This is a genomic window from Microbacterium lacusdiani (assembly GCF_054779895.1).
Genome location: NZ_BAAGXJ010000004.1, coordinates 1 through 57095, shown reverse-complemented (window position 1 = coordinate 57095; position 57095 = coordinate 1). Strand labels below are relative to the sequence as shown.

Here is a 57095-nt window from a genome sequence, read left to right as displayed (position 1 = left end):
GCGGCGAACACCCGCACGAGCGTGAGCGACGTGGCGTCGTTGATCAGGCTCTCGCCGGACAGCACGGTCATCACGCGCCGCGGCAGTCCGAGCCTGCGGCCCACGGCGGCGGCCGAGACGGCGTCGGGCGGGCCGACGATCGCGCCCAGCAGCAGCGCGCCCGCGAAGCCGAGCTCCGGCATGATCCACCACGCCACGAGGCCGACGACCAGCGCGGTGACGAGCACGAGCCCCATGCCGAGCCGCCGGATGTGCGGCAGGCTGCGCGCGAAGCCGACGAAGGACACCTCGAGCGCGGCCGAGTACAGCAGCGGCGGCAGCGTCAGATTCAGCAGCAGGTGGCCGTCGATGTCGAGCGTCGGGATCGCCGGGATGAGCGAGACCAGGATGGCCGCGACCGTGATCACGAGCGGCGCCGGCCAGCCGCGCCAGCGCGCGAGGGCTCCCACGGCGAGCGCCCCGACCAGCACGTAGAAGACCTCGGCATCCATGCGTTTCAGGCTATGGGAATGCTCTCGCTCAGCGGCGGGTTGGGGCTGACGATGAGCGACGCGAAGAGTCTGTCCCTGTCCGTGCTCGACCTGGTGCCGGTGCGCACCGGTCAATCCAGCGTCCAGGCGGTGACGGCGTCGATGTCACTCGCCCGGCGGGCCGACGAGCTGGGGTACCGGCGGTACTGGTTCGCCGAGCACCACAACATGCCGGCGGTGGCATCCACGGCCCCGCCGGTGCTGATCGCCGCCGCGGCGATGCAGACCTCGCGCATCCGGGTCGGCTCGGGCGGCGTGATGCTGCCGAACCACGCGCCCCTGATCGTCGCCGAGCAGTTCGCCGCCCTCGAGGCGATCGCGCCGGGGCGGGTGGACCTCGGCATCGGCCGCGCGCCCGGCAGCGACCCCGTCATCACCCAGCTGCTGCGGCGCTCGGGCACGACCAGCGAGGTCGAGCAGTTCCCGCAGCACATCACCGACATCCTCAAGCTCGTGGGCGCGGAGGGCGCGACCGTGCGCTTCACGAGCGGCGGCGAGTACGAGGTGCACGCGACGCCCGCGGCGTCCGGGGTTCCCGAGGTGTGGCTGCTCGGTTCGAGCGACTACTCCGCGACCCTGGCCGCGGCCTACGGCCTGCCGTACGTGTTCGCGAACCACTTCGCCGGCGACGGCCTCGAGCGCGCCATGGAGCTGTACCGCACGCAGTTCCAGCCCAGCGAGCACCTCGACGCCCCGCGCACGTTCGTGACCGCGAACGCCGTCGCGGCGGCGTCGGCCGAGGAGGCCGAGGAGCGGGCGCTCCCTCAGCTCCGGCAGTTCGCACGCCTGCGCACCAACAAGCCGATGCGCGCCCTCGAGACGGTCGACGAAGCGCTCGCGACCCCGTCCGATCCGCTCGAGCAGAGCCTGGTCGACGGCGTGCGCTCGCGCTGGTTCGTGGGCACGGGCGCGGACGTCGCCGCCGGCCTGCGCGACTTCGCCGCTCGGTACGGCGTCGACGAGGTCATGATCTCGCCCGCCGCGGGCTCCTACGCCGCGGAGCCCCTCGACGCCTCCCCCGGCCGCACCCAGACCCTCGAGCTCCTCGCCGACGAGCTGGGCTGAAGGTATGAGATATGCACCTCCGGGCTACCCCGAAGGTCCATATCTCATACCTTCGCGACGCCCTGGCGGATGAGCGCTGCGCGGGCGCGGCGGACGACCTCGCGCTCAGGTCCCCGGAGGTCGCGTGCGGTGAAGTGCAGCACGTCCCAGCCGAGATCGGCGAGCCACTCCCGCTTGGCCACATCGCGCTCGAACTGCGCCTGGGTGCGGTGACCGGAGCCGTCGTACTCGTACCCGACCTTCCACTCCGGGTACGCGAGATCGAGGCACGCGACGAACGCGCCATACGGAGCTGACACGTCGTAGTCCAGCACGGGCTCGGGCAGGCCGCCGTCGACCACTTGTGGACGCCGACGACGAGCGGCGTGAGCTCGGGAGGCCCACCCCCACCGGCCCGCCTCACCGAGTGATGGAACGGCGGGAGTGGGATGCCGTGCACCATCGCCGCGGTGATTCCCGCGAAGAACGCGTGATCGGCGAGCACGGCCGCGAGCTCGCGGACCTGCGCGAGCACTCGCGCGCGCTCCTTCGCGACATCCGGCACGTCATCCGGATCCGGACGCTCGACCCGGACCGACCGCGCCCCGTGGAACGTCGACGTCAGGTCCGATCCGCGGAGGCGACCGCGTCCGACACCCGCGTCGCGCGCCCGTCCCACCGCGAAGACGCCGCCCGGCTCCGGTGGCAGCTCGCGCCGAATCCCCATCCCCTCACGGTGCCGCACGCTACGCGAGCCGGGGTCCTGCTCTCCACAGGTTCACGAAGGACCGGGCGCCGGGCTACTGGTCGGGCTCGCCCGCGATGAGGCCGCGGAGCCAGTCGCGCGCCTCGACGAAGACCTCGTCGGAGTAGCGGTCGCTGTACTGCACGATCGCGCGGTCGGCGCGCGGGTACGAGCCGAGGAACACGACGTTCGGGCTGAAGCGACGCAGGCCCATCAGGGCGTCCGCCATGCGCTCGTCCAGGATGTGGCCGTCCGCGTCGATCACGAAGCGGTAGCGCCCCAGGGCGTCGCCGATCGGGCGCGACTGGATGAGGCTCAGGTTGATGCCGCGCGTCGAGAACTGCTCGAGCATCTCGAGCAGGGTGCCCGCGCGATCCTCGGGCAGCTCGACGATCACGCTGGTCTTGTCGGCGCCGGTCGGCGCGGGCGGCGGGGTCGGGCCGCTGACCAGCACGAAGCGCGTCACGGCGTCGGGGTTGTCGCCGATCCCCCGCGCCAGCACCTCCACGTCGTGGTGCGCCGTGATGCCGGGCGGGGCGATGGCGGCGTCCGCGGGGCTCGAGCCGTCCAGGACGCCGACTGCGCTCGCGACGTTGCTCGAGGCGGGCACGTGCTGGTGCGTCGGCAGGTGCTCCGAGAGCCACCCGAGGCACTGGGCGTACGCGACCGGATGCGCGCTCACGAGCTGCACGTCCTCGAGCCGCGCGCCGGGCTTGCCGACGAGCACGAACTCGACCGGGACGAGGTACTCGCCGACGATCCGCAGGTTCGGGATGCGCGCGAGCGCATCCTGCGCGGTCGAGACGCCGCCGTCGATCGAGTTCTCGATCGCGATCATGGCGGCGTCGCTGCGGCCCGCCGCGACGTCGGCGAGCGCCTCGCCGACGTTGTGCACGGAGTGCCAGATCTGACCGCGCGCCTCGGGCACCTGGTCGAGCGCCGCCTCCGTGAAGGTGCCGGCGGGGCCCAGGTAGCTGTACGTGCGACGAGGAGCGGCATCCGACGGCATGGCCCTCAGCCTAGCCATCGAACACCGATGGGCGCGGCCGGGTGACGCGTGCGAGGATGGGCGCCATGACGAGCCGAGCCGGACTCCCTGCCGAAGCCTCCGACCTCATCGACGTCGATGAGCTGATCAACGCCTACTACGACCGCGTCCCCGATCCGTCGCAGCCCTCGCAGCGTGTGGCGTTCGGCACGAGCGGCCATCGTGGCTCGAGCCTCAGCACGAGCTTCAACGAGCAGCACATCCTCGCCACGACCCAGGCGATCGTCGACTACCGCGCCGAGCAGGGCATCCAGGGCCCGCTCTTCCTCGGCCGCGACACCCACGCGCTGTCGCTGCCGGCCGAGCGCAGCGCGATCGAGGTGCTGGTCGCGAACGCGGTGGACGTGCGCATCGACTCCCGCGACTCGTGGGTGCCGACGCCCGCGCTGAGCCTCGCCATCCTGACCTTCAACCGCGACCTCGCGGACGCCGACCCCGGCCGAGCCGACGGCATCGTCGTGACCCCGAGCCACAACCCGCCGGCCGACGGCGGCTTCAAGTACAACCCGCCGCACGGCGGCCCGGCGGACACCGACGCCACGAGCTGGATCGCCGCGCGCGCCAACCAGCTGATCGAGGCGGGCCTCGAGGGCGTCAAGCGGGTCCGCTTCGCCGACATCGACGCCGGCGCCCTGGGCACTTACGACTTCCGCGACGCGTACGTGCGCGACCTCGCCTCGATCATCGACATCGACGCCATCCGCGAGGCCGGCGTGCGGATCGGCGCCGACCCGCTCGGCGGCGCGTCGGTCGAGTACTGGGCGATGATCGCGGAGCACTACGGCCTCGACCTGACCGTCGTGAACCCGGATGTCGACCCGACCTGGCGGTTCATGACGCTGGACTGGGACGAGAAGATCCGGATGGATCCGTCGTCGCCCTCCGCGATGGCGTCGCTCGTCGCCAAGCGCAGCGAGTACGACATCCTGACCGGCAACGACGCCGACGCCGACCGGCACGGCATCGTCACGCCCGACGCGGGCCTGATGAACCCGAACCACTACCTGGCGGTCGCGATCGACTACCTGTTCTCGCACCGTCCGGGCTGGTCGTCCGACGCCGCGGTCGGCAAGACGCTCGTGTCGTCGATGATGATCGACAAGGTCGCCGCGTCGCTCGGCCGCTCGCTGCTCGAGGTGCCGGTCGGCTTCAAGTGGTTCGTGCCCGGCCTGATCGACGGCTCGGTCGCGTTCGGCGGCGAGGAGTCGGCGGGCGCGTCCTTCCTGCGCAAGGACGGCACGGTCTGGACGACCGACAAGGACGGCATCCTGCTGTGCCTGCTCGCGGCGGAGATCCTGGCCGTGACGGGCAAGACGCCCTCGCAGCGCTACGCCGAGCTCGAGGCCGAGTTCGGGGCGTCGGCCTACCAGCGCGTGGACGCCGCCGCGACGCCCGAGCAGAAGGCCGCGCTCGGCAAGCTCGGCCCCGAGGCCGTGACCGCCACGACGCTCGCGGGCGAGGAGATCGTCGCCAAGCTCACCAAGGCACCGGGCAACGGCGCGGCGATCGGCGGGCTCAAGGTGCAGACCGCAAGCGCATGGTTCGCCGCGCGCCCGTCGGGCACCGAGGACGTCTACAAGCTCTACGCCGAGTCGCTGCGCGGCGAGGAGCACCTCCGCGCCGTGCAGGACGAGGCCCGCGCCGTGGTCACCGCCGCCCTCGGCGGCTGACCCGGCGTCCGTCCCGGCCTGCGGCATGGCCGCAGGCCGGGACCGGAAGATGTCACCTCGCGTTCACCTTGGCGTCGCCTGCGCCTCAACCGCTCGGGCCACGGTGGGTGGCATGAGTGCACTGATCCCCCAGACGCCCGACGCCGGTGCCCGCCGGCCCCTGCTCAACCTGCTGATGACCGGCCGCACGCACGGCAAGCGCAGTGCGGTCACCTGCCACCTGAAGTGCGACAACGCGTGCTTCCACGCCGCGCCCAACACCTCGGAGAACGGCTACTTCCGCGACATCGCGAGCGCCGCGCTCAGCCGTCGCGCCGTGCTCGCCGGCGGCGCCGCCGCCGCCTCGGCGATCGTGATCGCCGCCGCGACCACCGGAGGCGACCGCGCCGCGGCCGCGACCGCGCAGATGGTCGGCCCGAACGACGGCCGCGCCTTCGGCTTCACGCCGATCGCGCCCGTGTCGGCCGACGTGGACGCCGTCACTGTGCCCGAGGGGTTCCGCTGGGACCCGATCATCCGCTGGGGTGAGCCGCTGTTCGACGAGGCCGACGCGTTCGACCCCTTCAACCAGACCGCGGAGAAGCAGGCGCGTCAGTTCGGCTACAACGCCGACTACCTCGACATCATCCACGACCGCGGCGGCCGCACCGCGGTGCTCGTGAACAACCACGAGTACGTCAACCCGGGCATCATGTTCCCGCCGGCCGCATCCGAGGAGGAGCGCCACGAGCAGCTCCGCGTCTCGAAGGCCGCGCACGGCCTGTCGGTCGTCGACCTGGAGCGCAAGCGCCCCGGCGACCGGTGGAGCTACGTCGTGGGCGGCGCCCGCAACCGCCGCATCACGGCCGACACCCCCTTCGCCGTCGACGGCCCCGCCGCCGGTTCCGACCTGCTGAAGACGGTCGACGACCCCGAGGGCCGCACCATCCTCGGCACGTTCGGCAACTGCGCCGGCGGCACGACCCCGTGGGGCACCGTCGTCTCCGGCGAGGAGAACTTCAACGGCTACTTCGTCGCGCCGGGCGTCTCGGCCGCGCAGAAGCGCTACGGGCTGCGCAGCACGCCCTCGACCTACGGCTGGGAGGCGATCGACCCCCGCTTCGACGCCACCAAGGAGGGCTACCTGAACGAGCCCAACCGCTTCGGCTGGATCGTCGAGATCGACCCGCAGAACCCGGATGAGCCTCCGGTGAAGCACACCGCCCTGGGCCGCTTCAAGCACGAGGGCGCCAACGTCACGATCAGCGCGTCGGGCCACGCGGTCGCCTACATGGGCGACGACGAGCGCTTCGACTACCTCTACAAGTTCGTGTCGTCGCAGAAGTTCCAGCCCGGATCGAGCGCCGAGGCCCGCGCGCACAACAAGACGCTGCTGTCGTCGGGCTCACTGTACGTGGCCAAGTTCACGGGCGACTCCCCGGTCTCCGAGATCACGGGCACGGGTGCCCTGCCCTCGGACGGCGAGTTCGACGGCACCGGCAAGTGGGTGCCGCTGATGCTGAACGACGAGAGCGCCGTCCCCGGCTTCAGGGTCGAGGAGGTCCTGGTGAACGCGCGCCTCGCGGCCGACGCCGTGGGCGCCACCAAGATGGACCGCGCAGAGGACGTCGAGCCGAACCCCAAGACCGGCCGCGTCTACGTCGCCTGCACCAACAACACCGACCGCGGCAAGGTGGGCAAGGAGGGCGCGACCGAGCCCAACCCGCGCAACTCGAACCGCGACGGCCACGTCATCGAGATCACCGAGGCGGGCGAGGACAACTCCGCCACCGAGTTCGGCTGGAGCATCCTTCTGCTCTGCGGCGACCCGGCGAAGAACTCGTACACGTACTTCGCGGGCTTCCCGGCCGACAAGGTCTCGCCGATCTCGTGCCCCGACAATGTGGCGTTCGACTCGGCCGGCAACCTGTGGATCTCGACCGACGGCGCGCCGGGGACGATCGGCTACAACGACGGTCTGTTCCGCGTGCCGCTGCGCGGCGCCGAGCGCGGCCACGTGCAGCAGTTCCTCGCTGTCCCGCGGGACGCCGAGACCTGCGGCCCGGTCATCCACGACGTCGAGGGCAGCGTGTTCATCGCGGTGCAGCACCCGGGCGAGGACGGCACGTGGGGCGCGCAGCGCTCGCTGTTCCCCGACTACGTCGCCGAGGGGTCCTTCGCCGACGGCAAGTGGGGCGGCCCCCGCCCGTCGGTCCTGCAGATCACGCGCGCCTGAGACCGGCGCATCACGGCACGAGGCCGCGCGGGGCGATCCCCGCGCGGCCTCGTCGCGTGTCCGGGCCGGGTCGCTCAGCGCACCCGCACCTTCGCGTCCGCCGGATCGAGCTCCAGCCAGCGCCAGCCGTAGGGCTCGAGCTCGAGCGCGATGGTCACCGAGGCGTCGATCCGCTCCTCGGTGACGCGGTCGGTCATCCACGCCTCATCCGACGACTCGGGCGCGACCGTCACACGCACGGTCGTGCCGTCGCGCGAGAGGTTGTGCAGCGCGAGCATGGCCCATCCCTCGCCGCGGCAGACGTGCGCGAGCACCTGCGGCGGCGCCCCCTTGAGCACCTCGAGCTCGGACCACGCCTGCGACGGCGCGTCCCGGTACATCCGGGTGAGCCTCTGGATGTGCCGCCACAGCGAGCCCTGGTCCGAGCGCTGATCCTCGACGTTGGCGCCCTCGGGCCCGTACGGCTCGGTCGCCATCCGCCGCACCTGGCGGCGGGGCGGAGCTGTGGTGAAGCCGCCGTCGCGCGTCCACTGCATCGGCGTGCGCACGGCGATCCGGCCGTCGATCTCGAGGTTGTCGCCCATGCCGATCTCCTCGCCGTAGAACAGCACCGGGGCGCCGGGCAGCGAGAAGATCAGCGAGTAGACCATCCGGACGGCCCGTTCGTCCTCCAGCATCGAGGGCAGCCGGCGTCGGATGCCGCGCCCGTACACGCGCATGGCCTCGTCGGGCGCGTAGGCCGCGAAGACCTCGTCGCGCTCCTCATCCGACAGCTGATCCAGCGTCAGCTCGTCGTGGTTGCGCGCGAAGTGGGCCCACTGCTGGGCGACGTCGACCGCCGGGCGGCTGCGCAGGGACTCGGCGAGCGGGGTCGCGTCCCCGCGCGCCAGCGCGAGGTAGAGCCGCTGCATGGTGGGGAAGTCGAACTGCAGCTGAAGGCCGTCCCGGGCCTGCCCGAACCACGGCATCTGCTGCTCGTACGGCAGGTTCACCTCGCCGAGCAGAAATGCCTCGGCGCTGCGTCGCGAGACGAATCCCCGGATGCGCGCGAGGTGGTCCATGCCGTCGTACTCGTCCGCGGCCGTGCCGTCGCCGCCCGTGCCGCCCGCGTTCGAGCCGTGCGCGCCGGTGTCGGTCACGGCGCTGCTGAACATGAACGGCACGGCGTCGATGCGGAACCCCGAGATGCCGATCTCGAGCCACAGCCCCAGGTTCTTGTCGATCTCGCGCCGCACCTCCGGGAGCGCGACGTTGAGGTCCGGCTGCGTGTGGAAGAAGTGGTGCAGGAAGTACTGTCCCGCCTTCTCGTCGTGCGTCCACGTGCTGTCCTCGTCGCCCGGGAACACCGGCGGATCCGGATTCTCGGGCGGCTCGTCCCGCCACACGTACCAGTGCCGCTTCGGGTCGTCGGGCGAGCGCCGCGCCTGCCGGAACCAGGGGTGCTGGTCGGACGTGTGGTTCATGACGAAGTCGATGATGATCCGGATGCCGTGCGAGCGCGCCACCCGGACGAGCTCCACGAGGTCGCCCAGCGTGCCGAGGCGCGGGTCGACCGCGAAGAAGTCCGTGATGTCGTAGCCGTCGTCGCGGTGCGCGGTCGGGAAGAACGGCATCAGCCACAGGCACGTGACGCCCAGGTCGGCCAGGTACGGCACGCGGGAGATCAGGCCCGGGATGTCGCCGACGCCGTCTCCGTCGGAGTCCTGGAACGTCTCGATGTCCAGGCAGTAGTAGACCGCGTGCCGCCACCACAGGTCGGCCGCGTCGATGGGGACGGGCTTGGTCACGACAGGCTCCTCAGCTCGGGCAGGACGCGCTCGCCGAACGTGTCGATGAACGCCTCCTGCGCGTCCGCGTCGGCGCCCACCTGGTGCAGCATCACGGCGTCGAAGCCCGCGTCGGCGAGCTCGGCGATCCGGTCTCGGTGCACGGACGGGTCGCTCGAGATCAGCACGGCGGCGCGGAGCTGGTCGTCGGTCACGGATGCCGCGCGCTGATCGAACTCCTCGGGGGTCGGCAGATCCCAGGCGTCCGGGGGCGTGATGGCGCCGTTCGGCCAGTCGCGGCGGGCCATCGCGAGCGCCGCGTCGTCATCCGGCGCCCAGGCGAGATGCACCTGCAGGCGGGCAGGACCCCGTCCCCCGGCCTCGCGGTACGCCTCGACGACCTCGCGCAGCGCGCGCGGGTCGCATCCGACCGTGATCAGGCCGTCGGCCCATTCCGCGTGCGCGGCCGCCGACTCCGGCGACACCGCGGCGGCGACGAGCGCCGGCGGCTCGGCCGGGCGCGACCACACGCGGGCCCGGTCGACCTGCACCTCGCCGTGGTGCGTGACCTCCTCGCCCGCGAGCAGCGCGCGGATGATGCCCACGCACTCGCGCAGCCGCCGCTCCCGCGTGGCCTTGTCGGGCCACGGGTCGCCCGTGACGTGCTCGTTCAGCGCCTCGCCCGATCCCAGCGCCGCCCAGAAGCGGCCCGGGAACATCTCCCCCAGGGTCGCGATGGCCTGCGCGGTCGTCACGGGATGCGTGCGCTGGCCCGGGGCCGTCACCACGCCGAACGGCAGCTCCGTCGAGGCGAGCGCGGCGCCCAGCCACGAGAACGCGTAGCCGCTCTCGCCCTGCGCCACGCCCCACGGGGTCAGGTGGTCGGAGCACATCGCCGCGTCGAACCCGGCCTCCTGCGCGCGGACGACGTGGCGCAGGAGGCGGGACGGGGCGATCTGCTCGTGCGAGCAATGATAGCCGTAGTCGGTCATCCCCCCATGCGATCCCAGCCATCGGGATGCGGCAAGGGGGTTGCGGGCCGGGCGGTGGATGCGCTCCGCGGCCGGTCAGGCCGTGCGGGGCCCGTTCTTCGGGCGGGCCCAGCGGGCGGGGAGGCCGGGGCCGTCCCAGACCTTGATGATCCCCCACGCGACCGCCGTGAGCGGCACGGCGAGGACCGCGCCGATGATGCCGCTCAGGACCGTGCCGATCGTCAGCGCGATCAGGATGACCAGCTCGTGCAGCTTGAGGGCCCGGCCCATCAGCACGGGCTGCAGGAAGTTGCCCTCGAGCTGGTTGACGACGATCACGATGCCGACCACGATCAGCGCGGCGACCAGGCCGTTGGCGACGAGCGCCACCAGCGCCGCGATGATGCCGGCGAGCACCGCGCCCACGATCGGGATGAACGCCAGCACGAACACGAGCACCGCCAGGGCCGGCCACAGCGGCACCTGCAGGATCGCCAGGCCGATGCCGATGCCGACGGCGTCGACGGCCGCGACGGTCGCCGTCCCGCGCACGTACGCGCCGAGGGTGTCGACCGTGACGCGACCGGCGCGCTTGGCACGGTCGTGCCACTCACCGCTGAACGGCCGGCGCAGGAACTCCCAGATCTCCGGTCCGTCCTTCAGCAGGAAGAACAGCACGACCACCATCAGCACGAGCCCGGTCACGAAGTCGGCCACGGCGCCGACGCCGGCGAGCGCGCCGCTGCCGAACTGCGCGCTGGTGACGAACGCCGTCAGCTGATCCAGCCACTCCTGGATCTGCTGCTGGTCGATGTCGAACGGCAGCGTGCCGGCCCACGCGAGCACCTGGTCGATGCCGCGACGGGCCTGGTCGTAGAGCTCGCGCCACTGGCTGCTCACGGCGCTGACGATGATCCACCCCACCGCGCCGAGCGCGAGCAGGATCGCGAGCAGCACCAGCAGCGTCGCGGGCATAGAGCCGATTCCGCGCCGGCGCAGCTGAGCCATGAGCGGCTCGAACGCGCTGGCGAGGATGAGCGCCAGCAGCACCGGGATCACCACGAGAGTGAGAGAGCGCAGGCCCCAGATGATGCCCGCGGCGAGCAGCACCACGGCGATGATCTGGATGGAGCGGGTGGCGAGGGTGCCCAGGCCGTCGGTCCACAGGCGCCGCACGGCGGGAACCGGCGGAGCCTCGAACTGCGAGTTCTGGACCTTCACGGGCTTGCGGCGTCCCCACGTCATGTCGTCGTCCCCTCGTCGGCGGCAGGTCCTCCCATACTGACCGGATGCGGGCGATGCCGCCTCGTGGTTGACGGGCGCGCCGTGCGTCCGGACGGATCCGCGCGGGTCAGCGGGGCGCGAAGGCCGCGTCGAACAGGCTGCGGGCGCGGCGGGCGACCGCGGCCCGGTCGCGCTCCGGCGTGGCGGCGAGCTCATGCGCGATCATGCTGACGGCGATGCCGACGTCGGCCGCCTCCACGTGAGCACCGATCCGGCCGGCTGCGCGATCGCGTTCGATGAGCACGGCCACGAGGGCCTCGAACCGAGCGGCGAGCTCGCCCGTGCGCGCATCGGCCTCGGGGCCGAGGAGCAGCTGGATGAGCGCCGTGGAGGCGGTGGCCTGCTCGACGATGCGGTCGAGCAGGTCGGCGATCGTGCCGTCGTCGCGCAGCACCTCGAGCGCCGCGATGTTCTCCTCGAACACGGCCACCGCCAGGGAGACGCGATCGGGGAAGTGCCGGTACAGCGTGCCCTGGCCGACCCCGGCGCGCTTGGCGATCGCGGTGAACGGCGCGGACGGGCCCTCGGCCGCGAAGATCTCGCGCGCGGCCGCGATCAGGGCGCGGCGGTTGCCGGCCGCGGCCGCCGGGCCGCGGTTGGGCCGCCGGGGCGGGGTCTCGGAAGCAGTCATCGGGTGTAGCCTAGCTACCGGACAACAGCGTCCGGTAACTAGCGCGCTGGTCCACGAGAAAGGACGTCATCGTGAGCGATGCAGCAGCCGCCCAGGGGCCCCAGGTCCAGAGCTGGGACGAGAGGATCATCGAGGGCCGCTTCGCCGGGAAGACGGTCGTCGTGACGGGCGCCGGATCCGGCATCGGCCGTGCCACCGCGTCGCGGATCGCCCGCGAGGCGGACGCGTGGTCGCCGTCGACGTGAGCCAGGAGCGCCTCGACGAGTTCGCCGCGGAGCTGTCCGGCAGCGACGTCGTGACCGTCGTGGCCGACATCACGGACGACGCCGGCGTGGCACGGATCGTCGAGGCCGCGGGCGGAGACATCCACGGCCTGGCGAACGTCGCCGGGATCATGGACCGGATGCAGCCGGTGCACGAGATTGACCCGGCCCTGTGGGAGCGCGTGTTCGCGGTCAACGTCACCGGGTCGTTCAAGCTCATGAAGGCCGTGGTCCCCGGGATGCTGGAGCGCGGCGCCGGCGCGATCGTCAACGTCGCCTCCGAGGCGGGCCTGCGCGGGTCGGCCGCGGGCACGGCGTACACCGCGTCGAAGCACGCCGTGGTGGGACTCACCAAGAGCTCGGCATTCCTCTACGGCGCCTCGGGCCTGCGCATCAACGCGGTCGCGCCGGGCGCCGTCATGACGAACATCGAGTCGTCTTTCGCGTCGGAGCTCGCCGCGGCGCGCATCCAGCGCGGCATGGCGCTCATCCCGAGCATCGCCATCCCGGCGCAGCTCGCGGCGTCGATCGCGTTCCTGCTGAGCGACGACGCGACGAACATCAACGGCGTCGTGCTCCCATCGGACGGCGGCTGGTCCGCGGCCTGACCTCGCGTGAGCGAGGCGCATCCGCCTGCCGTTCGGGTGTCTTCGCGCCCTTCTGCCGCGGGTTAAGGGCGCGAACGCACCGGTTCACCGCCCCGCGCGGGCGACCGCGGCCCGCACGCGGGACAGGATGAGCGGACGCTGCTCCCGGAGGTGTCGCGCGGTGAACCGCAGGACAGTCCAGCCGAGCGCCTCGAGCCGCGCGAGCCGTTCCACGTCGCGCTCGAACTGCTCCTGGGTGCGGTGGACCTCCCCGTCGTACTCGATCGCGAGCCGGAGCTCCGGATATGCCAGGTCGACGCACGCGACGAACCGGCCGTGCCCGTCGAAGACATCGTGATCCAGCACCGGTTCGCGCAGGCCGTCGTCGACCAGGACGAGCCGCAGCTTCGACTCCTGCGGAGAGGACGCGCCCGTGCGCGCCCGTGCCAGCGCGCACCGAAGCTTCGCGGCGCCGCGGCGGGTGCCGATCGCGGCCTCGAGCTGCTCCCGCGTGCAGTACGGCCCACGGTCGGGCGGGCGGAAGCCTCCCGGAGGCCGCGGCACGCGCAGCAGGTGATCCGCGGCCGCCACGAGGTCGTGCTCGTCCAGCGCCTCGGCGAGCATCGCCCAGGTGTCGGCGAGCGACGTGACGCGGATGCCTTCCACCTCGACGACCGCGGCCCGGGCGCGCGTGACGCGGACCCCGCGCACCCCCGCTCGTCGGGGCGGCGTGCGCGGATCCCACACGCCGACCGACAGATCCGGCGGCGCACCGTTCACCGGAGCGACCGCGCTCGGCGGCACCGGGATGCCGTGCAGCACGGCGGCCGCGACGCCGACCAGGAACGCGTGATCCGGCATCACGGTCGCATAGGCGTCGATGCGCGCCCGGATCGCCGCGGTGTGCCGCCGCGCGGGAGGGACATCCGGATCGTCGACCGCGGCCGGCGTGGGCCGGACCCTGGACCCGCGGAAGGGACGATCCAGGCTGTGGTGCCGAAGACGCTTGGCCCCGACGCCCGCGGCGAGCGCGTCGGCGACGCGGAAGGCGGACGGCAGGTTGTCGGGCGGCGGGGTGTGGGTCCTCGTCCCCCGACGCTGGCATCCCGCGCCGCGCGCGCGACCTCCCGTGCACTCCCGCACCCCGAGTGCCGCCCTGTGGACGAGCCTGCGCTCGACGTTCGGGTGCCGGCGCGCCCTTATGCCGCGGGATAAAGGCCGACACGCGCCGGAACGACCGGATCAGGACGGGTCGGGCTGCTCCGGCAGGCCGCCCGCCTTGGAGGCGATCGCGTCGCCCGAGGGGGTCTCACCCGCGACGGCCTCGCTCTCCTCCGGCGCGGGCGCGGCCTCCTCGTACTGCGCCGACAGCTCGCGGTACTGCGGCGTGAGGAACGCGAGCACCGCGATCAGCGTGCAGACGAGGCCGGCGACGAGGAAGATCAGCGCGATGCCGCGGTTCACGCCCTCGCCGAGGAGCCACGACCACTGCGCCTCACCCTCCTCGCGCATGTACGGGATGACCCACACCTGTGCGATCGGCGCGATCAGCAGCGAGGTGATCGGCGCGGCCGCGGCCTCGAACGTCATCGCGAAGCCGAACACGCGGCCCTGCTTCTCGTAGGGGACCACGCGCTGGATGACCGTCTGCTCGGCCGCCTCGACCGCGGGGATGAACGCCATGTAGACCCAGCAGCCGAGGATGAACAGCCAGCCCCACTCGCGCAGCGTGAACACCGCGCCCACCAGGCCGATGAAGGCCGCGATCAGCAGCATCGTCCGCATGGGCCGCTTGCCGAGCCCCGTCGCGGCGATCACGGCGCCGCCTGCGATGAAGCCCGTCGAGGCCACGGCGAACCAGATGCCCCAGCCCTGGACCTCGAACAAGTCGATGCCGTACGGGTCCATCAGCGCCATGTACACGCCGCCGACCAGGTTGTTGATGGTCGAGAACAGCACGAGGGCGAGCAGGCCCCGCGCCGCCAGCACCGCCTGCCAGCCGCCGCGGATGTCGACCCACTTCGTCGTCCCCTCCACGTGCACGATCTCGCGCTCGGGGATGCGCAGCGCCGCCAGGTGCAGCATCGCGAGCAGCATCGCGGCGAGGCCGATCACCAGCGTCCAGCCCATGCCGAGGTAGCCGACCGACAGGCCGCTCAGGACGCTCGTCACGAGCATCGAGACGCCCTGCACGGTGCCGACCATGCCGTTCGCGTTCGCGTGCCGCTCGTCCGGGACGAGCAGGGTGACCGTTGTCGACAGCGCGATGCTCCGGAGCTGCTCCACGACCGCGCCCGCGAGCATCACGACCGCGAAGATCCAGAACCAGGGCGTCGTCAGGTCGACGATGGCGGCCTCGCCCACCCAGAAGAACAGCGCGGTGTCGAGACAGAACACGACGAACGCCGCCATCGTCGCCCACAGCATCACGGGCTTCTTGCGGAACCGGTCGACCATCGTCCCGAAGAACATGCTGAACACCGAGATGAACAGCATGTAGGCGCCGCCGATCACGCCGGTGGCGATCACGTTGCGCGTCTCGGCGTAGATCCAGAACGTCAGCCCGAACCACAGGAAGCTCGTCGTGATGTTCGCGACGGCCGTGTTGACGAGGACATGCAGGAAGGTGCGCATCCCGTTCTCGGGCGCCGCGATGGAGGCGTCGGTGGCCATGTCCCCCACGCTAGGACCGGCCACCGACATCCGGAAGACCGGTCAGCGCGGCCGGTCTTCCGAGCCGGTCAGCCGAGCGCGGGGATGACCTTCTGCTCGAACAGCTCGACGCCCGACCGGTCGTACGCCGACTCGGGGAAGTAGTGGATCGCGTAGCCCATGCCCGCGTCCCGCATGCCGGCGAGCTTCTCGGTGACCTGCTCGACCGTGCCGACCAGGCTCTCGCCCGCCGAGTAGTTGTGCATGAACCGCTCGATGCCGTCGCCGAGGTACGGCTCGACCCGCGCGCGGATGGCCGCGAGGCGGTCCTTCACCTCCGCCTCGGTCTCGCCGATCACGGTGTTGAAGTTGGCCGAGCGCGTGATCTCCGCGAAGTCGCGCCCCAGGCGGTCGGTGTGCCCGCGCAGGATCTCGCTCTTCTGCCGGAACACCTCGACGCCGCCGTTGAAGTTCGTGTAGCTCGCGTACTTGGCCGCGATCCTCAGCGTCACCTTCTCGCCGCCGCCGGCGATCCACATCGGGATGCCGCCCTCCTGCAGCGGCAGCGGCCGGACGATCGCGCCGTTGACCTGGTAGTACTTCCCGTCGAGGGTCGCGGATCCGGTCTCCCAGGCCTGCTTCATGATCTCGACGCCCTCGCCGAGCATCCTGAGACGGTCCGGGATCTCCGGGAAGCCGTAGCCGTACGCGCGCCACTCGTGCTCGTACCAGCCGCCGCCGATGCCCATCTCGACGCGGCCGGCCGAGACGTGGTCGACCGTCGCGGCGACCTTCGCGAGGTACGCCGGGTTGCGGTAGCCCATGCACGTGCACATCTGGCCGAGGCGGATGCGCGACGTGGACGCCGCGAACGCCGACATGAGCGTCCACGCCTCGTGCGTGGCCTCGTCGCTCGGCACAGGAGTGGTGTGGAAGTGGTCGTAGACCCACAGCGACTCCCACGGACCCGCGTCGGCGGTCAGGGCGAGCGACTGCATCGTGCTCCAGTGCGCGGCGGGGTCGATGCCCACCAGGTCGAAGCGCCAGCCCTGCGGGATGAAGATTCCGAATCGCATACCTCTCACCCTAGGGATGCAGGAGCGCGCGGGGAATCCTCTCGCGGATGATCCGGATGGCCTCGGGGCTCTCGTCGACCAGGACCGCGTCGCGGCCGAGCGCCGACGCCACCGCTCCGGTGGTGCCGCTGCCCGCGAACAGGTCCAGCACGCGGTCTCCCGGGCGCGACGACGCCTGCACGATGCGGCGCAGGATGCCCTCGGGCTTCTGGGTCGGATAGCCCGTGCGCTCGCGGCCGCTCGTCGTGACGATCGTGTGCCACCACACGTCCGTCGGCAGCTTGCCCCGCGCGGCCTTCTCGGCCGTGACGAGGCCCGGCGCCATGTACGGCTCGCGGTCGACCGCCTCGGAATCGAACCAGTAGCGATCCGGATCCTTCACGTAGACGAGGATCGTGTCGTGCTTCGTGGGCCAGCGGCTGCGCGACTTGGCGCCGTAGTCGTACGCCCAGATCAGCTCGTTGAGGAAGCACTCGCGCCCGAACACCGCGTCGAGCATCACCTTGGCGTAGTGCGCCTCGCGGTAGTCCAGGTGGAGGTACAGCGTGCCGTCGTCGGCCAGCAGCCGCCACGCCTCGAGCACCCGCGGCTCGAGGAAGGCCCAGTAGTCGTCGAACCGGTCGTCGTACGTGCGCAGCGCGCCCCGGATGCGCTCGTAGGCGCCGCCGCGGTAGCCCGCCCAGACCCGGACGGGGGATTCCGTGCGTTTCGACTCCGCTTCGCTCCGCTCAACGACCGGGGCGGGTCCGACAGAACGCAGGACTTCTGAGGCCGGATCGGCGTGTCGTGGCTCCGACACGCCGTCGGCGGCGCTGAGGTCCTGCGTTGTGTCCGAACGCCGGGCGGTCTGCGTGCGGTGTTCGCGGGCGCGGCCGGTGTTGAAGGGCGGGTCGAGGTAGATCAGCCTGAACGCGCCGTCGGGCAGGGTGCGGGCGACCTCGAGGTTGTCGCCGTGGTGGACCGTGACGGATCCGCGAGTCACGGATCCCTGGCTCAAGGGACCCTCGCTCAAGGAACCCGGTGCAGCCACGCGTCGGTCGCGAACTTGGAGGCGACCAGGGCCTCGGCCTCGGCGTACTCGTCGGGGGCGATCGATCCCATCGTCGCGCCCGTGAAGCCCTGGAAGGTCTTGATCAGGCTGTCGATGATCTCGCGGCGGCTCATGCCGGTCTGGCTGCGGAGCGGGTCGACGCGCTTGGCGGCCGACGCGGTGCCCTTGTCGCTGAGCTTCTCGCGGCCGATGCGCAGCACCTCTGTCATGACCTGGCCGTCGATGTCGTAGCTGAGCGTGGCGTGGTGCAGCACCCCGCCGCCCGCCAGGCGCTTCTGCGCGGCGCCGCCGATCTTGCCGGTCGGGCTCGCGATGTCGTTGAGCGGCTGGTAGGTCGCGTCGATCCCGAGCGCGCGCAGCGCCTGCAGCACCCAGTCGTCGAGGAACGCGTACGAGTCGGCGAACGTCAGCCCGGCGACGAGCGACGCCGGCACGTACAGCGAGTAGGTGATGATCTGCCCGGCGCCCATGAGCATCGCGCCGCCGCCCGAGATGCGCCGCACCACGTCGAAGCCGTGGCGGGCGGCGCCCTCGGGGTCGACCTCGTTCCGGTAGGACTGGAACGACCCGATCACGACGGCCGACTGGTCCCACTCCCAGATGCGCAGCGTGGGCTTGCGGCGCCCGTCGCCCACGCGGCCGGTGAGGACCTCGTCGAGGGCCAGGTTCATGTGCGGCGAGACCGCGGGGTCGTCCACGATCTCCCACTCGAAGTCGGTCCACGCCGACGCCGTGACGAGCGCCCGGCGCACCGCGGTGCCGACCGACTCGGGCGTGAAGCCCAGCAGCTGGGCCCCCTCGGGCAGGGCCCCGCGCACGGCCGCGGCGATGGTGGGCACGTCGGCGGTCTCGGGCAGCCCGTTCACGGCGGCGTTGATGTCGAGCAGCGCGTCGTCGGGCTCGAGGAAGAAGTCGCCCGCGAGGTGGAAGTCGGCGATGCGCCCGTCCACGACCTCGAGGTCGACGACCACGAGCTTGCCCCCGGGCACCTTGTATTCGCCGTGCATGGCTCCAGCCTACGGTCGGGCCCCGCCGCCTGGCCCGGGCCCCGCCGCCTGGCTCGGGCCCCGCCGCCTGGCTCGGGCCACGAGACTGGTCCCGGGCGACGAGACTGGTCCTCCCGACGCCAGTCTCGCCTCCCGGGACCAGTCGAAGGCAGGGGGCCGCCGCGACCCCGGGGTCAGACCCGGCGCGTGGGCTGCGAGGCCGCGTCGTACGGGTCGGTGCCGTGCGCGCGCTCCTTGGCGTTGCTGTGCCCGTCGCCGTCGATGTCGCCGTCGCACGCGTCGCCCGCGCCGTCGCCGTCCAGGTCGGCCTGCGAGGCGTTGGGCTGGCGCTCGCAGTTGTCCGACGCGTCCGCGATGCCGTCGCCGTCGCGGTCGACGCCCGGGGCGGTGTGCACGACCGTGCGGGTCGCGGTCTGGAAGACCCCTCCGTCGCGCTCCCACACGATCCCGATCTCGTGGACGCCGATCGGGACGTGCACGTCCGCAGCGAACACGTCCGCCCGGTCGCCTCCGGTGGTGTCGACGTCGATCACCGCGACCTCGGCGCCGTCGACGGAGATGCGCACGTGCTCGTTCGCCAGCGAGGCTCCGGTACCGGGCTCGGGCTCGCCGCCCGGATCGCCGGGCGCCGGCACGATCGTGGCTGTCAGGGTGTATGCCGTCTCCGGCACGCCCACGACGAGGTACGGGTCGATCGCGATGTCGAGCGTGCCCGTGACGCCCTCGAGAAGCACGACCTCGGGCTGGGAGGAGCTCGCCGAGCGACCGGATGCCGCTCCGGTGATGAACATGTCGAGGTCGCTCGCGTCGGCCCACTCGAGCCGCACCTCGACGTCGCTCCGCTCGGGCACGGTGAGGGTGTGGTGCTGGATGGTCGCGTCCAGTTCGCCGAGCGTCGAATCGGTCACCGTGAAGGTGTTGCCGTCCGGGTGCTCCAGCACGATCGTGTCGATCAGGCTGCCGGCCTCGGTGCCGCCGGTCGCGCCGCCGTCGCCCGCCGACGCGGCCGGCTCGGTCCCCTCCGGAGCCGCGACGCCGACCTGGCCGGCGTCCGGAGCGCGGTCGTCCTGCACGACGGTCCAGGCGCGGGTCGGCGCCTTCAGCCCCGAGAGGGCGAACACGTCGTACGGCGCGGTGACGGATGCCGCGGCGAGGTAGCTGCGCGGGATCCGGAACGTGACGGTGTCACTCACGGCGTCCCACTGCGACCACTCGCTCGGGAGCGTGCGCTCCATCGAGTGGTCGTACGTGACGACGTCGCTCGAGGCGCCCGGCTCGGCGAGCCACGACTCGATCTCGCGCCCGTCGATCGCGACGCCGAACTTGGTCAGGCTCGTCGAGTCGGCCGGCCACAGCTCGGCCGCCTGGATCACCACGTCCACCGTGAGAGGCGTCACCTCGACGTCGACGCGCTCGATGTCGGTGAGGTCCGAACTGGCGTCGCCCGAGGGGTCGTCGATCGCGACCGACGTGGCGACGGGCTCGTCACCCAGCGGCAGGCGCTCGACCGTGCCCGCGACATGCACGTGGCCGTCGGCGGTCTCGTGCCCGTGCTCGGGCGAGTCGACCGTGAGCACGTTCTCGTACGAGCTCACGGGCTCGGGCGTCCAGTCCACCGGCTCCGCCGCCGGGACCAGGCCGAGGTCGGGCTGCGGGCAGTCCCACACCGATCCGGTGCTCGAGGCGTACAGGTGGTTGTCCGGGTGCTGCACCTGGAACGGGTTCCCGTCGCCCTGCTGGTCGTTGACGTGCAGATGGTCGTGCTCGTCGACCGCCTGGTCGCCGTTCACGTCGAGGTAGTGGCTCATCCGCGCCGCGAAGCCCTCGACGTTCAGCGTCGAGACGCACTTGCTCTGCCCGGCGGGGTCGGCGCTGTAGGCCATGATGTCGGTCGTGGGCACGGGGCCCCACTCGCCCTCGGCGCCGTCGCCGACGTGGCCGAGCGTGAGGCAGTGGCCGGTCTCGTGCAGCACGAGGTCGAACAGCGAGAAGGTGTCCGTGGTGCCGGGCACGGGGTCGATCGCGCCGTTGACCGAGAAGCAGACGTTGCCGCCGGCGCCGCCGCAGTCCTCGACGTAGTAGCCGGCGCCGTCGCCGTGGTGGCCGTCGTAGCCCGGCATGCCCTCCCACGTGTCGAGCGAGAACGGGTTCGGGATGCTGTGGCACGGCACGCCGTTCTCGTCCATGAGGCCGATCGAGTCGGTCAGGTACGTCGGGTCGATGCCGATGCCGATGCCGCCGACCGGGTTGGTGGCGATGATCACGATCTCCGGGTCGTACAGCGGGTAGGTGCTCGGCACCGCGCCGTCCGTGAGGCCGACGATGTCGGTGCTGATGGTCCACTCGACGCCGTCGCGCAGCCAGTCCAGCCCCATCTGGTCGGCGAGGTACTCGATGCCGCCCTCCCAGGCCTCGGCGGCCTGGCGCATGATGCGCAGGTCGCGCTCGGCCGTGGGCGAGGCGGGCACCAGCACCGCCACGTCGATCTTCGGGCTGTCCAGCGTGTTCAGGCCGGTCTTGCCGTGGAAGCAGATGTTGTCGGGGTTGTCGCGGCTGTAGTCCTTGATGCAGCCCGGCGGCAGGTTCCCGTCGCCGTAGTAGGGGCCGACGTAGTCCTCGGAGGGCGCCGCGGTCGCCGCGACGGGGGCGACCCAGGACGCGGCTCCGAAGGCGAGGGCGGCGAGGAGGACCAGGATGACGCGGGGCAGACGACGGCGCATAGGACGCTCTCTTCACTGAGAAGGGGCGGCGTCGCATCGGGGCGGGCCCGACGCTCGGCCAGGTGGTGGGCACGCTACTCCCGACCTCGTGACCGGATCCGGCCAATGTCCGCTGGCGGCCAGTTTTCGGTCGGAACGATCAGATCCAGCCGCGCTTCGCCGCGATCGCTCCCGCCTGGAACCGCGACTGCGCCCCGAGCTCGTCCAGCAGCTCCTTCGTGCGGCGGCGCACGGTCCTCTCGCTGAGCCCCAGGTGGTGGGCGATGGAGAGGTCGGTCATGCCCGCGACGAGCAGTCGCGCGAGCTCGCGCAGGTCGGCCTCGTCGGACTCCCGCACCGCGTCGTCGTCACCGGGCCGGATCTCGGATGCCTGCGCCCACACGGACTCGAAGAGGGCGATCATCGAGTCGAGCAGCACCGAGCGCCGCACGATCACGACCGCCTCGGCGGCCCCAGCGTCGGACTGCAGCAGCGGGAGCATCCCCCACTCCCGGTCGATGATGGCGAGCTTGAGCGGCACGGGGGCGACGCGCGCCTGCTCGCCGCCGCGCACGCCGTTCATGATCCGCCGCACCTCGACGGGGTCGTCCAGCAGCCCGCGGTCGAACACGGTCCGGATCCGCACGCCGTCGGTCTGGAACCGGCGCGCCTGCTCCTCGCGGACCTCCTCGATCTCCTCCGGCGGAGTGGCGTAGGGAGGCCGGTCGAACACCGCGATCTCCTCGCGGGCGCTGCGCACGACCTGCCGGAACAGCTGCCGTGCCGATCCCGGCCCGGACACGACCTCGATCAGCGACGCCGCGTCGTCGCCGCGATCTGCCGCGCGGACCCGGGCGGCGAGCTCTGTGGCGCGCGCCCGCACCTGGCGCAGCGCCGCCATCTGCTCGGCGACCAGGACGTCGATCGCGTACTCGGGCGGCGCCACGACGTACACGGGCTCGGGCCCCGCCGCCCGGCGGACCAGGCCCCGGCTCTCCAGCGTCTCGAGCGCGATCCGCTGGGCCTCGCGCTCGCCCAGCGCCAGCACGTCGTCGAGCGCGAGCCGGCCGCGCGTCACCAGCAGCTCGTAGAGCTCGGCCTCCGCTCTGCCGAAACCGAGGGCCTCGAGCATGCGTCCTCCCGACGTCCGGCGCGCCCGCGCGACGCGCACTTCAGTGTGCCCCACACCCGAAACATCGCCGCAACCTGACTCCCCGGTACGCTCGCCCCATGGGGGACCTGTTCGACGGCTACGGATCGACGCTCGCTCCGCGCAAGACACCTCAGGGCCTGCCCGCGTTCGACGAGATGTTCGGCCAGCCGGCCGGCTCCGGCGACACGGCGGAGGCCCGCGCGGCCTACCGCGAGCTGTACCACGCGCTCGCGCGCATGACGCAGGACGAGCTCCGCGGGCGCACCGAGTCGCTCGCCTCCAGCTACCTCGCGCAGGGAGTCACGTTCGACTTCGCGGGCGAGGAGCGGCCCTTCCCGATCGACCCGGTCCCGCGGGTGATCGCGTACGACGAGTGGGCACGCGTCGAGGCGGGCGTGAAGCAGCGCGTCAAGGCGCTCGAGGCGTTCCTGGAGGACGCGTACGGCCGCCGCTACTGCGTGCGCGACGGGGTGCTGCCAGCCGCGCTGATCGCCTCGTCGCAGTACTTCTACCGCCAGGCCGCGGGCATCCATCCGGCGAACGGCGTGCGCATCCAGGTGGCCGGCATCGACCTGATCCGCGACGAGCACGGCGAGATGCGCGTGCTCGAGGACAACGTGCGCGTGCCCAGCGGTGTCAGCTACGTCATCTCGAACCGCCGGGTCATGGCGCAGACGCTGCCCGAGCTGTTCGTCTCGATGCAGGTGCGGCCGGTGGGCGACTACCCGAACAAGCTGCTGGCGGCGCTGAAGGCGGCCGCTCCCCCCGGCATCGACGAGCCCAATGTGGTCGTGCTGACGCCCGGCGTGTACAACTCCGCGTACTTCGAGCACACGCTGCTCGCGCGCCTGATGGGCGTCGAGCTGGTCGAGGGCCGCGACCTGGTATGCACGGGCGGCCGCGTCTACATGCGCACCACCCGGGGCCTGCGCCGCGTGGACGTGATCTACCGCCGCGTCGACGACGACTTCCTCGACCCGCTGCAGTTCCGGGCCGACTCGATGCTCGGAGCCCCCGGGCTGCTGCTCGCCGCGCGGCTCGGCAACGTCGCGATCGCGAACGCGGTCGGCAACGGCGTCGCCGACGACAAGCTGCTGTACACGTACGTGCCCGACCTCATCCGGTACTACCTGGGCGAGGAGCCCATCCTGAAGAACGTCGACACGTGGCGCCTGGAGGATCCGGGTGCGCTCGAGGAGGTGCTCGACCGCCTCGATGAGCTGGTCGTGAAGCCGGTCGACGGATCGGGCGGCAAGGGCCTGGTCGTCGGGCCGGATGCCTCGCCCGCCGAGCTCGAGAAGCTCCGCAAGCGCCTCATCGCGGACCCGCGCGGCTGGATCGCGCAGCCGGTCGTGATGCTGTCCACGATCCCGACCCTCGTGGAGGACGGGATGCGCCCCCGCCACGCCGACCTGCGCCCGTTCGCCGTGAACGACGGCAGCGACGTGTGGGTGCTGCCCGGCGGCCTGACGCGCGTGGCGCTGCCGGAGGGCCAGCTGGTCGTGAACTCCAGCCAGGGCGGCGGATCGAAGGACACCTGGGTCGTCGGCGGCACCGCTCCAGAGCACGTCGAGTACGGCCAGGGCACGGGGCTCGCCGGCCTCGTGGCCGACCAGGCCGCGACGGTCACGCAGGCCATCCCGATCATCTACGACCCGCAGGACGAGGTCGCGCACTCGCCGCACGACGATCCGGGATCCATGGCCCAGAGCGAGCAGCAGCAGCAGGGCCGCTCCCTGCCCGGCTCCCATGTCTCACTTTCGGCCGCTGAACACCCCTTATTCCGGCCCGAAGTGAGACATGGATCCGGGGCGGGGGAGGGATCATGCTGAGCCGCATCGCCGAGTCGCTGTTCTGGATCGGGCGGTACATCGAGCGCAGCGACGGCACGGCGCGGATCCTCGACGTGCACCTGCAGCTGCTGCTCGAGGACCCGTGGATCGACGAGGACACCGCGTGCCGGTCCCTGCTCGCCGTGATGGGCGCCATCGCCCCCGGCGAGGTCGACCAGGTGCGCCGCGAGCACGTGCTCGAGTACCTGGCGGTGAGCCGCGGCACGCCGTCGAGCATCGCGTACTCGCTCACCGCCGCGCGCGAGAACGCCCGCCGCGCGCGCGAGATCGTCTCCACCGAGCTGTGGGAGTGCCTCAACACCACCCGGGCCCGGATGCCGCGCCGCCTGCAGTCGGAGAAGGCGCACGAGTTCTTCCAGTGGGTGCGCGAGCGCGCCGCGCTGGCCGTGGGGATCGCGGACTCGTCGACCAGCCGCGACGAGTCGTGGCAGTTCTTCACGCTGGGCCGCAGCATCGAGCGGGCCGACATGACCGCGCGCCTGCTCGCCACGCGCTCGCTGACGCAGGCGTCCGGGCCGTCGTGGACGACCATCCTGCGCTCGTGCGGCGCGTACGAGCCGTACCTGCGCACCTACCGCGGCATGCCGAGCGCCAAGAACGCGGCCGAGTTCCTGCTGCTCGACCGCCTGTTCCCGCGGTCGATCATCTTCTCGATCTCGCAGGCCGAGCAGTGCATGCAGGCGATCGACCCGACGGCCGACCGCGTGGGCCACTCGAACACCGTGCTGCGGGCGCTGGGCCGCATCCGGAACGACCTCGAGTACCGCCCGATCGGAGAGATCCTCAGCGAGCTGCCCGAGCACATGGATCGCGTGCAGCACGTCACGCGCGAGGCGTCGGACGCCATCCGGCAGCGGTTCTTCCCGACGCAGGTCGAGCCGACGTGGATCGGGGAGGTGTCCTGACGTGAAGAGGCTCCGGATCGAACACGAGACCGGCTTCCGCTACGCCGGCAAGGTCGCGGCGTCGTACAACGAGGCGCGGATGCTGCCGGGCACGACGGACAGCCAGTTCGTGCTGTCGTCGGGTCTGGACATCCACCCCACGGCCGCGATCAACTCCTACGTCGACTACTTCGGCACGCGGGTGACGTCGTTCGACGTGCTCTCGCCCCACGACGAGCTGCGGATCGTGTCGCGCAGCCTGGTCGAGGTGCGTCCGCGCCCGATCGAGCATGCCGACACCACGTGGGAGCGCCTGAGGCGGGACGCCGAGCGGTCCATCGACACCGTCGAGATGCTGGTGCAGACCGCGCGGACGCAGCCGCATCCCGAGGTGTCGGAGATCGCCCGGCGCATCGCCGACGCGCACGACAACCCGAGCGAGGCGGCGCACGCGATCGCGACCGCGATCGGCGAGGCCGTCGAGTACATGCCCGGGGTCACCGAGGTGCACTCGACCGGCGCCGAGGCGTGGGAGGCCCGCAAGGGCGTGTGCCAGGACATCACGCACATCGCGCTCGGGGCGCTGCGGTCGGTGGGCATCCCCGCGCGCTACGTGTCGGGCTACCTGCACCCGCGGCCGAGCGCCGAGGTCGGGGAGGCCGTGAAGGGCGAGTCCCACGCGTGGATCGAGTGGTGGGCCGGCGACTGGCAGGCCTACGACCCGACGAACGGCATCGAGATCGGCGACCGCCACGTGCTGGTGGGCCGCGGCCGCGACTACAACGACGTTCCGCCGCTGCGCGGCGTCTACGCCGGCCCGCACAAGAGCGAGCTCTACGTCACGGTGACCATCACCCGCGAGGCGTGAGGTGGGAAGCGGCTTCGGCCGTTTCGTCTCCGCTCCTTCGTCGCTCCGCTCAACGACCGGCGGCTCCGGACCCCGGTCGTTGAGCGGAGGCGAGGAACGAGCCGGAGTCGAAACGACCCAAGCCCGCCGCGGGCCTCAGCGGCGGACGGGCACGGAGCCGGTGTCGAGGTCGTCGCGCTCGCCCAGGCGGATGGGCGTGGTCTGCGCGCCCTCGTTGCTGAACTCCTCGGGCGCGACCGTCGGCTGCGGGCGCGTGATGACCGAGATCGGGCGCGTCTCGTCGAGCACGAGCCCGAAGCCCTCGTCCTCGGGGCGGCGGTGCAGGCGGCCCGACGCGATGACCCACGTGAGGCCGATCGCGCACGCGGCCAGGCCTCCCGCCGCGCCGACCAGGATCGCGACGCGCGGGCCGAACTCGGCCGCGACCCAGCCCACCAGCGGGGCGCCGAGCGGGGTGCCGCCCATCAGGATCGCGACGTAGAGCGCGAGCACGCGGCCGCGCAGCGACGCGTCCGTCGTGGTCTGGACGTACCCGTTCGCCGTGGTCAGGGTCGTCACGACCGTGAAGCCGACGAACACGAGGCAGAGGGCGTAGAGCCAGTAGAGCGGCATGAACGCCGACACGATCGACACGACGCCGAAGCCGCCGGTCGCCAGGATGGCCACGCGCAGGCGGGCGCGGGCGCGGCGGGCCGCCAGCAGGGCGCCGGCGAGCGAGCCGATCGCGAGGATCGAGCTGAGCAGGCCGAAGCCGTCGGCCTCCTCGCCGAACTCGAGCGCCATCGTCGAGGCGAAGATCGGGAAGTTCATGCCGAGCGCGCCCATCAGGAAGACCATCGCGAAGATCACGAGCAGGTCGGGGCGGCGCGCGACGTAGCGGAAGCCGTCGGCGAGGCGCGCCGAGGCGTCCGCCCGCTTGCGCGGGATCAGCTCTCCGGTCCGGATGACCGCCAGCGCGATCAGCATTCCGGCGTAGGCGATGACGTTGATCAGGAACACCCATCCGGTGCCGACGGCCACGATCAGCAGGCCCGCGACGGCCGGGCCGATCATCCGGGCGCCGTTGAACGACGCCGCGTTGAGCGCGACCGCGTTGGACGCGTTCTCGCGGTGCACGAGGTCGGACACGAACGCCTGGCGCGCGGGATTGTCGAACGCGAGCACCACGCCGGTCGCGAGCGCGAACGCGTACATGAGCGGCAGCGTCATGAGGCCGGCGAGCAGCAGGATGCCGATCGCGAGCGAGAACAGCAGCAGCACGCACTGCGTGATCAGCAGGATGCGGCGCCGGTCGAAGCGGTCGGTGACCAGGCCCGACAGGCCCACGAGGAGCAGCGGCGGGCCGAACTGGAGCGCCATCGTGACGCCCATGGCGCCCGCGTCGTTGTCGGTCAGCTGCGTCAGCACGACCCAGCTCTGGGCGGTGGACTGCATCCATGCGCCGATGTTGGACACGAGCGCGCCGATGAACCAGACGCGGTAGTTGAAGGAGGCGAAGGATCGGAACATGGCACTCATCGCTCGATGACCTTCAGGATGATCTTCGCGGCCGCGCGGAGCGTCTCGCGGTCGCCGTCGGGCAGGTCGGCCAGCACCCGGGCGAGCCATTCGTCGCGCCGGTGGACGGTCTCCTCGACGACCTCCAGGCCGGTCGGGGTGATCGCGATGTTGACCTTGCGACGGTCGTCGGCGTCGGGCTCGCGGGTGAGGTACCCCTCCTCCTCGAGGCAGTTGACGGTGCGGTTCATCGACGGCGCGGTCACGCCCTCGCGCTCGGCGAGCGCCGTCAGCGTGTGGGGGCCGTGCAGCTTGAGCGCGACGAGCACCGCGAACTGACCGTCCGACATCGTCGTGACCGCGCGCTGCTGCCGCAGTCGGCGGGCGAGGCGGAAGGTGGCGGCGCGGATCTCGGAGGCGTCGGAGGAGAGATCTGGCATCGTGTTCCTTAGCCTAACTCATTAGTTAGGTTAAGGATCTGGCGGGCTCCGCTCAGCGGGAGTGGCAGGATCGGGCCATGCCGTCAGAACGGGACCTGCACTTCGTCGACGACCACGGCGTCGAGATCGTCTATGACGTCCACCGCGCCGACACCCCGCGCGGGGTCGTGCAGCTGCTGCACGGGGTGGGCGAGCACGCGGGGCGCTACGCCGCGCTCATCGACGCCCTCGTGGGGGCGGGCTTCACGGTCTACGCCGACGACCACCGCGGCCACGGGCGCACCGGCATGCGCCAGCACGGCGATGCCGCGAAGCTCGGGCGCCTCGGCGTCGGCGGCCACCGCGCCGCGGTCGCGGCGTGCGCGCAGCTGACGCGGATCATCCGGGACGCGAATCCGGGCCTGCCGCTCATCCTGCTGGGCCACTCGTGGGGGTCGTTCCTGGCCCAGATCCTGCTGAACCTCGACCCGGCCGCGTACGACGCGGTCATCCTGAGCGGGTCGGGCCTGCGGACGCCGACGTCGCTGAACTTCCTGCCGCTCAACGCGCGGTGGAAGGGCCCGGATGCGACGGGCGCGGAGTGGCTGTCGACCGACGCGGCGGTCGGGCGGGCGTTCCTCGACGACCCGCTGGCGACGGACGTGCCGATCCAGAAGCTCTTCGGCGTCGTGGAGGGCGCACGCATCTACGGCCTGCCGCGACGCGGCCTCCGCGCCGTCGCGGGTCACGACATCCCCGTGCTGCTGATGGTGGGGAGCGACGATCCGGTGGCGGGGCCGCTCTCGGTGCACCGGCTCGCGCGGGCCTACCGCGATCGCGCGGGCCTCGAGGACATCACCACGCTCGTCTACCCGGGCGCGCGCCACGAGATCTTCAACGAGGTGCAGCAGGCCCAGGTGCGCGCCGACCTGCTCGCCTGGCTGGACCGGCGCTTCCCGGCGTGATCCGGTGCGGATGCGCCCTGACGAGACTCGAGAAGGGCGCATCCGCACCGGAACGCGGGCGGTGTCAGCCCTTCAGGGCGAACGCCAGCTGCTCGAGCGCCCAGTCGATCTCGGTCGCGCGGATCACCAGGGGCGGCGCCATGCGCAGCGTCTGGCCGTGCGTGTCCTTCGCGAGCACGCCGCGGGCGAGCAGGCGGTCGGCGACCTCGCGTCCCGTGCCGGCGGCCGGATCGATGTCGATGCCCGCCCACAGGCCGGCCGAGCGCACCGCGGTGACGCCCTCGAGCTTCTCGAGTCCGGCGCGCAGGTGCTCGCCGAGCTGACGCGAGCGCTCCTGGAAGCGGCCGGTCTTCAGCAGCTCCACGACCTTCAGGCCCACGGCGGACGCGAGCGGGTTGCCGCCGAACGTCGAGCCGTGCTCGCCGGGCCGGATGACCCCGAGCACGTCCTCGTCCGCGACGACCGCCGACACCGGCAGGATGCCGCCGCCCAGCGCCTTCCCGAGCAGGTAGACGTCCGGCACGACGCCTTCGCGGTCGCACGCGAAGGTCTCGCCCACGCGGCCGAGACCCGACTGGATCTCGTCGGCGATGAACAGCACGTTCCGGGCCTTCGTGACCTCGCGCACGCGGCGCAGGTAGCCGTCGGGGGGCAGCACGACGCCGCCCTCGCCCTGGATCGGCTCGATCAGCACGGCGGCCGTGTTCTCGTCGATCGCGGCCTCGAGCGCGTCCGCGTCGCCGAACGGCACCGCGACGAAGCCCGGCGCGTACGGGCCGAAGTCGTCGTGCGCGGTCGGGTCGTCGCTGAAGCCCACGATCGTCGTGGTGCGGCCGTGGAAGTTGCCGAGCGCGACGATGATCTTCGCCTGCTCGGCCGGGATGCCCTTGACCCGGTAGCCCCAGGCGCGCGCGACCTTGATGCCGGTCTCCACGGCCTCGGCGCCCGTGTTCATGGGCAGCACGAGGTCCTTGCCGCACAGCTCCGCGAGCGCGGTGGCGAACGGGCCGAGCTGGTCGTTGAAGAACGCGCGGCTGGTCAGCGTGAGCCGGCCCAGCTGATCCTGCGCGGCCTTCACGAGCTCCGGATGCCGGTGCCCGAAGTTGAGCGCCGAGTAGCCGGACAGCATGTCGAGGTAGCGCTTGCCGTCGACGTCGGTCACCCACGCGCCCTCACCGTGCGAGACGGTGACCGGAAGCGGGTGGTAGTTGTGTGCGACGTTCGGCTCGAGCGCCGCGGTCACTTGCGACCCCGGAGCTCGAGCGTGCAGCACTTGATGCCGCCGCCGCCGAGCAGCAGCTCGGACAGGTCGACCAGCACCGGGTTGTAGCCGCGCTCACGCAGCTGCTGCTCGAAACCCTTGGCGCGCGGCGAGATGATCACGTTGTAGCCGTCGCTCGCCGAATTCAGGCCGAACACGGCGCCGTCCTCGTCGGACACGCGGATCGCGTTCGGGAAGCGGCGCTCCAGCTCGGCCTGGCTCGCCTCGTCGAACGCGTGCGGCAGGTAGGCGATGCCCGGCTCCGCGCCGTCCTCGACGATCGGGTCGAGCACGGCCAGGGCGGTGTCGAGGTGGTAGAACCGCGGGTCGACCAGCGTGAGGCTCACGACCTCGCGGCCGAAGACGCGCGCGACCTCGGCGTGGCTGTCGCCCGTCGAGCGGAAGCCGGTGCCGGCCAGGATCACGTCGCCGGCGAGCAGGAAGTCGCCCTCGCCCTCGTTGACCTCCTCGGGCTCGCGCGTGTCGAAGCCGTTCGCGCGGAACCACTCGATGAACGCGGGGGCCTCGCCCTGGCGCTCCTCGTAGCGGAACTTCGGGCCGTAGGCGATGCCGTCGATCAGGAAGCCGCCGTTGGCGGTGTAGACCATGTCGGGGTAGCCCGGCACGGGGTCGATCAGCTCGACGTCGTGGCCCAGCTCGAGGTACGTGTCGTACAGCTTCTGCCACTGCGACACGGCCAGCGCGGTGTCGGTGGGGTTCGCGGGCTCCATCCACGGGTTGATGGAGTAGCTCACCGTGAAGTGCTCGGGCCGGCACATCAGGTAGCGACGCTTGTGCTGGATCCGCTGCGGGGTCGAGATCGACGCGGTCGCGATTTCGGACATGGTGCTCCTCTGCTCAGATAGCGGCGGACGCTGTCCAGAGGCCCGGCGGAGCTGTGAGAAGCCAACGGCACGGGCACGCCGGGATCATTCTCGCACGCACGCCCGGATCCGCGCCGGATGTCCGCACGGCGGATCGCGAGGTCAGAACGTCGGGCGCATCCAGCTCGAACGGCCCTCGGCACGCAGCGCGGCCGCCTCGGGCGACTGCTCGGGGGCCGTGCCGGCGCGCAGGGTGTCGTCGCGCACGGCGTCGCGCGCCCGGCGCCGCTCACGCAGCCGCCACATCACCGCGCCGCCCAGGATCGCCGCCAGCAGCGCCGCCCCGCTCAGGGTCAGGATCTCCATGGCGCCACGGTACCGGCGCCGCCCGCACCGGGAAAGGACGCCGCCGAGGTGCCCGGGTGGTCAGATGACGTCGGCGCTGAGGCGGTCGGGGTTGCCGAAGCGGTGGGCGGTGATCGTCACGGACTGCTCGCGCAGGAACGGCAGCAGCTCGATCCGGCCCGCCGTGGTGACCTCGCCCGCGTAGACCGCAAGATCCGGGTCCCCGGCGACCGCCTCGGCCAGCGCGGCGTGGAGACGGGCGACCGACTCGGGCGAGCCCACCAGGCGCACGCGGGAGGGGCGCGGGCGGTCGGAGAGGAGGTCGGTCATGTCCTCGTCGGAGGCGCTCTCGCCCTCGCCGGGCTCGGGCTCGGGCTCGTCGGGAGCCGGCTTCGGCTCCGGCTTCGGCCCGCTTCGCTCGCTCAGCCCGTTTCGACTCCGCTCGCTGGCGCTCGCTCCGCTCAACGACCGGGGGGAGGTGACTGCGTTCATGCGATCGATCCACTGGTCGTCGGTCTCGACGTGCACGGGGACGTCGAGCTGGCCGAGCGCGCGGCGCACCGCCGCCGGGAGTCCCACCGGGGTCGACAGGACGAAGTCGCCGCCGGTGCGGACGCCGGCGATCACGACGCGCAGCACCGACTGCCACGTGGCGTCCGCCGTGGCCCGCACGGCGACCGGCACGGGCCGGTAGCGGAACAGGTTGCGCTCGACGCCCAGCCGCGAGACGTCCTTGACCCGGCCGAACTCGCGGTCCCACGCGACGGCGTCCGAGAGCGCGGCGCGGCGCAGCCAGTCGAACTCCTCGTAGCTCAGCGACGGCTGGGCGGCCTCGATCACGGCCGCGATCCGGGTGTCGAGCCCGCGCAGGTGCAGCGAGCGACCCGACGGCCCGCCCGACGAGGGGCGCCACGATCCGAGGCCGATCAGGTAGTTGGGGCCGCCGGCCTTCGCCCCCGCGCCGACCGACGAGCGCTTCCAGCCGCCGAACGGCTGCCGCTGCACGATCGCACCCGTGATGCCGCGGTTGACGTACAGGTTGCCCGCCTCGACCGTCTCGAGCCACAGGGCCAGCTCGTGCGGATCCTGCGTGTGGAGCCCGGCGGTGAGGCCGTAGTCCACGGCGTTCTGCAGCTCGATCGCGCGCGCGAGGGTCGGCGCGTGCATGATGCCGAGCACCGGGCCGAAGAACTCCTCCCGGTGGAAGCGGGATCCGGGCTGCACGCCCGTGCGGATGCCGGGCGTCCAGTACCGGCCCTCCCCCTCCCATCCGGTGTCGCGCACGCGATGCGGCTGCACGAGCCAGCGCTCGCCCTCGTCCAGCGTGGTGAGCGCCCACTCGAGCTTGCCGGTCGGCTCCTCGATGACCGGGCCGATCTCCGACAGCGGATCCGACGGCGGGCCCACCCGCAGGGAGCGGGTCGCGTCGACCAGCTGCCGCGCGAACCGCTTGGACCGCGCGACCGGGCCGACCAGGATCGCGAGGGACGCGGCCGAGCACTTCTGGCCCGCGTGGCCGAACGCGCTCTTGACCAGGTCGGCCACGGCCAGGTCGAGGTCGGCCGACGGCGTGACGACGATGGCGTTCTTGCCGCTGGTCTCGGCCAGCAGCGGCAGGTCGGGACGCCAGCCGCGGAAGAGCTTGGCGGTGTCCCACGAGCCGGTCAGGATGACCCGGTCGACCGCCTCGTGCGCGATGAGCCGGCGCCCCAGGTCACCGGAGCCGCGATCGCCCTCGGAGAGGTGCACGAGCGCCATGACGTCGCGCGGCACGCCGGCGTCCCACAGCGCCTCGGCGACCACGGCCGCGCAGCGGCGGGCCTGATGGGCGGGCTTGAACACGACGCCCGATCCCGCGGCGAGCGCGGCCAGCACCCCGCCCGCGGGGATCGCGATCGGGAAGTTCCACGGCGGCGTCACGACGGTCAGGCGCGACGGCTCGAACACCGCGCCGGGCACCCGGTCGAGCTCGCGCGCGGTCGCGGCGTAGTAGTTCGCGAAGTCCACGGCCTCGCTCACCTCGGTGTCGGCCTCGGCGAACACCTTGCCGGTCTCCGACGCCGCGACCTCGATCAGCTCGCCGCGCCGGGCCTCCAGCGCTCGGGCGGCGCGCCGCAGCACCTCGCCGCGCTCGGCGGCCGGACGCCGGCCCCAGTCCTCCCCCGCGGCGCGCACGCGGGCCACGAGGTCCTCGAGCGCCTCCGCGTCGGTCACGCGCGCCGCCGCGATCGTGGCATCGCCCGCGGTCGACCCGGGGATGCGCGCCAGGATCTCGCGGGCCCACGCCCGGTTCGCCGGCAGCGCGGGGTCCGAGTCGGGCGCGTTGCGGAAGCCCGGCGCCCCCTCGGCGCGGGCGCCCTCGCGCCGCGCGAACACCGCGGTCTCCACCCAGTCGTCGCCGAGGCCGCGGAACTCCACGGTCGGGTCGTCGATCTCCTCGTCGCCGAGCGCCGGCGATCCGGATCCGCGCGCGATGTCGAGCACGGCCTGCGTGAGATCGTCGTCCGCGCGCTCCGCCGCATCCGCGTCCGTGGCCGGCGCCTCGGCCCGGTCCTGCGCCCGGTTCGGCCCGGTCGGCAGCGTCGGATCGGCCGCGCGGCGCACGGAGGCGACGAAGCGGTCCCGCTCCCGGATGAACAGGGCGCGGTCCTCGTGCATGCCGAACGCGGCGGACAGGAAGTTCTCGCCCGACGCGGCCTCGTCGAGGCGCCGCACCAGGTAGCTGATCGCGACGTCGAACTCGTCGGGCCGGACGACCGGGACGTAGAGGAGCACGTGGCCGACCTCGCGGGACACGGCGGAGACCTGCGCCTGCGCCATGCCGAGCAGCATCTCGAACTCGACGTCGTCCCTCACCCCGCGCTCGCCCGCGAGCAGCCACGCGTAGGCGATGTCGAAGAGGTTGTGCCCGGCGACGCCCACGTGGACCCCGCGCGTGTGCTCGGGCCGGAGGGCGAAGTCGAGGCACCGCAGGTAGGACGCGTCCGTGTCGAGCTTCGAGTCGTGGGTGGCGAGCGACCAGCCGTGCATGATCGCGTCGACGCGCTCCATCGGCAGGTTCGCGCCCTTCACCAGGCGGATCTTGACTGGAGCGCCGCCCGCGTCCACCCGCTCGTTCGCCCACGCGGTCAGGCTCTCCAGGGCGGGGACGGCATCGGGCAGGTACGCCTGCAGCACGATGCCGGCGCGGTAGTCCATGAGGTCCTGGTCCTCGAGCAGGCGCCGGAACACCGCGATCGTCAGGTCGAGGTCGCGGTACTCCTCCATGTCGAGGTTGAGGAACGTGCCGTGGTCAGCCGCCGTGAGGTACAGCGGGCGCAGCCGCTCGACCACGAGATCGACCGTCTCGTCGAACGCCCACATCGACAGGTGGCTCGCGATGGCGGACACCTTGACCGACACGTAGTCGACGTCGGGGCGCCGCACCAGCTCGTGGATGCCCGCGAGGCGCCGCATCGCCTCCTGCTCCCCGAGCACCGCCTCGCCGAGCAGGTTGAGGTTGAGGCGCGCCCCGCTCTCGCGGATACGCTCGATCGCCGGGCCGAGCTTCTCGGGGCGGGCGTCGACGATCAGGTGGCCGACCATCTCGCGCAGGATGCGGCGCGCGGCCGGCACGACCGCCACGGGCAGCACCGGCGCGACCGCACCCCCGGCGCGCACGGCGCCGCGCAGGTACCAGGGCAGGAAGTCCGGCACGAGTGGGGCGATCCGGTTGAGGTTCGCCGCCGCGGCCGTGAGGCTCTCGGGGCGCATGACGCCGTCGACGAAGCCCAGCGTGAACGGCAGGCCGTTCGGGTCCTGCAGCACGCCGGCCAGCCGGCGCGCCGAGGCGTCGGTCTCGGTCTGCGCCGCCTCGCTGACCCAGCGCTGCGCCAGGGCGACGGCGTCCGCGACGAGATCGCCGGATCCGGCGGGAGCAGGCGCGGGCGGGCCCGGATCCGGAGCGCCGGATCCCGAGGACGGGTCGAGGACGTCGGCCATGCGATCAGCCTAGGTCGGCCCGCGGCGCCGCGCAGGGTTCTCCACCGCCGTGCCGCGGACGGCGGTGGGCACCTCTGTCGCGCGCGTGCGGGCGCGCGCACGGGCATACTGACCACATGCGCGAGGGGGAGGCGTTGACGCACGCGGCCGACGTCGCCGCACCCGCGGCGGCGCCCGAGGATCCCGCGTCGGCGCAGAAGCGCACGACGCCGCGGCAGTGGATCAAGGTCGCGGCCGGAAAGGTCCCCGCGACGTGGATCACGGTCGCCGCGACGTGCGTGTTCCTGGGCGCGACGGCCGGCTTCGGCGGGCTCGCGGACGCTCCGGTTCCCGAGCCGGAGCCTCTGCCGGTGCTCGCGGCGGGCGAGACCCACACGAACCAGCAGTTCGACATCACGGTCGAGCGGGCGGTGCTGATCGACGAGCTTCCCGGATCGGGCACCTATCCGGAGGAGGGCGAGCGCGTCCTGGCGGTCGTCGCGACCCTGCAGAACATCACGGACGACCCGCTGCTCAGCTCGCAGTTCAGCGAGGCGACGTTCACGATCGAGGAGCCGCCCGCCGAGCGCCCCTCCGGCGACGAGGCGACCAGCTCGATCGCCCGCGTCGACGACTCGACCCTCGCGCCGTGGCTGCAGCCGGACGTCCCCGTGCAGGTCGTGGTCAGCTGGCCCGTCCCGGCCGACCTGCTCGGCGCGGGCGACCTCGTGCGCCTCACGCTGTCCGACTACGAGCGGTACGACTGGGCGCGGCTCGGCGGCAGCGAGGACGACCACAGCTGGGTGGATCCCGCCCCGGCCGCGTACGTCGACCTCGAGATCGAGGATGTCGGAGCGGGCGCGGACAGCGAGGAGGACGGCGGATGAGCCCCCTGAGCGCGACGCACCTGCACTCGGCCGGGCGCTGGGCCATCGGCGTCGGCCTGGTGGCCGCGGCCTGGGGCGTCATGGCCCTGACTCCGGACACCGACTTCCCCAAGCAGCCGTTCCCCGTGGTGGCGACGCTCGGCGAGCCGGCGGAGGCGCGCAACCTGCGCCTGACGGTCCTGGAGGTGTCGGGCGCATCCGAGCTGTCCGACGCGCACGGCTGGAGCGGCCCGGGCCCGTGGCTGCTCGTGGAGTTCGAGGCCGAGGCGGTGTCGGAGGAGGCCACGGCCTCGCTGCAGCGCATCGAGCTGCGGATCGGCGACCGCACGTACCGCGCGACCGACCGCCCGCTGTTCGCGGCGCCGCGAGAGCGCCTCCGGATCGGCCTGCCGGCCACCGCGACCGCCGCGTTCGAGCTGCCCGCCGATGCGCTCGAGGACAGCGCGCAGAATCGCCGCGCGGTCGTGAGCTTCGCCTACGACGACATCAACAGGCAGCTCGACTCGGTCGTCACGCACGAGGTCGACCTGACGCAGATCTCGTTCGCCGCGCCCGCGGAGATCCCCGATCGGGAGTGGTCGCGATGAGCTGGTGGCGCCGCAACGGGCTCGCGCTGGGCGCGCTCGCCGCGCTGATCCCCGCCGCGGTGATCGTGATCGGCGGGCAGGAGTGGATCACCTACTACGGCTACCGGCCGATCTCGCCGATCGAGGTGCCCGAGGGCGAGTCGGTCGAGTTCGCCGGCGCCACGTTCGGCGACGCCCGGCTGACGGACGCGACGGCCGAGTTGACCGACCAGATCCCGGCTGACGCGAAAGTGGTCGTCGTCGAGATCGCGGTGCGGCCGGGCGCGGAGCCTCCGATGTGCGACCTCACGCTGCGCGAGGCCTCCGGCGCTCGCCACTGGGAGCGCGCGTCATCGCCGTCGGGACCGCTCGACTGGGACGGAACCGACTACTGCCCGTCGGACAGCACCGCGCCGTACCTCATCGAGGCGCCGTTCCTCCTCCCGGAGGATGCCGAGGGCCCGTTCGTCGCGGAGCTCGTGGTCGCGGACGAGCTGCCGCGGTTCCTGCGCCTCGAGGTCGGCGACTAGGCCCGCGCTCCCGGCGCGCGCGGGATCGGCGGCGCCCCTGGAATGGGCGGCGCACCGGGCACCGGCGGTGTGCCCGGGACCGGCGGCGCACCCGCAGCGGGCGGAACCGGCGCATCCGAGCTCGGCGCCGACGGCGTCAGCCGCTGCAGCGTGGCGTCGTAGGCGGCCGCGACCAGGGCCACCACGATCGGCTGGAGCAGGATCTCCGGGATCTCGCCCAGCGAGTTGCCGATCGCCAGCCAGAACGTCGCGAAGTCCTGCGGCCCGATGAGGCGCGTGATCGCCCACCACACCGGCACCTCGAGCGCCCCGACGATCGTGAACAGCAGGACGTATCCGCCGACGAGCACGGGGCCCGCGCGCCACATCAGCACGATCGCCTTCCAGATCGGCTCGAAGCGCGAGGTCGTGAGCTTCGACGCGTCACGCACCACGCGCCGGAACGGCGCCCGCAGTGATGCGTAGCGTCGCTTCACGCGGTCGAACCCCATGCCCGAGAGCTCGGGGGCCTTCGCGGCGACGGCGTGGCCGTAGATCGTGCCCGCGACGGTCAGCCAGGCGATCGGCAGCAGCACGACGCCGCCCGTCTCGCCGACCAGCCAGACCAGCCCGTCCCACACCCACACGACCGGGAACAGCGCCTCGGCCAGCCACTCGCGCAGGTCGGCCAGCCACACCATCGCGACGCGTCCGGCGATCCACCCGCGCACCGCGTTCAGGATGTCGATCAGCAGCATGAAGGTGAACGTGACCCAGAGGCCCTCGAGGTACACCGTGACGGGGACCAGCCAGCGGCGCTTCTTCGCCCACTCGCGCCCGAGCAGCCACCGCACCGCGAACGCCGCCGCGACGATCGCGATCGACACCGGGGAGAGCACCATCTCGCCGGGGACGTAGTCCCACTCGCGCGGCGCCACGCCGGCCTCCGGCGGGGCGAAGGCCTCGACGGCCGTGATCTCCGTGCGCACCTCCAGCGCACGGAGGATGAACGCCCACATGTCGTCGGTCATGTAGCTGTACGCCGTGTACAGCGCGATGAACGGCAGCATGCCGCCGAGCATCATCCGCCCGAACTCGCGCCGGCGCTCGGCGCGGTCGACGGACCGCGGCACGAGCGCGTCGAGATGGCGCAGCCCGTCGCGCACGACCGCGAACATCGCCACGTACGCGACGAGGCGTGCGATGGGGGCGAGCGGCAGCAGCAGCGCGCCGCCGAGGTCGCTGAAGGCCCCCACCCAGCCCGCGAGCTGGATCGCCGCATAGTGCCCGATCGTGCCCGCGAGGTACCACGCGAGCAGCGCGGGCCAGTGGGCCGCGAGCAGCCGCCCCGTGGTGGCGAGGATCCCGAGCACGGGATCACGGTACCGCGCGGGATCCGTATGGACCGAGGACCGCGCATGGGGGCACCTCTGCGTCGCGAGACGGCGAGGCGTGCTCAGTCTCCCGTGACCTCGGCGACGAGGCGGCGGCTGCGCGACCCGTCGAGCTCGGCCCACGCGTCGGCGAAGCCGGCCCGGGCGGCCGCCTGCCGCTGCGCGAGCGCGCGATCGAGCTCCGTGCCGGCCGCCGCGGCGCCCGCGTGATCGGCGGCCTCGCGCACCAGGGCCCGCTGCGCCACCGCGTCCTGGTGCGCGCCGAGCACGTCCTGCAGGCGCTTGAGCATCTCGATCAGGGCGTCGCGCGCCTCGGGGTCGGTCAGCCCTCCGAGCCGGTCGAGCAGGTAGCGCAGCTCCTTCGCGCGCTTGCGGAGGGTGTGGAGGTGCTCGGCCGGCGAGGCGTCGTCGATCGCGCGGCCGACGCGCGCGACCCGCTTCCACGCGGTCGCGATGCAGCGTCCCGCCACCCGGCGCGCGGACCGCGCGGCGTCCGGGCCGTCGCCGGGCACGGCCAGGTCGCGCCGCCATCCGGCCATCAGCGCGGCGAAGCGCGCCGAGCGCAGGGTCCGCACGAGCGCGCCCCTCGCGCTCGCTCGGCGCCGCACCAGCCGGGCCCGCACGGCGGCGAGCGCGGCGGCGTCCTCGGCCTCCAGGTCGTCGAACCCGGCGAGCAGCACGTCGAGGTCGCGCAGCAGCGAGGTCCGGTCGGCGAGACGCCCCAGCTCGGCCCGGCAGCGGTCGCGCGCCTCCCTGGTCAGCACGCGGCGCCCGGTCCGGACCACCGCGCGGGCCTGGCGCACGGCCACCCGCAGGTCGTGCAGCAGCTCGGGATCCCCCGAGCGGCAGACGCCCTCCGCGGCATCGGCCACGGTGTCGTGCAGCCGCGCCAGGACGTCCGCGAAGGCCTCGCCCGCGGTCAGCGTGCTCGCCATGGGCCCGAAACTACCCGCGTTCCGGGCGGCGGCGCACCACCCCGGGCCCGGTCGTCCGGAAGGGGTCAGCGCCAGTCGCTGGGCGCGGGACGGCGCGTCGACGGCAGCGCCGCGTGCTCCGCCCACTCGTGCAGCCACGCGGGCACCTCTGGCAGCTCGTCGGGCAGGTCCACCGCCGCGAGGACCTCCTCGAGCGGGACGGTCCCGCCGCTGCGCCGCAGCATCCGAGCCCGGATCACCGCGCTGGCGTAGATCTCGCCGCGCACGACGGCGCGGTGCTCGAGGTAGAGGGCGCGGTCGTCGTGGCCGATCCAGCGCGTCTGCACCTCGAACCGCTGCCAGAGGTTCAGCGACTTGCGGAAGGTCACCGTCTCGCTGCTGACGACGGGGTACCAGCCGCGCTCGTCCATGGTCGCCATGAGGTCGGTGCGGATCATCAGGTCCCAGCGGCCGAGGTCGAACAGGGACAGGTAGCGGCCGTTGTTCATGTGGCGCAGCACGTCGATGTCGGTCGGCAGGGTGGTGAGACGCACGCGTCCCACCGCGGTCATCGGAAGGGGCCCCTCGCGCCGGCGGCGCAGCCGCGCGCGGAGCATGGCGATGAGGGTCCGCCAGATCACGTTCACAGGTCGCGATGCTGGCACATCCGACCCGGATCCGGGGCGTCCGTTGTCCGGCTCCGACAAGCGCCCCAGCCCGATCCGGTGGGCGCATGTCTCCGCTCGACGGCGCCGATTTCCGGCCGGGGCGGACGATGCGTAGAGTCTGGCCATGGCGACCGTTACCCCCACCGATCTGCTGATCCGACCGATCCGCGACGTGGACGCCGAGGCCATGGGCCGCGTGCACGCGAAGGTCTGGCACGAGACCTACGACGGCCTCATCTCGAGCGCGACCCTCGAGAACGTCTCACCCCGCCGCATGGCGGAGCTGTGGACGCACTACACCTCCCAGAGCGACGAGATCCGGCACGCCGCCGCGCTCGTGAACGGCGAGATCGTGGGCTTCGCGGCCTCGGGTCCCGCGCGCGATCAGGACGCCCCGGCTCCGCGCGAGTTCTACTTCGTCTACCTGCTGGACTCGTGGCACCGGAAGGGCATCGGCCGCGCGCTCTTCGACGCGGTCGTGGACGACGGCGAGCCGCTGTACCTGTGGCTGGCGGAGCGGTACCCCGGCGCCCGCGACTTCTACGAGAAGCGAGGTTTCCGCCTCGACGGCGCCCGGCGCGACGAGCCGTTCCTCGGTGAGACGCTCACCGAGGTGCGGTACGTGCGTCCCTGACCGTGCTCACGGTCTGGCCGATCTCGGGGATCCCCGAGATCACCGCCGGCACGGACCTGGTCGAGGTCATCGCGGCCGCACTCGACGGCTCGGCTGAGCCGCTGCGGGACGGCGACATCCTCGTCGTGACCAGCAAGATCGTCTCCAAGGCGGAAGGCCGCTTCGTCGAGGCCGACGATCGCGAGGACGCGATCACGGCCGAGACCGTGCGCGTCGTCGCGACCCGCGCGTCGGAGTCCGGGCACGTGACGCGGATCGTGGAGAACCGCCTCGGCATCGTGTCGGCCGCCGCCGGCGTGGACGCGTCGAACACCCCCGAGGGCACGGTGCTGCTGCTCCCCGTGGATCCGGATGCGTCGGCGCGGGCGATGGCGGAGGGCCTGCGCGAGCGGCTCGGTGTGGGAGTGGGCGTGCTCGTCTCCGACACGCTCGGCCGCGCCTGGCGCGACGGCCAGACGGATCACGCCATCGGGGCCGGCGGCGTTCACGTGTTCGAGGACCTGCGCGGCACGACCGACGCGCAGGGCCGGCCGCTGCACGTCACGCTCCCCTGCGTGGCGGACGAGCTGTGCGCCGCGGCGGACCTCGTCAAGGGCAAGGCCACGGGCCTGCCGGTCGCGGTCGTCCGCGGACGCGGCGACCTGGTCGGCCCCCTCGACCTGCCCGGCGCGCGCATCATCCCGCGCACGGGCCCGCGGGACATGTTCCGGCTCGGGGCCGACGAGGCCTACGCGGAGGGCTACGCCGCCGGCTCGGCCGCCGCCGCGGGCGGCCGCTCGAACACCACGTCGACGAAGTAGCTGCTCGCACGGTACGAGCTCTGCGGGAAGCCGCCGCCGTACACGTACCGCCCGTTCGCGGCGCCCGCCGTCAGCGGGCCCGCGGACACGGCACCGCCCGCGAAGTAGTCGGTCGTGACCGCGTACCCGCCCGACGGGGCGAGGTAGGAGACGACGTACGACGTCCCGGCGGACACGGCCACGGGCGTGTCGAAGTACGCGGTCTGCCACCCGATCCCCGCGTCGGCCGGGAACGTGACGGTGGCCAGCGCCTCGCCGCCCGCGCTCCACAGCGTGCCGGTGTGGGGTCCGGTGTTGGTCTCGCCCCGGTAGAACCGCACGCCGGTCACGAGCCCCGCCTCTCCGGGCGTGAACTCGAGCCCGAGCTCGGCGCGCGAGCGGTCGCCCGCCGAGGCTGTCGCCGGCCTCTGCCCCGCGAACAGCGTGCACGGGCACCCGTCCGGGGCCGCGGTCTCGAACGTCCAGGTCGCCGGCGGCCCGCCGGTGCCCGTGACGTCGACCGTGTACCGGGTCTTGGCCGCGAGGGGGCCGTCCGGGTCGAACGCGAGCACGCGGCCGTCCGCCGAGACCGAGGTCGCGCCGGGCACCGCTCCGGCGGCGGAGGTCACGGTCAGGGTCGCTCCCGCCGCGACGGGGATGTCGAAGCGCGCCGTCACGACCGCGTCGGCGGCCGCCCCCAGCGCGCCGGACTCGGGCGTCGCCTCGAGCAGCGCCGGGACGGGGTCGTCCGGGTGGAACAGCACGTCGACCAGGTACTGGCCCGCGCCGCGATCGCCCGGGAATCCGCTGCCGTACGTGTAGGCCCCGCCGTTCGCCGGCACGCTGAGGGGTCCGCGCGCGTATCCGGACGCGAAGGTGCCGGCCGTGTACGCGTACCGTCCCGCGGGCGCGCGGTAGGACGCGATGTACTCGACGCCCGGCTGGACGGCGACCGGCTGCGCGAACGTCACGGTCTGCCAGCCCTGCGTGCTCTCGTCCGCAAAGGCCGCCTCCGCGAGTCGCGTGCCGTCCGCCGCCCACAGCGCCCCCGTGTGCGCGCCCGTGTTCCCGGGCCCCTTGTAGAACCGGACCGCGCTGATCCGCCCCGGATCCCGGACCGTGAACCGCACCCCCAGCGTGACGGGACCGGGGTCGGGCACCTCGAGGATCGTCGGCTGCGCGCTCTCGGCGAAGAGCGAGCACGGGCACTCCCCCTCGGGCCGGTCCGCGGGCGCCGTCGTGAACGACCACCCGGCCTCCCCCTGGATGCCCTCGCCGCGCGAGTCCACGGCCTCGAGGGCGATCGTGTACCGGGTGCCGTGCGCGAGCGGCTCGGCCGGGGCGAAGGTCGCCCGGCGGGCGGTCGCGTCGTACGCGACCTGCCCGGCCACCGCGGTGCCGTCCTCGGCCGTCACGGCGATCCGCAGGGTCGCCGGATCCACCGGCTTCGACAGCGTCGCGCCGATCTCGGCGCTCACCGCCACGCTGCTCGAGCCCGGCGGCGGGGTGCGGGAGCCGAGGGTCAGCGGCAGGTCCTCGGGGGTGCTGAACAGCACGTCCACGAAGTAGTGGCTCGATCCGTAGCGGAGCGACGGGTCCGCGCCCGGCCACGCGTACACGCCCGCGGCGGGGACCCCGAACCCGCCCGCGACGCTGAGCGGGGGCGCCTCGAGCCCGCGCGACCAGAACACGTCGGCGGCGGCCGAGTATCGGCCGACGGGCGCGGTGTACGACACGACGTACGCGGCCCCGGCGGTCAGCGGGACGGGCGTCGCGAAGGTCGCGGTCTGCCATCCGGTGGCCGTCTCGTCGCGGAAGGTGACGGCGCTCAGCCGCTCCCCGTCGGCCGACCAGAGCGAGCCGACGTGGCTTCCGGTGTTGCCCGGGCCCTTGTAGAACCGCACGCCGGACGCGTACCCGTCTATGCGCGGCGAGAAGCGGAGACCCAGCTCGACGCCGGAGCTGTCGTCCAGCGCGGGCTGCGCCGGCACCGCGGAGCCGAAGACGCTGCACGGGCAGCGCACGTCCACGTCGACGCGGGCGGGCTCGCCGATGTTCGCGCTGTCGTCGATCGCGCGGGCGAGCAGCGGGACGACTCCGGCGCCCTGCTGGATGTACTCGTAGGTCCACCGGTCGCGGCCGTCCGCCGGGTGCCAGGTCGCGCCGCCGTCGGTCGACACCTCGACGCCGGCGACGCGCCCGCCGCCCGCGTCGGCAGCGGTGCCCGTCGCGACCACGGCGGCGCCGTTCGCGACGTCCTCCCCCGGCGCGGGCGCGGCGATCGCGACCGTCGGGGCGGTCGTGTCCGCGGACGCGGCGGCCCGGACCAGGCCGTCCTGGAGCGTGACGGGCTGGGCGCCCATGTCGGCGAGCAGATTCACGGTCGCCTGCTGCATGCGCGGATCGGCGGGCGCCCCGGCGCCGTCGTGCGTCTGATCCAGTCCCCATGCCCACTGCACGCTCGCGGACGAGAACACCAGGGCGCCGGAGGGCGCGCGGTACAGGGTCGTGTGATGCGTCGTGGATCCGGGCGCCACCCGGCTGCCGAAGTCCTGCAGGTACTCCGGCACGTCGCCGACCGTGGTCGACAGGCGGATGAGCCCCTCGGGCCGGAACCCGTTGTCCAGGTCCTCGTTCGACTCGTACCCGACCGTGTGCGGCGCCAGCTGGGCGCTCGTCCCGGGCGGCAGGTCGGCCAGCGGCGTGTGGCGCCACAGCCGCAGGCGCCCCTCCTCCGCCGACACCGTCACCGGCAGGTCGGAGTAGTTGACCATGTAGGCCGTGCCGGTCAGGGCGTTCTCCGGCAACCCGCCGCCGCGCTCGGGCGGCGCGAACCGGGGATCGCGCCAGGTCCCCGTCCACTCCGGCGAGGGGTCGATCTTGCCGCCGCTCCACGTCTCCTTGTACGAGGTCATGGTGCGGTACGGCGGAGCGCCGCCGGGCGCCGCGCTCTCCCAGCGGATGCGCCAGTAGGCCTCGTTGCCGGTGAAGAACGCGAGGTGGACCCCGGCGTCCCGCGCGGCCTCGATGTTCGCGCGCTGCGGCCCGGACCAGTACTCGTCGTGCCCGGTCGAGGTGAAGATCCTGTGGTTGCGGATGAGCTCGCCCCGCCGATCCGAGTCGACCCCGGTCGTGTAGCTCACGTCGTAGCCGTTGCGTTCGAGGAAGCGGACCATCGCGTACTCGGAGGAGAAGTAGAAGTCGCGGCCGGACATCACGCCCCGCGTCGCGAACGGGCGGTTGTAGCTGACCTGGTACGCCCGGCCGTCCATGCCGCCCTGGTAGAAGCTGCGCCCGCCGTAGGTGTTGTAGGCGTGCCACGTGGTGTCGGAGGTCTGGAACAGGATGTCCGAGTCGCTCGCGTCGTCGCGCACGACGAACGTGATGTGGCTCGCCCCGTCCGTGTCGGGGCGATGGAGCTTCGCGACGTACACCCCCGACACCGCGGTCGCGGGGACCTGCCACGTGGCGGAGACCGCCCATGTGCCGCAGTCGTAGAGGTCGGTGGTCTCGTCCGGCGCGCAGTCGGGCTGCCGCTGGGGCAGCGCGGCCGACGGCTCGACCGTCGCGATCTCGCGCGCGCCCCTGCCCTGGTACCACCCGGTCCGGTAGATCGTGATCGAGTAGTCGCGCGCGGTGGTGTCGATCTTGAAGTCGATGCTCCCGCCGACGTTCACGCTGATGTCGGTGGCGAACCCCTGGATGTCGTCGGAGCCCGCGCCGGAGATGTCCCAGACCTCGGGGTCGGTGCCGGGCTTGGAGTTCTCGCACGCGATCTCGTTGCCCTCGGGCCCGCACGGCCCCGATGCGGCCGCGGCGGGCGATGCGAACGGCAGCGCGAGCGGCCCCAGGAGCAGGCCGACCGCCAGGATCGCCGCGAGTCGTCGTGACTGCGCTGGTCTCGTCATCGTTCCTCCGCTGTCGAGGGGCCGCGATGGGGCCCGGCCGCCGTGCGCGGCGTGTATCAGGAGCGGCCGCGGCGGCTCCTGATACACCGACATGCGCAGACGAGCCCGCGCCCGCGGGCCGCGCGGAGGGGATGACCGGGATGCCAGAGGCGGACGACGGCACGGCGCGCGGCGAGGCGCACCCGCGCCGCGCCGCCCTGATCCGGCTGGCGGCGGCCGTGGCGATCGGCGCCGCGATCGGCGTGGGGCTCTTCGTCTGGGCCGGCTCGCCCGGCGGCGGCGATGATCGCCCCGCGGTCGAGGGGACCGGCGGCGACGCGACGCGCACGGAGGCCCCCGCGGACGAGGGCCGGCCTGCCGACGAGGCTCCGGACGACGACGCCGACGGCCCCTCGCCGGACGACCGCTCCGCGGATGGAGGCGATCCCGGGGACTCGGACAGGGACGAGCCGGGCGCGAACAGCCCGGGCATCGAGATGGCGCCCGAGCCGGATCCGTCCGCGTCCCCGCCCGGCAGCGTCGGCGAGCTGCCGCCGCGCCCGGACCTCGAGATCCCCGCCGGACCGGACGCGCCGGTGTCGGAGGTCGACGGCCTGGTGGACGGCTTCCCGGTCGAGGTCATCGCGGTCGCCCGCACCGCCACGGTCCTGTCGTCGTCGGTGTCGAGCGACGGGAGCCGGCTGCACGCCTCGGTCGAGGCGACCGACTCGCGCTCGGTCGCGGAGGTGATGGACGCGTACACCGGCCTGCTGGGAGAGCTGGGCTTCACCTGGACCACGATCGGCGCGACCGACGGCGGCACCGCGATCTCCTTCACCCGCGAGGGCCACGTGGTCGTGGTCAGCGCGCGGCCCGAAGCCGAGGGCTCGCTGTTCACCGTCCTGGGCATCCTGGACGAGGCGGGCTGACCCGCATGTACATCAGCCTGCGCGACCGCCCGAAGGCGGAGCCCGTCGGGCGCGCCCGCCGCGGGCGCGTCTCGTCCACCGTCGTCACGCTCGGGGTCGTGTCGCTGCTCACGGACATCTCGTCCGAGTCGGTGGCGGCCGTCCTGCCGCTGTACCTCACGAGCGCCATGGGGCTTTCACTGCTGGCCTACGGCGTCGTGGACGGGATCTTCCAGGGGGCGAGCGCGGTGGTGCGCATCGGCGGCGGCTGGGTCTCCGACCGCACCGACCGGCCGAAGTGGGTGGCGTTCTGCGGCTACCTGCTGTCGGCGTTCAGCCGCGGCTGGCTCGTCGCGGCGCAGGGCTTCGCGGCGGTGGCCGCTCTCGTCACGATCGACCGGATCGGCAAGGGCATCCGCACCGCGCCCCGCGACGCGATCATCGCGGCGAGCGCCGATCCCGACGACCAGGCGCGCGCGTTCGGCGTGCACCGCGCCCTCGACACGGTCGGGGCGGCCCTGGGCCCGCTGCTCGCGTTCGTGATCCTCGCGGTCGTCCCGGGCGGATACACGGTCGTGTTCGTGCTGTCGCTGGGGTCCGCGGTCGTCGGCGTGACGATCCTGGGGCTGCTCGTCCCGGATCGCCGGCCGCGACGGGAGCGCGCGGCGACCGGCACGCGGCCCGCGCCGTTCCGCTGGCGGCACCTGGCCGAGCCGCGCCTGCGCCGGCTGCTCGTGGTCGTGGGCGCGCTCAGCCTGCTGACGATCGGCGACGGGTTCCTGTACCTGTCCCTGCAGGACCGCGACGACTTCGCCGCGCACTGGTTCCCCCTGCTCTACGTCGGGACGAACGCCGTGTACATCGCGCTCGCGGTCCCCCTCGGGCGGCTCGCCGACCGGTGGGGCCGCACCCGCGTGCTCGTGCTCGGCCACCTCGGCCTGCTCGGCGCGTACGCGTGCGCGCTCGTGCCTGCCCAGGGCGCCGGCCCGACGCTGGCGTGCCTCGCGCTGCTCGGGGCCTTCTACGCCGCCACCGACGGCGTGCTGGCCGCCGTGGCAGGCTCGCTCGTGGACCCGGCCGCGCGGGCGAGCGCGATCGGCGCCGCGCAGACCGTCGTCGCGGTGTGCCGGATGGTCGCCGCCACGGCGTTCGGCGCGCTCTGGTTCGCGCTGGGGCGCACGGAATCCCTGCTCGTGGTCGCGATCCTGCTGGCGCTCGCCGTGCCGTGCTGCCTGATCGCGCTCTCCCGCCTCGCCAGGCGGAGCCGCCCCGCGGAGGCGGCTCCGTGAGCGCGCGGACGCCGGGCGACCGGGTCCGCGGCCTGCTCGTGGCGGCGGTCGTCGTCGCGGCCACGGCCGGCGTCGTGGCGGTCGGCCTCGGCGCCTACGCCGACCACGTCGCGGTCCGCGACACGGCGGCGCCGGTCCCGCGGATGGAGGTCGCGGACGTCGAGGACGGTCCGCGCGTGGTGTTCCGCAGCACGGCGCCGGGGGCGGAGTACGGCAGGGTCGCCATGGTGCCGCTCGCCGATCCGGTCGGGCCCCGCGCATTCACCGACGTGACGTGCGAACGCGTCGACGTCGGCGGCGACCGCGTCGCCTGCCTGCGCACCGAGCGCGGCGTCGTGACGACGTTCGCGGCGCAGCTGCTGGACGAGGGGTGGCGGGTCGCGGGATCCTGGCCGCTCGCCGGCCTGCCCAGCCGCACCCGCCTGTCGGACGACGGCGCGCTCGTCGCGACGACGACCTTCGTGACGGGCCACTCGTACGCCGGATCCGGGTTCTCGACGCGCACGGAGATCCGCTCGGCGAGGGACGGCGAGGTCGTGGCCGGCGATCTCGAGGAGCTCGCGCTGCTCGTCGACGGGCGTCCGCTCACGGCGGCCGACCGCAACCTGTGGGGCGTGACCTTCGCGGGCGGCGACGCGTTCTACGCGACCGCGGCCTCGGGCGGGCGGACCTGGCTGGTCCGCGGCGACCTCGCGGAGCGCACCCTCACGGCCGTGCGCCCGGACGCGGAGTGCCCCTCGATCTCGCCGGACGGGACCCGGCTCGCGTACAAGAAGGACCGCGGCGAGCGCGACTGGGGCATCGCGGTGCTCGACCTGGAGACCGGCGAGGAGCTCATCCTGCCGGAGGCCCGGTCCGTCGACGATCAGCTCGAGTGGCTGGACGACGAGACCCTCCTCTACGGCCTGCCGCGGCCTGACGAGCCGGGCGCCGCCGACGTCTGGTCGATCCGCGTGGATCCGTCGGCGGAGCCGCGGCTCTTCCTGCCGCACGCCTGGTCGCCCGCGGTCGTCCGCGGCTGAGCTGCCCGGGCGGGCGGCGGCGGGTGTCCGGGCACCGCACGGAGCACCTTCCCGCGCGCGCATCGCGCTGGATACTCGCCGCCATCGGCCGGCGGCGCGACGAGGCGTCCTCCCCGAAGAGCGGGCCCGGCCGAGCCGGTCGAACCCGGCCGGCTTCGCCCTTCGACCGGAGACAGGGATGAATCGCGAGGTGATCGGAGCTGCGTGCGCCACCGCGCTCGCAGCCGGACTGCTCGGCCTGGCCGGAGCCCCGGCGAGCGCCGCGGGACCGGAGCAGAACTACCTCGTGGTCGGTCCGCAGAGCGGCGGCACCGCCTCGGCCCAGGCCCACGTCAAGGCCGCCGGCGGCACCGTCGTGGCCGCCTACGACCAGATCGGCGTCGTCGTGGCGACGTCCACCGCGCCGGACTTCGCGTCGCGCGTCGGCGGAGGCCTCCAGGTCGCGTCGACCGAGGGGCTCGGCACCCCGCTCGACGACGAGGAGACCACGGCGGTCGACCCGGCGGCGCTCACGCCCGGCGACCCGACGGCCGAGCCGCTGTGGGGCCTGCAGTGGGACATGACCCAGATCGACGTCGACGACGCGCACGCCGTGACCACCGGCGACTCGTCGATCGTGGTGGGCGTGCTCGACCCGGGCATCTCGCCCACGCACCCGGACCTCGCCTCGCAGATCGCGGCCGACCACGGCATGCCGATCACCAACAACAGCTACTTCATCGATCCGTGGGAGTTCAACTGCGTGAACGACCCGCGCCAGCGCCCGGTGTGGCTCGCGGTGCAGCGCGCGATCGCGTACTCCACCGCGAAGGGCGCGCTGACGATCCCGTCGGCCGGCAACAGCAACGTCGACCTCGCGCACACGTTCACCGACTCGCACAGCCCGAACGACGGCAGCTACCCCGTCGAGGACCGCACCATCACCGGCGCGTGCCGCGACCTCCCCGCCGAGGCGCCCGGCGTCATGACGGTGTCGGCCGTCGGACCCGCCGAGCTGAAGAGCTACTACTCGTCGTGCGGCATCGGCGTGGTCGACGTGGCCGCGCCCGGCGGCGACAGCCGCTGGCGCAACCCGGCGGTGTCGAACCCGGCGGACGCCATCCTGTCGACCACGTACAACGCGGCGACCGGCGTCAACGGCTGGGGCTACAAGCAGGGCACGTCGATGGCGAGCCCGCACGCCGCCGGCGTCGCGGCGCTCGCGCTGTCGGCGAACCCCGGGCTGTCGGCCGGACAGCTCAGCGCGCTGGTGGAGAGCCAGGCGACGCCGCTGCCGTGCCCCGAGGGCGTGTACGACCCGCGCCCGGGCCTGCCGCAGTACCAGGCCGAGTGCCAGGGCGGGGCCCGCAACGGCTTCTACGGAGCCGGCAACGTCGACGCCCTCGCGGTCGTCGACTGATCCCCGCCGCGGAGGGGCCGGGCGCGCGATGCCCGGCCCCTCCGTCGTCCCCGGCGGCGGCGTCGGTGCCCGAACGAGACTGGTCACGGGTGACGAGACTGGTGTCGGCGACACCAGTCTCGGGCCCCGGGACCAGTCTCGTTGGGGAGGGCGGGCGACGACCGGGGCGGGACGTCTCGCGGGCGGGTCGCTCACAGGGGCGGATGGCGTGGCGATCCGTTCACGGGTGCGGGAATCCGCGAGACGGCAGCGCGGGATGCGCCACCGTGGAGCCCATGACGTCGCGATCGCCCCTGGTCCGCACCGACCGCACCACCTCCCCGCAGCAACGGGCGGGCACCAGGGCCCTGCGGCGCGGTGTCCGCGCGCGCTCCGCGGAGTGGGCCGCCCTTTCGGGCCACGACCGCTACCGAGAGCGTGTCCGCGCCGCGGCGCTGGCCCTGGACGATCCGCTCTTCTCGTTCGAGTCGGCGGCCGTGCTGCTGGGCCTGCCTGTGTTCGGCGAACCGCGGTACATCCATCTGTTCGTCTCCGGCGCCGCGCATTCGTACCGGCAGGGTGACATCCAGTCCCACACCGGCGTGGACGGGCGGGACGAGGTGATCGTCGACGGGGTCCGCGTCACGTCGTTGATCGACACCGTGATCGACCTGATCCGGGTGCTGCCCCTCGCGTTCGGCGTCGCCGTCGTCGACGCGGCCCTGCGGATGGGCGTCTCGGTGGACGACGTGCGGGATCGCCTTCTCACGCAGCGCAACCCGCGCGGCGCGGCGCGGGCGCGGGAGGCGCTGAAGCTCAGCGATGCGCGCTCCGAGTCGGTGCTGGAGAGCATCAGCCGCGTGGTCATCCACCTGCTGGGCTTCGAGGCTCCCGAGCTGCAGGTCTCGTTCATGATCGACGGACGCGAACGGCGCCCCGACTTCTTCTGGCCGGGCGCGCGGATCGCGGGCGACGCTGACGGCGACGCGAAGTACTTCCTCGGCGATGCGGATGAGACCCGTCGGCGCGTGCGGGACCAGCGGCGCCGCGACATCGAGCTGCAGCAGGTGGCGGACCGCACCCTGCACTGGGAGTGGCCCGAGGCGACGCATCCGCCGCGTCTCGAGCGGATCCTCGCGAGCGCCGGCGTGCCCCGCATCCGTCCTGCCGATCCGCGCGTCACCACGGCGGTCACGAACACGGCCCGCACACTCCGCCGACGCGATGTCCCCTCCCCCGCGAACGAGACTGGTCACGGGTGACGAGACTGGTGTCGGCGACACCAGTCTCGAGCCCCGGGACCAGTCAACGCACGTGCGCCGAGCGACCGCGCGCTCCGGACCTCAGCGGTGCCTGAACTCGGGAGCGCGCTTCTCGCGGAAGGCGGCCATGCCCTCCTTCTGGTCCTCCGTGTCGAACATCGCCGCGAACAGGTGCTTCTCGAGCCGCAGCCCCTCGCGCAGCGGCACCTCGAGAGCTCCGTCGAGCGCCTCCTTCGCCGCGTAGACCGCGGGCAGCGGCTTGCCGGCGATCGCCTCGGCGAGCTTCCCGGCCTCGGCGAGCAGCTCCGCGGCCGGCACGATGCGCGACACCAGGCCGATGCGCTCGGCCTCGGTAGCGTCGATGATGCGCCCCGACAGCACGAGCTCCGCCGCCTTGAAGTAGCCGACCGCGCGCACGAGGCGCTGCGTGCCGCCCATGCCCGGGATGACGCCCAGCGTGATCTCCGGCTGGCCGAACTTCGCGGTGTCGGCCGCGAGGATGACGTCGCACATCATGGCGAGCTCGCACCCGCCGCCGAGCGCGTAGCCGGAGACGGCGGCGATCACGGGCGTGCGGACGTCGGCGAACGTCTGCCAGCCCTGGAAGTGATGGCCCACGGCGATGTCCCGGCCGTGCAGACCCTCCATCTCCTTGATGTCGGCGCCGGCGGCGAACGCGCGCTCGGAGCCGGTCACGACGATCGCGCCGATGCCCTCGTCGGCGTCGAACGCGAGCGACGCGTGCACGATGTCGCGCATCACCTGCGCGTTCAGGGCGTTCAGGGCCTCGGGACGGTGGACCGTGATCCATCCGACGCGGCCGCGCGTCTCGACCCGGATCGTCTCGTACGGGGTGTCGGTCATCGTGCCTCCTCGCTGAGTGTGCGAGTCCAGCATGCCCCACGGACCGCCCGCCCGGATCCGTGCCGTGTCGCGTCGTTCACCTCGACGAAACCTCCGGGACGTAAGACTGGACACGCGCGTCCGATCGGTCGCGCGTCACCCCGCCCCCGGAGGACCGCGATGCCATCTTCCCTCAGCCGCCGATCGCCTCTCGGCCGCCGCCTGCTCGCCACCACGGCCGCCGCCGCGACCGCCGGCGCCCTTGCGCTCGTGCCGTTCGCCGCGCACGGTGCGACCGGCGAGGACGACATCACCGAGGTGAAGGTCCTCACCATCAACGACTTCCACGGCCGCATCCAGGCCAACCGCGACGAGGCCGGCGCCGCCGTGCTCGCCGGCGCGGTCGCCCAGTACCGCGCCGCGAACCCGAACACGCTGTTCGTGTCGGCGGGCGACAACATCGGCGCGTCGACGTTCACGTCGTTCATCGCCGACGACGAGCCGACGATCGACGCGCTCGCGGCCGCCGGACTCGACCTCAGCGCGGTCGGCAACCACGAGTTCGACCAGGGCTACGACGACCTGATCGACCGGGTGATCCCGAGCTACGGCGGCGAGGACTACGCGCTCGGCGCGAACGTGTACCTCAAGGGCACGAAGGAGCCGGCGCTGCCGGAGTACGCGATCCGCGAGGTCGACGGCGTGCGGATCGGCTTCATCGGCACCGTCACCTCCGACACGGGCATCCTCGTGAGCCCGGCCGGGATCTCCGAGATCGAGTTCGGCAGCCAGCTGGAGGCCGCCGGCCGGGTTGCCAAGGAGATCGACAAGCAGACCGACGTGATCGTGCTGCTGTCGCACTCGGGCGCCGAGAGCGCGGACTGCGCCGGCATCGCCGCCGAGCAGTCGGAGTACGGTGAGCTCGTCCGCGAGGCGTCCTCGCGCATCGACGCGATCGTGTCCGGTCACACCCACCAGCTGTACGCGTGCGAGATCGCCGACCGCGCGGTCATCCAGGCCCACCAGTACGGCACGACGCTCGGCGCGCTGGACATCGTCGTCGACACGAAGAACGACAAGAACAAGGTCGTGTCGGTCACCGGCTCGACCGTCGACCTCGTCGGCGGCGGCACGGTGTACCCGCCCGACCCCGAGGTCCAGGCGATCGTCGACGCGGCCGTGGCCGAGGCCGAGGTGCTCGGCTCGGTCGAGGTCGGGAAGATCTCGGCGGACATCCTGCGCGGCGGCGACCCCGCCGGCTCGGACCGCGGCGTCGAGTCGACCATGGGCAACCTGGTCGCCGACATCTACCTGTGGGCCACGAGCGAGTACGAGAACTACGGCGGCACCGTGCCCGCGCAGATCGCGCTCATGAACCCGGGCGGCCTGCGCGACGACCTGCGGTTCGAGGGCGACGGGACCGTCACCTACGCGGACGTCGCGGCCGTGCAGCCGTTCGGCAACACGCTCGTGACGCTCACCCTCACGGGCGCGCAGCTCGAGCAGGTGCTCGAGGAGCAGTGGCAGCCGGGCAGCGAGCGGCCGAAGCTGCACCTGGGCGTCTCCGAGGGCTTCTCCTACGAGTACGTCGAGGACGCGCCCGCGGGCGAGCACATCGTGTCGATGAGCTACCAGGGTGCGCCGATCGCGCCGACCGACGAGTTCGTGATCGTCACCAACTCGTTCCTCGCGGCGGGCGGCGACGGCTTCGCGACCCTCGCGGACGGCGCCGGCACGGCCGACTCGGGCCTGGTCGACCTGTCGGCCACGGTCGACTACTTCGAGGCGAAGCAGGTCGTCGACCCGGCGCCGCTCGGTCGCGCGATCGTCAGCGGGACCACCGCACCGTGACACCGCTCCTGCGTCGTCGACAGGGGGTCGCGCCTTCGGCGCGCTGACGACGCAGTGGTCCGGGTGAGGCACTCCCCGGACGATGAGGCCCCCGCCGTTTTCGGGTGACGGCGGGGGCCTTTCTCTGTCCTGCGGCTCGGCCCGTCAGCGGGTGGGGCGCATCCGGACGTCGCCAAAGCGCTGCGCGATCGGAGCGATCAGCCGGTCCCGCGCGGCGATCCATCCGGCGGCCATCGCGAGCAGCGACAGCACGAAGATCCAGAAGCCGGTCCAGTTCACGGCGTCCTGGCCGCCGTACATGGTGTTGAGGTTGCGCAGCGCGTCGGTCGCGAGCACCAGCCCGACGTGCACGATCACGAAACCGACGAAGAACAGCATCACCGGGAAGTGCAGCGCCTTGGCGAGGTCGAACGGGATCGCCCGGTTGAGCCTCTCGGCATCGCGCGGCCAGAACGCGCTGAGTCGCGAGCCCGTGACGATCGCGAGCGGCGACGCCACGAACACGATCGCGAAGTAGAAGAGCTGCTGCAGGCCGTTGTAGCCGGTCCATCCGCTGTGCGTCGGCCAGTCCAGCGACGTGTACTGGATGAGCGCCGACAGCGCGTGCGGGAAGACGTCCCAGCTGGTCGGGATCACGCGCACCCAGGCCCCGGTCGCGAACAGCAGCACGACGTACAAGAGCCCGTTGGCGATCCAGAGCAGGTCGATCATGATGTGGAACCACATCGTCAGGCTCATCCGGCGCTTCTTCACGCGGCGAGACGTCCACAGCCCGCTCGGGGTCTTCTCGCCGCGGATCCGGATGCCGGACCGGATGATCAGCAGCAGGAAGAACCCGTTCAGGAAGTGCGTCCACGACAGCCAGGCCGGGATGCCGACGCCCATCCCCTCGGGCATCGGCGCGGTGCCGGGGTACGCGGCGAGGAACGCCTCGACCGGCTCGAGCGAGGCGATCCAGCGGGTGAGGAACACGACGACGAAGGCGCCGAGCGCGAGCGTCGCGGCCCCGAAGAGCCCGTAGACGACACGCAGCGGCATCGGAAGGCGGGCGAGGGTCACCAGAGCATCATGCCAAGCCGCGCCCGTGAGCACGGTGCGACCGCGACACAGGACGACACACCGCGGGGCTCAGGCCGTGGTGGCGGCCGCGGCGGCGGCCTGGTCCTCCTCCGTGGCGACCAGCTGGCCGCAGGCGCCGTCGATCTCCTTGCCGCGTGTGTCGCGGATCGTGGTGGGCACACCGGCGTCGTTGAGGCGGCGCACGAACTCCTGCTGCACCGAGCGCTCCGACGCATCCCACACCGAGCCCGGCGTCGGGTTCAGCGGGATCGGGTTGACGTGCACCCAGCCGCGGCCGCGCGCGTTGAGCTTCTCGGCGAGCAGGTCGGCGCGCCACGCGTGGTCGTTCATGTCGCGGATCAGCGCGTACTCGATCGAGACGCGACGCCCGGTCTTGTCGAAGTACTCGCGCGCGGCGTCGAGCACCTCGTCGACCTTCCAGCGCGAGTTCACCGGGATCAGCTCGTCGCGCAGCTCGTCGTCGGGAGCGTGCAGCGACAGCGCGAACGTCACGGGGATCTGCTCGTCCGAGAGCTTCCGGATGGCCGGGGCCAGGCCCACGGTCGACACCGTGATGCCGCGCGCGCTCATCCCGAGCCCGTCCTTCTTGTCGACCATGACCCGCACGGCGTGCATCACGCGCGCGTAATTGGCGAGGGGCTCGCCCATGCCCATGAACACGATGTTGGTGACGCGCTCGTCCGCGTGCTCGCGGCACCCGAGCTCGCCGTTCGCGATCGCCCGGTTGGCGCGCACGATCTGCTCGATGATCTCGGCCGACGACATGTTGCGCGTGAGCCCCGCCTGACCGGTGGCGCAGAACGGGCAGTTCATGCCGCATCCGGCCTGCGACGAGACGCACAGCGTGATGCGGCCGGGATAGCGCATGAGAACGGACTCGACCAGCGCGCCGTCGTGCAGCCGCCACAGGAACTTGATCGTGTCGCCCTTGTCGGTCTCGAGCCGGCGCACCTCGGTGAGCAGGTTCGGCAGCATCCCGGCGACGAACTCCTCGCGGCCCGCGGCCGGCAGGTCGGTCATGTCGGCCGGGTCGCTCGTCCAGTGCTGGAAGTAGTGCTTCGCCAGCTGCTTGGCGCGGAAGCCGGGCAGGCCGAGCTCCTTCACCTTCTCGACGCGGGCCTCGGGCGTGAGGTCGGCGAGGTGCACGGGCGGCTTGCCGCGCTTGGGGCTCGCGAACTGCAGCAGCGGGCGGCCGGTCTCGTCCTTCTTCTGCTGCCAGCCCTCCGTCTGCGGCCGGACCTGACGGACGCCCGTGGCGCGCACGGCCGTGTTCGCGGGGCGGATGGGGGCGTCGCTCATGCGTCCAGCGTAGAGCGACGCCCCTGCGAAGCGCCTGCGCCCGCGGGTCAGGCGCGCGCGAGCAGGTGCGCGCGGTCAGGCGCGCGCGAGCGCGCCGTCGCTCGCCGTCATCTTCGGGCAAGGGGGATTCAACGGAGCGGCATCCGCAAGAAGCACTTCACGCACACGGAAATAGATGTCCGACTGTGCGACAGGATTATGATTGGTTGATCTGGGCTTTATGCGGAAGCATTGCAATTAGTTCCGCAGTATGCTCAAAGTAGTCCTATGACACCCGGCAAGTACCGACTGCCGAGCGTCGACTTCGACTCTCCGCTCGTACAGCTGATCGTCGATCTCGAGCGTCTACGAGGGAACCTGGGGTACGGAACGACGCGCACCGAGCTCCTCGGGGAATTGCACGCGCTGTTCCAACTCATGTCGAGCGTCATCTCGGCACGCATCGAAGGCAACAGGACGACGATCTTCGATGCCATCCGCGACGCGAACGCCACGACCGGCGGAGCGTCCGAGCAGCAGCGCGAGATCACGAACCTCCTCGGCGCCATCGCCTTCATCGAGTCGACTCCACCAGATCAGCCGCTGAGGTGGCGTCCCGCATAGTGGTGTAACCGTTCGGTGGCCGGCCTCGTTGTGAACGTGGGCGCGGTCACCGTG

Annotated in this window: 48 protein-coding genes (1 of these 48 running past the window's edge); 21 read left to right on the top strand and 27 right to left on the bottom strand. The window is 72.6% G+C overall.

Annotated elements, in window-relative coordinates; translation table 11 throughout:
* Positions 1 to 491 carry the beginning of a cation:proton antiporter gene (locus ACYVGN_RS05445; protein ID WP_460789312.1) on the bottom strand. The gene continues 1279 nt to the left of window position 1, outside the view, so only the first 491 of its 1770 coding nucleotides appear in the window; its start codon is at positions 489 to 491; its stop codon lies off the left edge, out of view.
* A 51-nt stretch (positions 492 to 542) separates the two neighbouring features.
* On the opposite strand from ACYVGN_RS05445, the gene ACYVGN_RS05440 reads away from it, so the two are divergent.
* A complete protein-coding gene (locus ACYVGN_RS05440) occupies positions 543 to 1595 on the top strand; it encodes an LLM class flavin-dependent oxidoreductase (protein WP_460789310.1) in 1053 nt (350 codons plus the stop codon).
* Positions 1596 to 1639: 44 nt separating this feature from the next.
* On the opposite strand, the gene ACYVGN_RS05435 is transcribed toward ACYVGN_RS05440, so the two are convergent.
* Together ACYVGN_RS05435 and pheA are read right to left on the bottom strand one after the other, a co-directional pair.
* Entirely contained in the window at positions 1640 to 1936 is a 297-nt protein-coding gene (locus ACYVGN_RS05435) for a DUF559 domain-containing protein (RefSeq protein WP_460789309.1), read from the bottom strand.
* A 438-nt stretch (positions 1937 to 2374) separates the two neighbouring features.
* Positions 2375 to 3328 (bottom strand): prephenate dehydratase, encoded by a 954-nt coding sequence (gene pheA / locus ACYVGN_RS05430; protein WP_134746123.1) that lies wholly within the window; start codon positions 3326 to 3328, stop codon positions 2375 to 2377.
* 65 nt (positions 3329 to 3393) lie between these two features.
* On the opposite strand from pheA, the gene pgm reads away from it, so the two are divergent.
* Positions 3394 to 5037 carry a phosphoglucomutase (alpha-D-glucose-1,6-bisphosphate-dependent) gene (gene pgm, locus ACYVGN_RS05425; protein WP_460789307.1) on the top strand — a complete coding sequence of 548 codons (1644 nt, stop codon included), beginning with the start codon at positions 3394 to 3396 and terminating at the stop codon, positions 5035 to 5037.
* A 112-nt stretch (positions 5038 to 5149) separates the two neighbouring features.
* A complete protein-coding gene (locus ACYVGN_RS05420) occupies positions 5150 to 7252 on the top strand; it encodes a PhoX family protein (RefSeq protein WP_460789306.1) in 2103 nt (700 codons plus the stop codon).
* Between the two features lie 74 nt (positions 7253 to 7326).
* Here the strand turns inward: ACYVGN_RS05420 and ACYVGN_RS05415 are convergent, their stop codons facing one another.
* From ACYVGN_RS05415 to ACYVGN_RS05400, 4 genes are all read right to left on the bottom strand, one after another.
* Complete coding sequence (locus tag ACYVGN_RS05415; protein WP_460789304.1) at positions 7327 to 9039, bottom strand: alpha-amylase family glycosyl hydrolase; 1713 nt, start codon at positions 9037 to 9039, stop codon at positions 7327 to 7329.
* Positions 9036 to 10010 carry a TIGR03885 family FMN-dependent LLM class oxidoreductase gene (locus ACYVGN_RS05410; RefSeq protein WP_460789303.1) on the bottom strand — a complete coding sequence of 325 codons (975 nt, stop codon included), beginning with the start codon at positions 10008 to 10010 and terminating at the stop codon, positions 9036 to 9038. The genes ACYVGN_RS05415 and ACYVGN_RS05410 overlap by 4 nt, the downstream gene beginning before the upstream one ends.
* Before the next feature lie 75 nt (positions 10011 to 10085).
* The gene (locus tag ACYVGN_RS05405; RefSeq protein WP_460789301.1) at positions 10086 to 11234 is read right to left on the bottom strand and encodes an AI-2E family transporter; all 1149 of its coding nucleotides are present in this window, start codon (positions 11232 to 11234) and stop codon (positions 10086 to 10088) included.
* 106 nt (positions 11235 to 11340) lie between these two features.
* The gene (locus ACYVGN_RS05400; protein WP_460789300.1) at positions 11341 to 11904 is read right to left on the bottom strand and encodes a TetR family transcriptional regulator; all 564 of its coding nucleotides are present in this window, start codon (positions 11902 to 11904) and stop codon (positions 11341 to 11343) included.
* A 71-nt stretch (positions 11905 to 11975) separates the two neighbouring features.
* On the opposite strand from ACYVGN_RS05400, the gene ACYVGN_RS05395 reads away from it, so the two are divergent.
* Both ACYVGN_RS05395 and ACYVGN_RS05390 read left to right on the top strand, forming a co-directional pair.
* Entirely contained in the window at positions 11976 to 12149 is a 174-nt protein-coding gene (locus tag ACYVGN_RS05395; protein WP_460789298.1) for a hypothetical protein, read from the top strand.
* Positions 12131 to 12775, top strand: a complete 645-nt coding sequence (locus ACYVGN_RS05390; RefSeq protein WP_460789296.1) for an SDR family NAD(P)-dependent oxidoreductase — start codon at positions 12131 to 12133, stop codon at positions 12773 to 12775. Before ACYVGN_RS05395 ends, ACYVGN_RS05390 begins: the two co-directional genes overlap by 19 nt.
* Positions 12776 to 12859: 84 nt before the next feature.
* Here ACYVGN_RS05390 and ACYVGN_RS05385 read toward each other — a convergent pair whose 3' ends face one another.
* The 7 genes from ACYVGN_RS05385 to ACYVGN_RS05355 all read right to left on the bottom strand — a co-directional run bounded on the left by ACYVGN_RS05385 (position 12860) and on the right by ACYVGN_RS05355 (position 22371).
* Positions 12860 to 13615, bottom strand: coding sequence for an endonuclease domain-containing protein (locus ACYVGN_RS05385; protein WP_460789295.1), 756 nt, complete (start codon positions 13613 to 13615; stop codon positions 12860 to 12862).
* 381 nt (positions 13616 to 13996) lie between these two features.
* Entirely contained in the window at positions 13997 to 15427 is a 1431-nt protein-coding gene (locus ACYVGN_RS05380) for an MFS transporter (RefSeq protein WP_460789293.1), read from the bottom strand.
* Positions 15428 to 15495: 68 nt separating this feature from the next.
* Positions 15496 to 16482, bottom strand: coding sequence for an LLM class F420-dependent oxidoreductase (locus ACYVGN_RS05375; RefSeq protein WP_460789291.1), 987 nt, complete (start codon positions 16480 to 16482; stop codon positions 15496 to 15498).
* 10 nt (positions 16483 to 16492) lie between these two features.
* Entirely contained in the window at positions 16493 to 17464 is a 972-nt protein-coding gene (locus tag ACYVGN_RS05370) for a DNA-methyltransferase (RefSeq protein WP_460789290.1), read from the bottom strand.
* Between the two features lie 26 nt (positions 17465 to 17490).
* A complete protein-coding gene (locus ACYVGN_RS05365) occupies positions 17491 to 18540 on the bottom strand; it encodes a lipoate--protein ligase family protein (RefSeq protein WP_460789289.1) in 1050 nt (349 codons plus the stop codon).
* A gap of 173 nt (positions 18541 to 18713) precedes the next feature.
* A complete protein-coding gene (locus tag ACYVGN_RS05360) occupies positions 18714 to 21260 on the bottom strand; it encodes a thrombospondin type 3 repeat-containing protein (protein ID WP_460789287.1) in 2547 nt (848 codons plus the stop codon).
* Positions 21261 to 21399: 139 nt separating this feature from the next.
* Positions 21400 to 22371, bottom strand: coding sequence for a helix-turn-helix domain-containing protein (locus tag ACYVGN_RS05355; RefSeq protein ID WP_460789285.1), 972 nt, complete (start codon positions 22369 to 22371; stop codon positions 21400 to 21402).
* Positions 22372 to 22469: 98 nt separating this feature from the next.
* On the opposite strand from ACYVGN_RS05355, the gene ACYVGN_RS05350 reads away from it, so the two are divergent.
* From ACYVGN_RS05350 to ACYVGN_RS05340, 3 genes are read left to right on the top strand one after another with little or no spacing between them, the layout of a single operon-like run.
* Positions 22470 to 24224 carry a circularly permuted type 2 ATP-grasp protein gene (locus ACYVGN_RS05350; RefSeq protein WP_460789283.1) on the top strand — a complete coding sequence of 585 codons (1755 nt, stop codon included), beginning with the start codon at positions 22470 to 22472 and terminating at the stop codon, positions 24222 to 24224.
* Positions 24218 to 25150, top strand: coding sequence for an alpha-E domain-containing protein (locus ACYVGN_RS05345; RefSeq protein ID WP_134746112.1), 933 nt, complete (start codon positions 24218 to 24220; stop codon positions 25148 to 25150). Before ACYVGN_RS05350 ends, ACYVGN_RS05345 begins: the two co-directional genes overlap by 7 nt.
* Before the next feature lies 1 nt (position 25151).
* Entirely contained in the window at positions 25152 to 25997 is an 846-nt protein-coding gene (locus ACYVGN_RS05340) for a transglutaminase family protein (protein ID WP_460789281.1), read from the top strand.
* Positions 25998 to 26132: 135 nt separating this feature from the next.
* Here ACYVGN_RS05340 and ACYVGN_RS05335 read toward each other — a convergent pair whose 3' ends face one another.
* Positions 26133 to 27506, bottom strand: coding sequence for an MFS transporter (locus ACYVGN_RS05335; RefSeq protein WP_167626790.1), 1374 nt, complete (start codon positions 27504 to 27506; stop codon positions 26133 to 26135).
* A gap of 5 nt (positions 27507 to 27511) precedes the next feature.
* A complete protein-coding gene (locus ACYVGN_RS05330) occupies positions 27512 to 27934 on the bottom strand; it encodes a MarR family winged helix-turn-helix transcriptional regulator (RefSeq protein ID WP_055993505.1) in 423 nt (140 codons plus the stop codon).
* Between the two features lie 77 nt (positions 27935 to 28011).
* Between ACYVGN_RS05330 and ACYVGN_RS05325 the strand changes: the two genes are divergently transcribed.
* A complete protein-coding gene (locus ACYVGN_RS05325) occupies positions 28012 to 28878 on the top strand; it encodes an alpha/beta fold hydrolase (RefSeq protein ID WP_460789279.1) in 867 nt (288 codons plus the stop codon).
* Positions 28879 to 28942: 64 nt separating this feature from the next.
* On the opposite strand, the gene rocD is transcribed toward ACYVGN_RS05325, so the two are convergent.
* The 4 genes from rocD to ACYVGN_RS05305 form a co-directional block, all read right to left on the bottom strand.
* On the bottom strand, positions 28943 to 30121 hold the full coding sequence (gene rocD / locus ACYVGN_RS05320; protein ID WP_460789277.1) for an ornithine--oxo-acid transaminase: 1179 nt from the start codon (positions 30119 to 30121) through the stop codon (positions 28943 to 28945).
* Positions 30118 to 30984 carry a dimethylargininase gene (ddaH, locus tag ACYVGN_RS05315; protein ID WP_460789276.1) on the bottom strand — a complete coding sequence of 289 codons (867 nt, stop codon included), beginning with the start codon at positions 30982 to 30984 and terminating at the stop codon, positions 30118 to 30120. Before ddaH ends, rocD begins: the two co-directional genes overlap by 4 nt.
* A gap of 141 nt (positions 30985 to 31125) precedes the next feature.
* On the bottom strand, positions 31126 to 31329 hold the full coding sequence (locus ACYVGN_RS05310) for a hypothetical protein (protein ID WP_055993497.1): 204 nt from the start codon (positions 31327 to 31329) through the stop codon (positions 31126 to 31128).
* Positions 31330 to 31389: 60 nt separating this feature from the next.
* Positions 31390 to 35289, bottom strand: coding sequence for a proline dehydrogenase family protein (locus ACYVGN_RS05305; RefSeq protein ID WP_460789273.1), 3900 nt, complete (start codon positions 35287 to 35289; stop codon positions 31390 to 31392).
* 116 nt (positions 35290 to 35405) lie between these two features.
* Between ACYVGN_RS05305 and ACYVGN_RS05300 the strand changes: the two genes are divergently transcribed.
* Genes ACYVGN_RS05300 through ACYVGN_RS05290 form a run of 3 tightly spaced genes read left to right on the top strand, consistent with a single transcriptional unit; the run spans position 35406 to position 37251 of the window.
* The gene (locus ACYVGN_RS05300; RefSeq protein WP_460789271.1) at positions 35406 to 36155 is read left to right on the top strand and encodes a hypothetical protein; all 750 of its coding nucleotides are present in this window, start codon (positions 35406 to 35408) and stop codon (positions 36153 to 36155) included.
* Positions 36152 to 36742, top strand: a complete 591-nt coding sequence (locus tag ACYVGN_RS05295; RefSeq protein WP_460789269.1) for a hypothetical protein — start codon at positions 36152 to 36154, stop codon at positions 36740 to 36742. Before ACYVGN_RS05300 ends, ACYVGN_RS05295 begins: the two co-directional genes overlap by 4 nt.
* Positions 36739 to 37251, top strand: coding sequence for a hypothetical protein (locus ACYVGN_RS05290; protein WP_460789267.1), 513 nt, complete (start codon positions 36739 to 36741; stop codon positions 37249 to 37251). Before ACYVGN_RS05295 ends, ACYVGN_RS05290 begins: the two co-directional genes overlap by 4 nt.
* Here the strand turns inward: ACYVGN_RS05290 and ACYVGN_RS05285 are convergent.
* The 3 genes from ACYVGN_RS05285 to ACYVGN_RS05275 form a co-directional block, all read right to left on the bottom strand.
* Positions 37248 to 38603, bottom strand: a complete 1356-nt coding sequence (locus ACYVGN_RS05285; RefSeq protein ID WP_460789265.1) for a hypothetical protein — start codon at positions 38601 to 38603, stop codon at positions 37248 to 37250. The two genes, ACYVGN_RS05290 and ACYVGN_RS05285, sit on opposite strands and share 4 nt — an antisense overlap.
* A gap of 83 nt (positions 38604 to 38686) precedes the next feature.
* Positions 38687 to 39559: a CHAD domain-containing protein gene (locus tag ACYVGN_RS05280; RefSeq protein WP_460789263.1), complete on the bottom strand. Its 873-nt coding sequence runs from the start codon at positions 39557 to 39559 to the stop codon at positions 38687 to 38689.
* A 65-nt stretch (positions 39560 to 39624) separates the two neighbouring features.
* The gene (locus tag ACYVGN_RS05275) at positions 39625 to 40185 is read right to left on the bottom strand and encodes a thioesterase family protein (protein ID WP_460789261.1); all 561 of its coding nucleotides are present in this window, start codon (positions 40183 to 40185) and stop codon (positions 39625 to 39627) included.
* 145 nt (positions 40186 to 40330) lie between these two features.
* On the opposite strand from ACYVGN_RS05275, the gene ACYVGN_RS05270 reads away from it, so the two are divergent.
* Positions 40331 to 40840 carry a GNAT family N-acetyltransferase gene (locus ACYVGN_RS05270; RefSeq protein WP_134746896.1) on the top strand — a complete coding sequence of 170 codons (510 nt, stop codon included), beginning with the start codon at positions 40331 to 40333 and terminating at the stop codon, positions 40838 to 40840.
* A gap of 2 nt (positions 40841 to 40842) precedes the next feature.
* Positions 40843 to 41640 carry a coenzyme F420-0:L-glutamate ligase gene (cofE, locus tag ACYVGN_RS05265; protein WP_055993481.1) on the top strand — a complete coding sequence of 266 codons (798 nt, stop codon included), beginning with the start codon at positions 40843 to 40845 and terminating at the stop codon, positions 41638 to 41640.
* Here cofE and ACYVGN_RS05260 read toward each other — a convergent pair.
* Positions 41580 to 45527 carry a DUF4082 domain-containing protein gene (locus tag ACYVGN_RS05260; protein WP_460789258.1) on the bottom strand — a complete coding sequence of 1316 codons (3948 nt, stop codon included), beginning with the start codon at positions 45525 to 45527 and terminating at the stop codon, positions 41580 to 41582. The two genes, cofE and ACYVGN_RS05260, sit on opposite strands and share 61 nt — an antisense overlap.
* 140 nt (positions 45528 to 45667) lie before the next feature.
* On the opposite strand from ACYVGN_RS05260, the gene ACYVGN_RS05255 reads away from it, so the two are divergent.
* From ACYVGN_RS05255 to ACYVGN_RS05235, 5 genes are all read left to right on the top strand, one after another.
* On the top strand, positions 45668 to 46435 hold the full coding sequence (locus ACYVGN_RS05255) for a hypothetical protein (RefSeq protein ID WP_460789256.1): 768 nt from the start codon (positions 45668 to 45670) through the stop codon (positions 46433 to 46435).
* Between the two features lie 5 nt (positions 46436 to 46440).
* Positions 46441 to 47703: an MFS transporter gene (locus tag ACYVGN_RS05250; RefSeq protein ID WP_460789254.1), complete on the top strand. Its 1263-nt coding sequence runs from the start codon at positions 46441 to 46443 to the stop codon at positions 47701 to 47703.
* On the top strand, positions 47700 to 48725 hold the full coding sequence (locus tag ACYVGN_RS05245) for a prolyl oligopeptidase family protein (RefSeq protein WP_055993473.1): 1026 nt from the start codon (positions 47700 to 47702) through the stop codon (positions 48723 to 48725). The genes ACYVGN_RS05250 and ACYVGN_RS05245 overlap by 4 nt, the downstream gene beginning before the upstream one ends.
* Before the next feature lie 178 nt (positions 48726 to 48903).
* Positions 48904 to 50124, top strand: coding sequence for a S8 family peptidase (locus ACYVGN_RS05240; RefSeq protein WP_460789252.1), 1221 nt, complete (start codon positions 48904 to 48906; stop codon positions 50122 to 50124).
* Between the two features lie 275 nt (positions 50125 to 50399).
* Positions 50400 to 51365 (top strand): hypothetical protein, encoded by a 966-nt coding sequence (locus ACYVGN_RS05235; protein ID WP_460789250.1) that lies wholly within the window; start codon positions 50400 to 50402, stop codon positions 51363 to 51365.
* Positions 51366 to 51446: 81 nt separating this feature from the next.
* Here ACYVGN_RS05235 and ACYVGN_RS05230 read toward each other — a convergent pair whose 3' ends face one another.
* Positions 51447 to 52229 (bottom strand): enoyl-CoA hydratase-related protein, encoded by a 783-nt coding sequence (locus ACYVGN_RS05230; protein ID WP_460789248.1) that lies wholly within the window; start codon positions 52227 to 52229, stop codon positions 51447 to 51449.
* 159 nt (positions 52230 to 52388) lie between these two features.
* On the opposite strand from ACYVGN_RS05230, the gene ACYVGN_RS05225 reads away from it, so the two are divergent.
* Positions 52389 to 54059, top strand: a complete 1671-nt coding sequence (locus ACYVGN_RS05225) for a bifunctional metallophosphatase/5'-nucleotidase (RefSeq protein WP_460789246.1) — start codon at positions 52389 to 52391, stop codon at positions 54057 to 54059.
* Positions 54060 to 54203: 144 nt separating this feature from the next.
* Here the strand turns inward: ACYVGN_RS05225 and ACYVGN_RS05220 are convergent, their stop codons facing one another.
* Both ACYVGN_RS05220 and rlmN read right to left on the bottom strand, forming a co-directional pair.
* On the bottom strand, positions 54204 to 55118 hold the full coding sequence (locus tag ACYVGN_RS05220) for a cytochrome b/b6 domain-containing protein (protein WP_460789244.1): 915 nt from the start codon (positions 55116 to 55118) through the stop codon (positions 54204 to 54206).
* 69 nt (positions 55119 to 55187) lie between these two features.
* Complete coding sequence (gene rlmN / locus ACYVGN_RS05215) at positions 55188 to 56438, bottom strand: dual-specificity RNA methyltransferase RlmN (protein ID WP_460789242.1); 1251 nt, start codon at positions 56436 to 56438, stop codon at positions 55188 to 55190.
* 267 nt (positions 56439 to 56705) lie between these two features.
* On the opposite strand from rlmN, the gene ACYVGN_RS05210 reads away from it, so the two are divergent.
* Positions 56706 to 57041 (top strand): hypothetical protein, encoded by a 336-nt coding sequence (locus ACYVGN_RS05210; RefSeq protein WP_460789241.1) that lies wholly within the window; start codon positions 56706 to 56708, stop codon positions 57039 to 57041.
* Positions 57042 to 57095: the final 54 nt, after the last annotated feature.

Bases quoted from the DNA above. Each gene is read 5' to 3' on its own strand.
- ACYVGN_RS05440 (WP_460789310.1), top strand. From the start codon at position 543: ATGAGCGACGCGAAGAGTCTGTCCCTGTCCGTGCTCGACCTGGTGCCG.
- pheA (WP_134746123.1), bottom strand. From the start codon at position 3,328: ATGCCGTCGGATGCCGCTCCTCGTCGCACGTACAGCTACCTGGGCCCC.
- pgm (WP_460789307.1), top strand. From the start codon at position 3,394: ATGACGAGCCGAGCCGGACTCCCTGCCGAAGCCTCCGACCTCATCGAC.
- ACYVGN_RS05420 (WP_460789306.1), top strand. From the start codon at position 5,150: ATGAGTGCACTGATCCCCCAGACGCCCGACGCCGGTGCCCGCCGGCCC.
- ACYVGN_RS05410 (WP_460789303.1), bottom strand. From the start codon at position 10,010: ATGACCGACTACGGCTATCATTGCTCGCACGAGCAGATCGCCCCGTCC.
- ACYVGN_RS05405 (WP_460789301.1), bottom strand. From the start codon at position 11,234: ATGACGTGGGGACGCCGCAAGCCCGTGAAGGTCCAGAACTCGCAGTTC.
- ACYVGN_RS05400 (WP_460789300.1), bottom strand. From the start codon at position 11,904: ATGACTGCTTCCGAGACCCCGCCCCGGCGGCCCAACCGCGGCCCGGCG.
- ACYVGN_RS05385 (WP_460789295.1), bottom strand. From the start codon at position 13,615: ATGCCGGATCACGCGTTCCTGGTCGGCGTCGCGGCCGCCGTGCTGCAC.
- ACYVGN_RS05380 (WP_460789293.1), bottom strand. From the start codon at position 15,427: ATGGCCACCGACGCCTCCATCGCGGCGCCCGAGAACGGGATGCGCACC.
- ACYVGN_RS05375 (WP_460789291.1), bottom strand. From the start codon at position 16,482: ATGCGATTCGGAATCTTCATCCCGCAGGGCTGGCGCTTCGACCTGGTG.
- ACYVGN_RS05365 (WP_460789289.1), bottom strand. From the start codon at position 18,540: ATGCACGGCGAATACAAGGTGCCCGGGGGCAAGCTCGTGGTCGTCGAC.
- ACYVGN_RS05360 (WP_460789287.1), bottom strand. From the start codon at position 21,260: ATGCGCCGTCGTCTGCCCCGCGTCATCCTGGTCCTCCTCGCCGCCCTC.
- ACYVGN_RS05355 (WP_460789285.1), bottom strand. From the start codon at position 22,371: ATGCTCGAGGCCCTCGGTTTCGGCAGAGCGGAGGCCGAGCTCTACGAG.
- ACYVGN_RS05350 (WP_460789283.1), top strand. From the start codon at position 22,470: ATGGGGGACCTGTTCGACGGCTACGGATCGACGCTCGCTCCGCGCAAG.
- ACYVGN_RS05345 (WP_134746112.1), top strand. From the start codon at position 24,218: ATGCTGAGCCGCATCGCCGAGTCGCTGTTCTGGATCGGGCGGTACATC.
- ACYVGN_RS05335 (WP_167626790.1), bottom strand. From the start codon at position 27,506: ATGTTCCGATCCTTCGCCTCCTTCAACTACCGCGTCTGGTTCATCGGC.
- ACYVGN_RS05330 (WP_055993505.1), bottom strand. From the start codon at position 27,934: ATGCCAGATCTCTCCTCCGACGCCTCCGAGATCCGCGCCGCCACCTTC.
- ACYVGN_RS05325 (WP_460789279.1), top strand. From the start codon at position 28,012: ATGCCGTCAGAACGGGACCTGCACTTCGTCGACGACCACGGCGTCGAG.
- ddaH (WP_460789276.1), bottom strand. From the start codon at position 30,984: ATGTCCGAAATCGCGACCGCGTCGATCTCGACCCCGCAGCGGATCCAG.
- ACYVGN_RS05310 (WP_055993497.1), bottom strand. From the start codon at position 31,329: ATGGAGATCCTGACCCTGAGCGGGGCGGCGCTGCTGGCGGCGATCCTG.
- ACYVGN_RS05305 (WP_460789273.1), bottom strand. From the start codon at position 35,289: ATGGCCGACGTCCTCGACCCGTCCTCGGGATCCGGCGCTCCGGATCCG.
- ACYVGN_RS05300 (WP_460789271.1), top strand. From the start codon at position 35,406: ATGCGCGAGGGGGAGGCGTTGACGCACGCGGCCGACGTCGCCGCACCC.
- ACYVGN_RS05295 (WP_460789269.1), top strand. From the start codon at position 36,152: ATGAGCCCCCTGAGCGCGACGCACCTGCACTCGGCCGGGCGCTGGGCC.
- ACYVGN_RS05290 (WP_460789267.1), top strand. From the start codon at position 36,739: ATGAGCTGGTGGCGCCGCAACGGGCTCGCGCTGGGCGCGCTCGCCGCG.
- ACYVGN_RS05280 (WP_460789263.1), bottom strand. From the start codon at position 39,559: ATGGCGAGCACGCTGACCGCGGGCGAGGCCTTCGCGGACGTCCTGGCG.
- ACYVGN_RS05270 (WP_134746896.1), top strand. From the start codon at position 40,331: ATGGCGACCGTTACCCCCACCGATCTGCTGATCCGACCGATCCGCGAC.
- ACYVGN_RS05260 (WP_460789258.1), bottom strand. From the start codon at position 45,527: ATGACGAGACCAGCGCAGTCACGACGACTCGCGGCGATCCTGGCGGTC.
- ACYVGN_RS05255 (WP_460789256.1), top strand. From the start codon at position 45,668: ATGCCAGAGGCGGACGACGGCACGGCGCGCGGCGAGGCGCACCCGCGC.
- ACYVGN_RS05250 (WP_460789254.1), top strand. From the start codon at position 46,441: ATGTACATCAGCCTGCGCGACCGCCCGAAGGCGGAGCCCGTCGGGCGC.
- ACYVGN_RS05240 (WP_460789252.1), top strand. From the start codon at position 48,904: ATGAATCGCGAGGTGATCGGAGCTGCGTGCGCCACCGCGCTCGCAGCC.
- ACYVGN_RS05235 (WP_460789250.1), top strand. From the start codon at position 50,400: ATGACGTCGCGATCGCCCCTGGTCCGCACCGACCGCACCACCTCCCCG.
- ACYVGN_RS05230 (WP_460789248.1), bottom strand. From the start codon at position 52,229: ATGACCGACACCCCGTACGAGACGATCCGGGTCGAGACGCGCGGCCGC.
- ACYVGN_RS05225 (WP_460789246.1), top strand. From the start codon at position 52,389: ATGCCATCTTCCCTCAGCCGCCGATCGCCTCTCGGCCGCCGCCTGCTC.
- rlmN (WP_460789242.1), bottom strand. From the start codon at position 56,438: ATGAGCGACGCCCCCATCCGCCCCGCGAACACGGCCGTGCGCGCCACG.
- ACYVGN_RS05210 (WP_460789241.1), top strand. From the start codon at position 56,706: ATGACACCCGGCAAGTACCGACTGCCGAGCGTCGACTTCGACTCTCCG.